This is a genomic window from Microthrixaceae bacterium (assembly GCA_023957975.1).
Taxonomy (GTDB): domain Bacteria; phylum Actinomycetota; class Acidimicrobiia; order Acidimicrobiales; family Microtrichaceae; genus JAMLGM01.
Map to the genome: position 1 here is coordinate 114,189 of JAMLGM010000003.1, position 56,576 is coordinate 170,764.

Below are 56,576 nucleotides of genomic sequence, written 5' to 3' on the forward strand. Positions count from 1 at the left end.
GAGTTGGCGGACCTCGCCGACATCCACTTCGTGCGCCAGGGCGAGCCGCTCGGCCTGGGCCACGCGGTGTCGGTCGCTCGCAAACACGTCGGGGACAACCCGTTCGTGGTGTTGCTCGGCGATGACATCATGCACCGCCGTTCGACGCTGCTCGAAGACATGATCTCCACCTACGAGGCCACAGGGGCGTCGACGGTGGCGCTCATGGAGGTCGAGCCCGCTGCGATTTCCGCATATGGATGTGCGGCCCCTTCGGATCGAAACGGCACGCTGTGCGACATCGTCGACGTGGTCGAAAAGCCCAAAGCCGAAGATGCGCCCTCGAATCTGGCCATCGTCGGGCGGTACCTGTTCACCCCCGGTATCTTCGAAGCACTCGAGCACGTGACCCCGGGCGTCGGCGGTGAGATTCAACTCACCGATGCGATCGGTCTGCTGCTCAAGGAGGAGTCGGTCAAGGGGCAGATCTTCGACAGCGGCCGCTTCGACATCGGGAACAAGATCGACTTCCTGCGGGCGACGGTCGAACTGGCGCTTGAACGCGATGACCTGAGCGGAGAGTTTCGCGAGGTTCTCGGAGAGATCGTCTCCCGGTACGGCATCGGCTGACCAGCGGAATCGGTGAATGCCGGCGATCTCGACATCTTCCGTGAATCGAATCGATCGGTAGTGTGAGCCCATGCCAGAACGGGGACTGACCCATCTCGACCCACTTGGCCGTGCGCGCATGGTCGATGTGGCCCCCAAAGATCCGACTCACCGGCGAGCGATTGCCCGCGGTCGGGTGAACATGTCGGTGGAGACCACCTCGCTTGTCGCTCGCGGCGCGATCTCGAAGGGAGACGTTCTGTCGGTGGCGCGGGTTGCGGGAATTCAGGCCGCGAAACGGGCTTCGGACCTCATCCCGTTGTGTCACCCGCTGCTGGTGGGTGCCGTGCTGGTGAACTTCCGGATCGAGGACACGTTCATCGAGGTGGAGGTCTCGGTCGACACCGTCGACCGAACCGGGGTCGAGATGGAGGCCCTGAGCGCATGTTCGATTGCCTGCCTGACGATCTACGACATGTGCAAGTCCGTCGACCGATCGATGGTGATCGGCGACATCGCGTTGTGGGAGAAGACCGGCGGGCGCTCGGGGAGTTACCGCCGTGAGGGGTCACCTTTCGACGATGACGACCGCCCACATGGCATCTGAGAGCGCTTCATTCGAATTGTGATCTCTCGTGGCGTCTTGTCACGGATTCGTTACAAATCCGTCACACTGGGTGGACCGCCTGGGACGAGATCGCTATGTTTGGGGTATCCCGCTGGTGTCGTTTACGGATGAAGGCACCTAAGGTCCGTAGTACCCCACGTCTCGGTCGTCATCGATCCTTCACATTTCGAAGCTGCGGTTTCGGTGATGGAGCGGCGAACGGGCGAAAGGATGAGTGAACCCAACCGTGTCGACTTGGCTGTTGTTGTTTGGACTTGGCGTTGCATGGGCGGCCGTCTTGGCTCCCGACGTACTTCGTCGCATGTCCACCACGCGCCGTCACGATCCGATGAGTCAGTTCTCCAGCGCCTCGCGGAATCTGTCGAACGTCCACCAGCTCAACACCCGAGATCGGCGTGGCACGATCGATCTTCGCCCGAACGTCGTGCAGGCGGCACCTCGGAGGGTCTCACCTCAGCCGGGTCGAAAGTCTGCACAACAGCAGCGCCGCCAAGACGTTCTCGTCGGGTTGGTCGCGGCGGCGGTGCTGAGTTTCCTCGCCGCAATCAGCATGGGTGGAATCGCGATGGCGTTGCATTTCGTGGTCGACATCGCGCTGGTCGCCTACATCGCAGCGTTGGCCTCGGTCACGAAGCGGGAGCGGGTGCGCGGGCCGGTGGTCGGGTACTCGAACCCTGCGTTGCAGCGCGGGGTCGCAGCGGCCTATGACGATCGGCGCCGTATCGCCCGCTGAGGCTGAGACGATCTCGATTCGCACGGGAATTCCAGCCTCGGCTATCGTTCTCGTGCCCCTGGGGGTGTAGCTCAGCTGGCTAGAGCGCCTCGGTCGCATCGAGGAGGTCGTGGGTTCGACTCCCATCACCTCCACCAGGACGAACAAACCCCGGACCGATGGTCCGGGGTTTGTGCATTGCGGGCGTGATTTCACGACGGCGACACTCAGACCACCAGCGAGTAGCAACACACCGCCACGATCGTGCCGACGGCGAGGCCCGGACCGAATGGGGAGAACCGTCCGGCGTCTTTACCGTGGCGGATCCGTTGGGGGAGTGCGTAGGCCAGGTAGGACACATTGCCGATGAACAGGCCGATAAGGGTGAGACGGATGTCGATCCAGCCGAGGTAGAGGCCCAACAACACGGCGAGGCGGACATCGCCGAAGCCGAGCCCGTTCGGGTTGACCACGTGGAGCACGAACATGACGGCGAAGTAGGCGCCAGCACCGATCAACGCGCTGGTGAGGCTGGAGATGATGCCCATCCAAGCGGCGGTCGCCGTCATCAGCCCCAATCCGACCCCGACGCCGATCCACACGACTCGCTTGGGGATCAACATGGTTCGAAGATCAACCAAGGCTGCGGTGACCAGCACCGGGATCAGCCACAGGTACGGCACGACGATCGCCCGAGCTCCGAACGTGGCCAACATCGCGAGGCAGCCGGCGATGCTTGCGAGCACACCGCCGATCCACGTCGCCGGCAACGCTCGGCCACAGCCGCCGCAGATTCCGAGACGACCGGGAATCGTTTCGGCGAGGGACACCGTGTGGTCGCATCGCTCACACGTCGCCGCCGCGAGTTCGGCGAACTCGTAACCGTCGGAATCGGTGGCTTCGCGATACCGGTGGGCGATCCAGGTTGCGGTGGTCCCGGCGATGAACGCCCACACGACGACGGGGATCAGGGCGATCGTCGAGAACGCATCGATTCCAGTGGTCGCGGCGAGGGGCGCGGTGAGAGATCCGAGAGCAGACACGACTCTCTATCGGCACGGATCGGCCGCGGATGAAGGCAATCAGGCGGCGAGTACCGGTTGGGCGAGGCGAAGGCGCTCGTCATAGCCGTCTTCCCACGGCAGCAACCCGTTGCGATCCGGCCACACGAACTGCGACATGCGATAGCCGTCGGCTCCGAGCAAGGCGGTGGCATCGGGAAACAGGTCGGCGACCTCATCGAGGTCGAGTGGCAACATCGCCGCGCGAAGGTCGTTGTCGAGCAGGCCGACGAAGATGCCATCCGGAATCGTGAGCCCGTTGCTGATCTGGGCATGGATCAGCTCGAGCAGGCCACGCGCCGCCACCGGCTGGAGCCCGAAGATCACGACCTCCGAGGCACCGTAGGAGGGTTCGAATCCGATCGTGTAGGTGTAGCCGGGTGCGGGCGGGTCCGCGCTCGCAGCGACGGGTTCAGCACACCACCCGTTGGTCTCGATCACCCAGGAGATCTTGTCGAGGTGCTCCATGTTGCGGTCGGGAAAGACGTCATCGGTCATTGCCGGCAACCTACTGCCCGGGCGCTATCGGGTGGCGGCGAGGCGCGCCAGTTCGGTGCGATCGAGTTTCTGCATGGCTGTGAGCGGGAGCGAATCGGTGATCACCAGTGCCTCGGGCAGCTTCCACGCAGCGAGTTCGGATGCACCGAACTCGCGCAGCGTCTCCAGCGTCGGTGGGTGGGCCGGATCGCTCGGCCGCACGATGGCGACGCCGATCTCGCCCATCACGGGGTCGGTTCGGGGTGCGATCGCGATCTCCGCGACGAGCGGGTGGTCGCACAAGACGGCCTCCACCTCCGCGGGGGCCACGTTGTAGCCGCCGCGGATGTACATCTCCTTCAGGCGTCCCGACAGGCGAACGAGCCCTGAGTCATCGACCGAGGCGAGGTCGCCGGTGTGAATCCAGCCATCGATCAGTGTGGATGCCGTCGCCTCGGGGTTGCGCCAGTATCGGTCGAACCCGGTCGGGGTCTTGATGCAGAGTTGACCGACGGTCCCGGTGGGCACGGGGAGGTGGTCGTCGCCGATCACCCGGACCTGGACTCCGGGCCGGGCGCGACCGACGGTGCCGAACATCTCCTCCGCGGACGCGTCGAATGCCGTGGCGAGACCGATCCCTCCCGATTCGGTCGAGGAGTAGCGGATCGAGTACTTGGCGCCGAAGCGTTCGGTGGCCTCGCGTACAAGGGCCGAGGGGGAGGCGGCCCCGCCGGCGATGATCGTGTCGACACAGGAGACGTCGATGTCGTCGAGCGCCTGGTGGCGCAACAGCAACGCCAACTGAGGTGCCACCACGCCGAGGCTCCGAATCCGGTACTTGTCGATCAGGCGAAGCACCGGTTCGGGACGCCACTTCGCGAGCACGTGCATGGTCGCGCCGGTGCGCAGATACCACGGAATCTTGGTCATGAATCCGACATGAGCCATCTGGGTCGATACCAACATGTGTCCGCCGCCGTCCCAGCGTTCACGCCAGTCGTTACCCAGGTCGCACGCCATGATCGACTCGAGCTGGCGGTTGCGAAACACTGCCCCCTTGGGCAAGCCGGTGGTTCCTGAGGTGAAGACGATGGCCACCACACGCTCGGAGTCGTCGTCGACCGGCTCCAGCCGGGGAGTGACGGAACCGTCCAGGTCGATCGGCGCGGCGACCACCAGGTCCGGCTGGAGCTGCCTCAGCAACCGTTCGCGCTCCGGTTCGGCGAGCGACGGATTGATCCCCGCGGTAGTGGCGCCGAGCTTCGCCGCGGCCGCGAACGCGAGCAGGTAGTCGATCCCCGACCCGTGGGTGATGGCGACCACCGACCCCTCGCCCACGCCGGCCCGGCGCAGCGAGTGTGCGATCGCATCGGATCGGTGATGCAACTGTGCGTACGTCAGCGTTCGGCCCGTGTCCTCGATGAGGGCCTCACGGTCGCCGAATCGCACTGCAGCCTCAGCGATGATCTCACCGAACACGACCGACATTGTTGTCGTCGGGGCAGGTCGAGGCGAGCCGGTGCTCAGGGGAACGCGACGAAGCGGCCGTTGGCGACGACGCTGACCCGATCGGTCGACGGCAGCAAGGTGGCGAAGCCGTGTGCGAACCCGGGGAGTGGCGTGGGAAGGTCGACGGCGCTGCAGTACTGAAAGACCGCGTACACCGCGGCCTCGTCGTTTCGATTCGGGTTGGTGTAACGGGTGAGCGAGTCGGCGCACATCAGAACGGAACCGGCCCGCATGGCTACGGTGCGCGCGGTCGCGTCACCCCCGCCGGGGGCAACGACGAATGCCCCCGAGGAGTCGGTCACGTCGTCGAGCGCGACGATGCAGGTCAGCAGTTGGCCTGCATCGAGTTCGAAGTACTGGTCGTCGCGGTAACGCGGTCCCACACCGTTGCCCTGCGCGACTTCGAAGTAGGTGGCATTGATGACCCGCGACTCGGGTCCGAGGGCCTGTCGTGCCAGGCTGGCCAACATCAGGTGGCGGCTGAAGCGCACCAGTTTGGAAGTGCGCATGAGTTGGCCCGGAAAATCCGCTCGTAACTCTGCGATGGACTCGAGGTCGAACACATCGTCCAATCGCTCGTAGCCGTCGTGGTTGAACCGGGCGGAGAGTGGCCCGGTCTGGATGGTCCCGCTCATCGACATCGGCTATCACGATAGGGCAATAGGCAATTATCCGGTAGTTCGGGATGGATCCTCGATAATGATGTCGTGATGTCTGAACGCGAACGACTCCTGAGGCTCGACGGCCGGACCGCGGTCATCACGGGTGCTGCGCAGGGAATCGGCGCCGCCACCGCCGCCGGTTTCGCCGATCTGGGCGCCAACCTCGTGCTGGTGGACCGTTCCGGCGAGGTGCTCGACGCGACCGCGACGCTGCTCGATCGTCGAGGCGCCGCGGTGGCGTCGATCGTGGGCGATGTTCGCGATACCGCCGTGGTCGAGGCGACGGTTCAAACCGCGGTCGAGCGCTTTGGTGGTATCGACGTGCTGGTCAACAACGCCGGTGGCGGGTTCCACGCACCCTTTGCCGGAATCAGCGCGAAGGGCGAGGCGGCGCTCATCGCAGAGAATTTCACCCAGGTCACCGACTTCATCCGGCGAAGCCTGCCCCACGTGCCAGAGTCGGGGGCCTCGATCATTAATGTCACCTCGATCGAGGCGCACCGGGCCGGACCGGGATTCTCCATCTATTCGGCGATGAAGGCCGCACTGGAGAACCTCACCAGGACCTTGGCGGTCGAGTTGGCGCCCCGCGGTATCCGCGTGAACTGCATCGCTCCCGACATGATCCCGACCCCCGGAGACGCGGGATTGAGCGAGGAGTCGGCAGCGATGAGCGATGGGCGCTACTACCCGACGCCCCTGGGGACGATGGGGTCGGCCGAGCACGCTGCCAACGTCGCAGCGTTCCTGGCGAGTGAGTTGAGCGCCTTCGTGACCGGAACGACGATTCATCTCGACGGCGGCAACCTCGCGTCGTCGGGTTGGCGGCGGCGTCGCAGCGACGACGCCTGGGTCCTGTAGCGCCTAGGCTTCGGGCCGAACCGGATCAGCCGGTGACCGGAGTGGTCGGGCAGGCCGTGACCACGACCGCGTTGCAACGGACCTGAAGGCCGGTTCCAAAGCCGACCACATACCCCGAGGCCGCGACCTTGGTGGCAGGGAAATCGGTGGAGACGATCTGGGCGCCGGAGGTCAACGCGGCTTCGCGCATCGTGACGTCATTGGAGGGAGCCTGTTCGAGATCGGCGTCGGCTCGGGTGCGCACGATGAGTCCCTCGGCGATCGCATCAGCGATCTCCGAGGTCTCGAAGGGGTCGTTGAGCTTCACGATGGCCCGGTCCGGGTCGCCGGGATCCGCTGCGCTCGTGAAGGCGGCACGTCCTTGCAGGTTCGGCGATCCGGCGAGGTAGGTGTCGTGAACCGAACCTCCGTTGTCGAGGAAGAACACGACCTTGCCGCGACTTTCGCCGACCGTGGGCCATCCGTCGGTGGCGATCGCCTCCGCGAGCGTGGGGTGATCGCCGCGAATCGTGTCGGGGGTGATGAGGTGTTCCTCGTCGAAGACGGAGCGGATTTCAGCGTCGAGCGCGTCGAGTTCGGTGGCGCCGATGGGCAGGGTGGCGGTGAAGTCGAGCGGCGCCGGCAACGTGTCGTCTTTGAGCTCGATCTGGATGAAGATCGGCACGTGGTCGGGGTTGGCATCGGAGAACTCGTGAACCTCGGTGAGGCACTCGACGAAGGTCCAACACGTCGAACGGAAGTCGATGTCGGGTAGGTGCAACACCTTGAACCCGGGCTGGCTCATCGAAGCTGGGAGGCCCGGGTCGCCTTCTCCGAGCAGCGTCGGAGCCATCGGGTGATCGAACAGGTTGCCGTCGGGGTCGGCGAAGACGTCGAGTTCGAAGGCCCGGGTTCCGGTCGCGAGTTGCTGGGGGAGCGGGTCGTGGGTGTAGTCGAGCATCGGGACCCCGGCCACCGCAGAGGCCTGCTCTCCCGCCTGTTCGTCAGGGGTTGCTGCGGCTGCGGAGGTGTTCGGGGAGATGTGGTAGCTGTTGTGGGTTCCGATGTACTGCAGTTCGTTGAGGCGCAGGGCGTCGACCGGGTCGGGCGCGGTGGTCGTCGAAGCCGCGGCGGTCGAGGAGGCCCGCTCGGCATTCGTGCCCGAACCGTCGCTGCATCCGGCGACGACGAGCGCGGCGGCGAGCGCAGCGGCGATGCCGCGGAGACGGGTGAGCCGTGCGGGTCGTTGCATGTCGAGGGTCCGTAGTTCGGATTGGGTCGCCAGGTCCGCGTCAGTGGGACTCGAGCCACGCATCGGCGAGTTCGAATTCCTGGTCGAGTTGTTTGAGAGCGATGCCCTTGGCGAAGTTCTCCAGCTTGGAGCCGACGAGTGGCACCTTGACGCGGATGTCGACCTCAACGGAGTAGATCGTCTGGTCGCCGTCCGGGTCGAGCCGGGTGTTTCCCGAGATCTCGATCGGCGTTCCCTTGGTGTCGAGGGTGTACTGCCCCGAGTAGGTGCCGTCGCCGTTGTCGGTCCAGGTGTCGACGCTGACCACGGTGTTGCGCGGACTCAGGAACTTCTTGGCGAACCCCGGAATACCGTCGACATCGACCTCGCGGGTGATGGTGATCGATAGCGACGTGTCGGTCGCGTCCTGCTCGACGACGGTGACACCGTGGTGGCCCATGCCCTCGAATTTCGCCACGTGTGCGGCAGGGTCGTGGAACATCTCCCAACATTTGGGTGCTGGGGCGGAAAACGTGTGTTGTCGTTCGATCCTCACGAAGGTAGATACTTGCACCTTGTGTGCGGCTCGCGTCGGGTGTCGCGTGATTGAGGGGCGGGGAGATCGGCGGTAGATTCTGACGACTCGTCAGATCTCGGAGGTCCCCGTGGCAAAGCCTGCACCGCTCGACGGAGTGCGCATCATCGAATGTTCGATTCTGGGCCCGGGCGCCCTCACGACCCATCTGGTCGATCTCGGCGCCGATGTGATCAAGGTGGAGTCTCCATCCGGCGACTACATCCGTCGCATGACCTGGCCGATCATCGAGGGCGTGTCGCTGATGCACCTGCACATCAGTCGTGGCAAGCGATCGATCGTGCTCGACCTGCGCACCGAGGAGGGTGTCGAGCTGTTCAAGGAGCTCGTGAAGGACGCGGATGCGGTCATCGAGGGCATGCGCCCCGGCGGCCTGGCCCGACGCGGTCTCGGATATGAGGACCTGCGCGAGATCAACCCCAAGATCGTGTTCTGCACGATCTCGGGGTATGGAATGACCGGACCGTACGCAAAGATGCCGAGCCACGGCATCGCCTATGACACCTGGGCGGGCCTGGTGAACGTGGAAAGCGACGACGAGGGCTTCTGCTACATCCCCGAGCACGCATCGGTCGGCATCCACGCAGGCCCGCTGTTCGGGGCGTTCGGCGTCGTGTCGGCGATCCTCGGGGCGCGTGCCACCGGCGAGGGGTGTGCGTTGGAGATCGCACAGTCGGATGCGTCCGCGGCGATGGACTGGTTGCGCAGCGAGACCTGGAAGGCCTACGAACGGCCCGAGGACGAGGTCACCGGAAACCCGAGCGACAACTACGAGCGCCGGGCACCGGGAACCGCCGGAATGCGCGACGGAGTGCGTTATCAGTTCTACCCGACCTCCGATGGCCGCCATGTGTTGTTCATGGCCTCCGAGCAGGAGTTCTGGAAGAACTTCTGTGAGGGCGTGGGTCGCCCCGAGTTGTTCGAGCGTTGGCCGGGCAGTCAATACGGCGATCATGCCAAGGGCAACCGTGAACTGCAGGCAATCCTCAACGAGGTGTTCCTGACCAAGACCGCAGCCGAATGGATCCTGTTCGGCGATGAACACAACACCCCGATCGCCCCGGTCAACACTCCCAAGACGATCGCCGAGGACCCGCAGTTCCTCGATCGCTTCGAGTGGATGCCGGCCGACGAGGTGGGAGCGGACATGATCGGAACCCCCCTCAAGTTCATGGACGTCGACATGCCGAAGATGACCAAGGCCCCGACGGTGGGCCAGCACACCGATGCCGTGCTCAATGACGTGTTGGGATACGACGCCGCGAAGATCGCTGAGCTTCGCGCCAACGGCACGGTCGGCTGAGTGGACGACGGCGACCGAGGGGGACCTGATGACCACCACCGAATTGCCTGAGGATCTTGTCGGCGCCACGTTGACGGTGCCCGGGCTGTTGGATCACGCGGTCGAGCGGTTCGGCGATCGCGAGGCGCTGGTCGACCGCAGCGTCGACCCGCCGGTACGACTGGGCTGGCGTGAGTATCGCGATCGGGCGAGGGCTGCGGCGCAGGGGTTCATCGCCGCCGGAGTGCAGCCGGGCGATCGCGTCTCGATCTGGGCGCCGAACACGTGGGAATGGCCGGTCGTGCTGGTCGGCCTGCAGATGGCGGGAGCTGCGGTGGTTCCGCTCAACACCCGCTACAAGGGTGGGGAGGCTGCCTACATCTTGAACCGCAGTCGCGCCACGGCGTTGGTGACGGTGCAAGGGTTCCTGGGGAACGACTACGTGTCGATGCTCGAAGGCCACGACCTGCCCCATCTGAAGGCGACGGTCATTCTACGCGGAGACGTCCCGGCGGGAACCGTGAGCTGCGACGACTTCATCGCGGCAGGCGCCACCGCCGAACACGAGGCCGAACTCGACCGACGTCTCGCCGCGCTGTCGCCCGGAGACCTGTCCGACATCTTGTTCACCTCGGGAACGACGGGCGCCCCCAAGGGGGTCATGTGCACCCATGAACAGGTTGTGCGCGCCTTCGAGTCGTGGGCGTCGCTCGCGGGTCTGAAGGCCGAGGACCGGTATCTGTGCATCAACCCGTTCTTCCACTCGTTCGGGTACAAGGCGGGAATCGTGGCCAGCCTCGTTCGCGGCGCCGCCCTCGTTCCCCAGGCCACCTTCGATGTCGACGAGGCGATCGCCACCATCGAGGCCGAACGTATTTCCTGCCTCCCGGGCCCGCCCACCATCTATCAGACCATCATCAACCATCCAGCGTTCGAACGCGACAAGGTGGCGAGCCTTCGCCTGGCGGTCACCGGGGCGTCGAGTGTTCCCGTGCAACTCATCGAGGACATGCGCGAGATCCTCGGATTCGACACCGTGCTGACCGCGTACGGGCTCACCGAAACCTCGGGCATCGTGACGGTCTCGCGCCACGACACACCGATCGACATCATCGCCAATTACTCGGGCCGGGCGATTCCCGGCTGTGAGATCCGCACCGTCGATGAGTCAGGCAGCGACGTCGCCGCAAGCGAACCCGGTGAGGTGATCGTGCGTGGCTACCAGGTCATGCTCGGCTATTTTGAGGCCCCAGAACAGACCGCAGAGACGATCGACCCCGACGGCTGGTTGCACACCGGCGACATCGGCATCCTTAACCCCGACGGCTATCTGCGCATCACCGACCGGATGAAGGACATGTTCATCACCGGCGGGTTCAACGCCTATCCGGCCGAGATCGAGTCGATCCTCAGCACCCATCCGGCGATCGCCGCAAGCGCTGTCGTCGGGGTGCCCGACGAACGAATGGGCGAGGTCGGATTCGCGTACGTTCAGCTTCGTCCGGGCGTGAGCGCCACCCCGGAGGAATTGCGGGAGTGGGCACGGGAGAACATGGCGAACTACAAGGTGCCGCGCACCTTCCGCATCGTCGAGGAGTTCCCGCTCAACGCCGCGGGCAAGGTGCTCAAGTACGAACTCCGCGACCACGCCGCGGCGGAAGGGAACCGCTGATGACCGTCGAATTCAACCAGTCCCTGATGGGGATTCCTACCGAGTGGTACGTCCCGGTCGCCAAAGCGGCCGAAGCGGCGGGGTTCGGACACCTGGCGTTGAGCGACCACGTCTTTTACCCGAAGGACCTGCAGTCGAAGTACCCCTACAGTCCCGACGGGACGCCGCAGTACGACCCGGCTTGGGATTTCCCTGACCCCTGGGTGACGATGGCCGCAATCGCCGCGGTGACCGAGCGCATCACGATGCACACTTCGGTGTTCATCGCTCCGCTGCGTGAGCCGGTGCTGTTGGCCAAGCAGTTGGGCTCGCTGGCTCGGCTGTCCGACAACCGGGTCCGCCTCGGCGTCGGTGTGGGCTGGATGCGCGAGGAGTTCGACGTCGTCGGCGAATCCTTCACCAACCGCGGTCGGCGGATGGACGAGATGTTCGAGGTGCTGCGCGCGATCTGGAAGGGCGGGTTCGTCGAGTTTCACGGTGAGTTCTACGATTTCCCGGCCATCGAGATGCGTCCAGCCCCCTCCAAGCCGGTGCCGATCTGGATCGGCGGTCACTCCGAGTTGGCGCTGCGTCGCGCCGCGCGCAACGACGGGTGGGTGGGTGCGCAGTATCGGGTCGGCGAGATCGAGCAGCACGCGGCATCGATTCGTGCCTATCGAGAGGAACTCGGCGTCGCGGATGAACCCTACGACATGGTCGTCTCGGCGTTGGCGCTGCCGACCCCGGACAAGTTGGAGAGGCTCGACGCCGCCGGCGTCACCGCGCTGACCACCTCGGCGTGGATCGCCCAAGGGGTGATGACCCCCGAGTCGCTCGAGCACGCGCTCGACCTCGTCGGCTCGTACGGAGAGCAATGGATCACACCGACCCAGGGGTGAACACGAGCGACGACCTACGCGCCGCCGACGGTCGCGTGCCCGGCCGTCGCGGCCGTGCGACCCGCGAGCGGCTCATCGCGTGCACGCTCAACATGTTGCAGGAGACGAGCTACCGCGACCTCAAGGTCGTCGACATCGCCCGTGAGGCTGGCACGTCTCCGGCGACCTTCTATCAGTACTTCCCCGACGTCGAGTCCGCGTTGGTCAGCCTGGTCGAGCAGATGGCCGAGGACGGCAATCATCGGCTCACCCGTATCGTCGGTGAGGGTGACTGGAGGTTGAAGTACGCGTACGACACGTGTGCGGAGATCGTCGCGGCGTTCTTCGCGTTCTGGGACGACAACGCCGCGCTCATGCGGGTGCTCGATCTCACCTCGGCCGAGGGCGACACGCGATTTCGCTCCATCCGCACCAAATTGCTCAACGAGTTGACGGTGGAACTCGCGGACCTCATCGGTCGGTTCCGCGACGCCGGCAAGCATCCCGCCGACATCAACCCGATGGCGGTGGCCGGAATTCTGGTGTCGATGCTGTCGCACACCGCGGGGCACCGTAACGACTTCGCAGTGCACGGCATCGCGGTGCCCGACACGCAGCGAGCGTTGGAACGGCTCCTGTATTCGTCGATCTGTGGTGCCAAGCCAACGCGGTGACGCGGTCGCCGACTGGATCGGTCGACCTCGATACCGGCAATCGGCACAATGGGTGCTGGATTCGCAGGTGGTCGAGCAGATGAACGCTGCGGTGGCCGGAACCGGCGAGGTTGGCGTACCGCTGGCGGCGTGGTCGGTACTCATGCGCGCGTGTGCGGAGCCCAATCCACTGCAACTGCACTTCGATGTGAAGGAGGCGCTCGGCTATCGCCACGCGTTGATCACCGAGCATCGCGTCGTGGCGGAGTCGGCGCCGGCGATCGGCGGACGGTACTCCCACCAGCAGATCCTGCGCACGGTGGGGCGTGAGCAGGACCGCTCGATCGGGCGGGGGCGAAGCTGGCGCATCGACGTCGAACATCTCGATGCCGGGGGTACGGTCGTCGCCGTCGAGAGCTATGAGGCCTTTGGCTATCACCCGAAGGCTGCTGTGACGTGAGGATCGAGGTCACCGAGGAATTCATCCGGAGTGGTTCGTCGGCGTTCGGCGTGGACGTTGCGGTTCACCACGACCGAAATGCCGCGCAGGCGGCGGGACTGCGCCACATCATCATGTCGACGCCGCATCTTTCGGCGCTGATGGAGGCAGTGGTTGTGTCCACGTTCGGGGGACGAGTTCGCGATCTTCGGATCTCGATGATTCGCCCCGTGTTCGCCGGGACGACCGTCGAGATCGATGTCGCCCAGACCCATGCAGGTTGGGCGGTGACGATGACCGATGTGGAACAACCCGACCGGGCGTTGTGTGCCGCGGCCTGTAGTTGAGGTGTGGCTGCGGTGTGCCGCCGTGGCTGGAACGCAGAGGCGGCTGCGCTCAGTTGATGACGCCCTCGGCACGAAGCTCTGCGAGACGCCCGGAGTCGATGCCCAACTCCTCGCGGAGGACCGAATCGGTGTGTTCGCCGACCCAGGGGATGCGAGTGTCGGGTCCATCCGCGACCTTCGACATCTTGACCGGGTTCCCGGGGATGTAGACCGGTACGTCGCTGTCGTCGGTGCGCTCGAGTTCGGTGATCATGTTGCGGGCGAGGACGTGGGGGTCGGTGGGGATCTCGTCGGGGTGCGCCACCGGTCCGGCGGCGATGCCGGCCTTGCCCATGAGGTCGCAGGCTTCGAGGCGGGTGTAGTGCGACGCCCATTGCTCGAACGTCGGCCGAATGACCGAGTCGGTGTTCTGGAACCAGAGCGAGCGATCCGCGAGGCGTTCGTCGGTCAGCCACCACTCGGCGCCGATGAGTTTCGCCAGGTTCTCGAACTGGTGCTCGCGCACGACCTGCACCGCGAAATAGCCGTCGGAGGCCTTGAAAGCGTTCATGATGCCGCTGAGCGAATTCGGCCGCATGCCCATCGCCCAGATCGTCGTGACGACGTCGGTGATCGAGACCAGCGAGTCGAGCATCGCGATGTCCACGTACTGGCCGACCCCGGTGCGTTGGCGGTGTTGCAGCGCGGCGAGGATGCCGATCGTGGCGAAGAGGCCGGTGCCGATGTCGCCGAGTGCGCCGACGGGCAGGATCCGTGGCGGTTCGCCCTCGCGGCGTGAGTACTCGTAGATACCCGACATGGCTTCGGCCACAGGGGCGTACGCCGGCCAGTCCTGATACGGCGACTCGCCGGTGTTGCCGAATCCCGACACCGAGACGTAGATGAGCGAGGGGTGAATTTTCGACAGGGTGTCGTAGCCCAAGCCGAGGCGCTGCATCGTGCCGGCCTTGAAGTTCTCGGCGACGATGTCGAACTGTCCGGCCATCTCGATGAACAGCTCGCGGCCTTTGGGGTGCTTGAGGTCGAGTCCGACGCTTCGCTTGTTGAGGTTGTTGCGCAGGAAGGTAGCGCCCACGTTGCGGCCCTCGGGGTCGGTCATGCCCGGCAGCGAGGCCCGGCCCGACTCGCCGTGGACCGGGTGCTCAACCTTGACGACCTCCGCACCGAGCCGCGCCAGGAGCTGGGTCGCCCAGGGCAGCGCCTGCATCTGTTCGGCGGCGAGAATTCGGACGCCTTCGAGGGGCTTTCCGAACGGGAGGGCTTCTTCGTTGGCGATGTCTCCGACGCGCATGGGCGAAGCGTAGGCGCGAACCTGATGGATCGTCAGAGGACGGCTCGGATTGGTAGCGTCGCAGCATGGGTTCGCCGATATCGGGCATTGCGCGGTGGTACGAGCAGCGGGTGTTGCCGCGATTTGTCGAGCGGGCGTGCAACGCTCCCGGGATTCGTCGCCTACGCCCGAAGGCCACCGCCGGATTGGTCGGCACGGTCATCGAAGTCGGGTTTGGCGCGGGGCCCAACGTCGAGTTCTATCCGCCGGACGTCACGCGGGTGCTGGCGGTTGAACCATCGGAACTGAGCCGCGATCGGGCTGCAGCGCGGGTGGCCGCCTCATCGGTCGATGTCGAATTCGTCGGTCTCGATGGGGCCCGCGTTCCCGTCGATGACGATGTGGCGGACGCTGGACTGGTGACATTCGCGCTGTGCACGATTCCTGATGTGGCGGCCGCCTTGGGCGAACTGCGCCGGATCTTGAAGCCGGGGGCGAAGCTGCACGTGTTGGAACATGGCCTCGCTCCGGATGAGTCGGTCGTGCGTTGGCAGCGGCGTCTCAACCCGATCCAGAAGCGTCTCGGAGGTGGATGTCACCTCGATCGTGATCCAGTGGCGATGCTGAGCGACGCCGGGTTCATCGACATCGACGCCTCGCAGCGCTACCTCAACAGCACCCCGAAATTCATCGGCTACACCTCGTTGATCACTGCGGCGAACCCGGCCTGACGAACCCGGCCTGACGAACCCGGCCTGACGAACCCGGCCTGAGGTGCCGGTCTACAGGTCGATGCGTTCGAACAACACCGCTGAATCGACGCCGACGGCCTCGCCGGCCGCGGTGGCCATCCCGCGGATGAACGGCTCGGGATCCTTGCCGGCGGTGCCGTCGGCCAAGGCTGCAAGATAGATTCCGTGCGCCCGAAGTGACTCGACCCCGAGGTGCACGGTGTCGCCGATGTCGACGTAGGTGTTTGCCTGTGGGGAGTTGGCGAACAGCGCGAAGCGAGCGGCGTGTGGGGCGCCGCCGTGGCCGACGAAGAGCCAGCGATTCGCCGCATCGCGTGCTGCGTCGAGGATCGCCCAACCGGTGGCTCGGTGGTCGGCGTGGTTGAACCCGCCGAACGGGAAGGTCTCGCGGAAGTTCAGCCCGATCAACACGTCGGGTCGGTGTCGCCGAATTGCCCCGACCAGATCGCGTCGCAGCGCCAGCGATGCCTCGACCAGGCCGTCGGGGTGGCCGAGGAACTCGACCCGTTCCACGCCGACCACTGCGGCGGAATCGATCTCCTCCTGCATGCGCACCCGCGCGCATTCATCGGGCGGCATCGAGTCGATCCCCGCCTCGCCGCAGGTCACCAACAGGTAGGTGATGTGCTTGCCCTGTGAGGCCCACCGGGCGATGGCGGAGGCAGCGCCGTATTCGAGGTCGTCGGGATGGGCCACGATGGCGAGGGCCCGCTCCCAGTTTTCGGGAACGACGTCGAACAAGGCGGGTGTTGAGGTGGCCATACCCCGAGGCTACGTCGCGGCTCGGTGCCGGGACGGACGGTCTCCCACCGGCCGTTTCTGACGGATCGTCAGAAACGGCGTACACTTTGCGGCATGCGAGGAATCATCAGCGCCGCGGCATATGTGCCGTACTGGCGCCTCGAGCGATCGGCGATCGCGGCGTTCCACGGTGGTCGTGGCGCCGGCGTTCGCAGTGTCGCCTCCTACGACGAAGACACCACGACCCTGGCGGTTGAGGCGGGCCGATTGGCGCTGCGAAGCCGGGTCGTCGGAACCGATGTGTCACCGGAGACCCTGTGGTTCGCCACCTCGGCGCCGACGTATGCCGAAAAGACCAACGCTTCGGTCGTGCACGCCGCGCTGCGGTTACCGACCTCGGTCGCGGCCTTCGATGCCACCGGCGCGCTGCGTTCGGGCATCGGGGTCCTGCGTAGCGCGGTGCGAAGCTCCGACACGGTCCTGGCGACGGCCGCGGACATCCGGACCGGCCCGGCCAACTCGCCCGACGAGTCGGCCGGTGGTGACGCCGGCGCGGCCGTTTTGGTGGGCGACGACAGTGCGGGTGCGGTCATCGCCGAGTACCTTGGCGGCGCGTCGAGCACCCATGAGTTCCTCGACCGCTGGCGCGCCCCGGGCGAGGTGCGCACCAAGGCCTGGGAAGAGCGCTTCAGCGAGACTCAATACCTGAACCGCGGCCTCGAGGCCTTCAACGCGGCGCTCGACTCCACCGGGCTCGACGCCGACGGGGTCGATGCGGTGCTCGTCGCCGGTCCGCACACCCGCGCCAACAACGCGCTGGCGAAGAGGCTTGGCAAGGCGAACGCCGTCGACCATTCCTCCACCATCGGTAACGCCGGATCGGCCGAGGCCATGGTCCAACTCGTCGAGTGGCTCGAGGGGGCGACCCCCGGCCAGACGGTTGCGCTCATTTCGCTCGCCGACGGCGCTGACGTGTTGATCTTCCGCACCACCGATGCCATCGGCTCCTACACCCCCGCACGTTCGGTGGCATCGCAGATCGAGGCCGGCAACACTTCGCTGCCGTACAACAAGTTCCTCGCCTGGCGCGGCACGCTCGTGCCGAACCCGCCCAATCGCCCGGAACCCGCCCGCTCCTCCGGCTCGGCCGCCGGGCGCAGCTACGACTGGAAATACGGATTCGTCGGGTCGAAGGACCGCGAGTCCGGCGCCGTGCACCTCCCGCCGGCGCGCGTGAGCTTCGAGGGCGGCAACGTCGACGACATGGAACCGTGGCCGATGGCGGACGCCGCCGGCACGATCGTGACCTTCACCGTCGACCGTCTCGTCTACTCGCCGAGTCCGCCGGTCATCTTCGCCGTCGTCGACTTCGACGGTGGCGGGCGTCTGCCCGTCGAGGTCTGCGACGTCACCCAGGACGCGATCGCCGTGGGCGACCGGGTCGACATGACCTTCCGCCGCATCAACAGCGCGGACGGCATCTCCAACTACTTCTGGAAAGCGAGGCCCATCCGATGAGCAGCCATGGCATCAAGGACCGCGTCGCCATCGTCGGGATGGGATGCACCCCGTTCAAGGAGCATTGGGACAAAGGCGCCGACGACCTGTTGATCGACGCCGCCCAGGAGACCTTCGCGTCGGCCGGAATGGCCAAGGACGACGTCGACGCGTTCTGGTTCGGGACCGCTCAGTCGGCGATGTCGGGCGTTCCGCTCGCCTCGGCTCTCAAGCTCGATAACAAGCCGGTGAGCCGCGTCGAGAATTTCTGCGCCACCGGATCCGAGGCTCTGCGCCAGGCGTGTTACGCCGTTGCCTCGGGTGCGTATGACACCGCCATGGCCATCGGCGTCGAGAAGGTGAAGGACTCTGGCTATCAGGGGCTCAACGCGTTCCCGATCCCGAACGACGGCACCGCCCGCACGCTGACCGCGGCGGCGATGTTCAGCCTGGTGCTGCCGGCGTACGCAGAGAAATACGGCGTCGACCGCGACGAGTTGCGCCGCACCGTGGCCCGGATCGCGTCGAAGAACCACTTCAACGGTGCCCGCAACCCCAAGGCGATGTATCGCCGCGAGATGGAGGTTGACGCAATCTGCAAGATGGCGGCGGTTGCCGGTCAGCTCTCGGTCATGGACTGCGCGGGCGTGGCCGACGGTTCGGCCGCAGCCATCGTCGTGCGCGCCGAGGATGCGCACAAGTACACCGACAAGCCGCTGTATGTGAAAGCGCTGTCGTTCGTGGCCGGCAACGGTTCGGGCCTCATCGACTCGACCTATGACTACACGACCTTCCGTGAGTGCGAGGCGGCGGCCAATGATGCCTACCAACAGGCCGGTATCACCGATCCGCTCAACCAGCTCGCCATGGCCGAGGTGCACGACTGCTTCACCCCGACCGAGATGGTGCTGATGGAGGACCTTGGTTTCTCCAAGCGCGGCGAGGCATGGCAGGACGTCAACGCCGGGGTGTTCGACCTTGGCGGCCAGTTGCCGGTGAACCCCGATGGGGGCCTGAAGAGCTTCGGCCACCCGGTCGGAGCGTCCGGTCTGCGCATGATCTACGAAGCCTGGTTGCAGCTGCGTGGCGAAGCCCCCGAGGAGCGGCGCATCGCCACCGCGGATCGCGGCCTCGCCCTCACCCACAACCTCGGTGGATACCCGGGCGAGATGGTGAGCTTCGTCGGAATCTACGGATCCCAACTCGGCTGATTCTGATCACGACATCGGTTCGTGCCGCTCAATCGAGCGGCGCGAACCAGGTCAGGTGCGGATGGCACAGCGCCCAGCGCTGGTCGCTGCGCACACCCTGGCGCCACCGCGAGATGCCCACGACGGTGTCGTCGGTCGGGCCGTCGCCCGCCGGCACCCATGACTCGACCCCCTCGCCCTCGGCGCTGATGTGGGTCAGGGTGCGGGTGTCGCCCAGTAGGTCGAGTGCTCGGTCGAAGGCACTGCGCCGGTCGCGGTGCAGGTAGGTCATCATCCAGCTGTTGATCACCACGAGGTGGGCCTCAGCGGGGAACCGCTCGACCGCGTCGAATAAGCCGTCGAGCGCGTCATCACGGATCAGGGTGAGAGGGTCGATGGCCTGGCGGCGAACCATGTGGCTGGCCGCGGCATCGAATCGTTCATGGCGTTCGATCTGCTCGGGCCAGATGCAGGCCTTGAGCCATCGACGTTGGTCGGGGTCTCCCAGGTCGACCGGCGCGGCATCGATGCCGATGCGGGCGACGATCGGGGGGACGGTCGCCGTGGATTCGACGTGATGGCGCACTGTCGGAGCGTCGCCCCGCACCTCGCAGCGCAGATGCACTGGCGATGACCGGGTGCCGAATCTCCCGACCGTCCCACCTGATGAATCGACATAGCGAATGTCATATTCGTCGAATCGCAGGTTCAGCCCCGCCGAGGGGCCGATCTCCAGCAGCGCAACCTCGGCATCCACATCGGCGGTCGCTGCCGCGAGGGCCAACGGCCACAGGGTCGACCGGTTGACCTCGTTGGTCTGGGTCGAGCGGGTGGCGATGAGTTCGGCGAACCGATTCGGGTGGGTCTCGATCGTCGAGCGGACGGCGTCGATGAGATCGCCAGCGGCGTCAGGTGCGCCACCGACCGTGGGGTACCAGCGAGCAAGCGGCACCTCTGGGTCCCACAACACGATGTCGTGCAGGGCCGCCAGCATCAGGTTCGGTCGCCATTGACCGGGTGCGGCGATGAGCAGGCGCTCCAGCAGGTCGCTATGGTCGGCGACGCCGTGGCACAGTCGGTGATACATCGGCAGGTCGCGGCACTCGATGTCGGCGAAGCGCCGAAACCAGCCTTCGAGACGGGCGAGGTCCATCCGTCAACGATGGCACAGGTTGCCCGCAGCATCCCTGCCCCGACCGATTCGACACCGTCGTCGGCTGTAGCGTCGAATCCATGAAGTTCGGTTTGAGTTTGCCGTACGGCGCAGGCGTCGCCGGTGATCCGGAATGGATGCGGTCGTTCGTGGCCGATGCCGAGGCGAGCGGGTTCGAGTCGGTATACCTCGTCGAACACATCGTGATGGTCGACGGACACCGCGACGTCTACCCCTACGCGGAATCGGGGCGGGTGCCGCTTCGCAACGACTGTGCGATCCCCGATCCGATCGATGTGCTGTGTTACCTCGCGGCGGTGACCGATCGCATCCGTCTCGGTACGAGCGTGCTGGTGGCTCCGCACCACCACCCACTGATGCTGGCGAAGCGCCTCGCCACCCTCGACCTCTACTCATCGGGGCGTGCGATGGTTGGCCTCGGCGTCGGCTGGATGCGCGAGGAGATCGAGGCATGCGGCGGTCGTTTCGACTGTCGTGGTCGGCAAACCGACGAGCTGATCGACGCGATGCGGGCTGCGTGGAACGAGTCCCCGGCGAATTTCCACGGTGAGTACTTCAGCTTCGAGGGTGCCATGTCGTACCCCAAACCCCTTCAGCCGGGCGGGGTGCCGATTCACATCGGTGGGCATTCGATGGCGGCGGCACGTCGGGCCGGTCTTCGCGGAGACGGGTTTCAGCCCCTCGGTGTGACCGGCGACGACCTCGCACGACGCATGGTCGAGATGCGCCGCAGTGCCGAGTCGGTCGGCCGCGATCCCGACGCCATCGAGTTGACGCTGCGGGGCTCGCTCGCATCGATCGACGAGGCGGCCGTCGAGGCGATTCGGGCCGCTGGGGCTCACCGTGTCATCCTGTCGTGCACGACCGCGGAACTCGAACGCCTCGCCGAACAGATGTGGGCGGTCTCGGCCTTGATGGACGTCATCGGCTGAGGTTTCGCCACGACGAGAGGACCTGCCCGTGAGTTCAGTCATCGCAGCCGACGCGGTCGAATGGGGGATGCAGCTTCCGATCCAGTCGCAGAGTTCGCTGTTCGTCCAGCCGTGGGAGGACGCCGCCGGTCCGGACGAGCTTGCCCGGGTGGCACAGGCGGCCGATCGGGCCGGGGCCTTCTACGTCGCGGTGTGCGACCACATCGCGATCCCGGCCGACAAGGTCGAGGCCATGGGGGCGACGTGGTATGACACCGTCGCCACTCTCGGATGGCTAGCAGCGAAGACCGAGCGGCTCAACCTGTTGAGCCACGTCTTTGTGGTGCCGTATCGCCACCCGCTCGTCGTGGCCAAGTCGTTCAGCACTCTCGATGTGTTGTCGGGTGGACGGGCGATTCTCGGCGTCGGAATCGGCCATGTCGAAGAAGAGTTCGCCCAACTCGGAGCGACGTTCAAGCGGCGCGGTGCAACGTTGGATGCGGCGCTGCCGGTGTTGCGAGAGGCGTTGACCACCGGGCGATTCGAAGGGGCATCGGTCGAGCCTCGATCGCCGCGGCGCGAGGGCCCACCGATCTGGGTGGGAGGAAGTTCCGAGGCGGCGATCCGGCGCGCGGCGCTGCTCGGCGACGGATGGCTCCCTCAGGGGACCCCGTCGATGGGATTTCGCAAGGCCGTGGAGTTGTTGCGAGCGCTGCGTTCAGAAGCCGGAATCGCCGAGGCGGTCGACATCGGCATGATGAGCGAGCCGTTGCACCTGGGTGAGGTCGGCGGCGATTGGGAGTTGCCCTCGGGCACGTTCGGTACAACGTCGAGTGAGGAGATGGCCGTGCGCCTGACGCGCTATCTCGGGGTCGGGGCGAACCAGTTGCAGGTCCGCTTTGCTGCACGATCCGCGGCCGAGATGGTCGAACAGATCGAACGATTCGGTGCCGAGGTGTGGCCGCAGGTCAGTGCTGCTGTTCTTCAATCTCGCTGAGGCGGCGGGCCAACGACACCAGCAGGTTCTTGGTCAGATGCGGTGAGCCGTCGAGCATGCTCTGGAAGCCGCGACGGTCGATGACCTGTGCCGTGACCGGGGTGATGGCGGTGACGGTGGCGTTTCGTGGCTGATCGACGAGGAGCGCGAGTTCGCCGAAATGCGCGCCCGGTCCGAGTGTGGCGACCTCTTCTCCGTCGCGCGACACCGTGACCGCTCTGTCGACCAACACGATGAATTCGCGGCCGAGGTCGCCTTGGCGTATGAGGTCGCGCCCGGCCTCGATGCGAACCTCGTCGGATACTGCGTCGATCTGGCCGAGTTCCTCGTCGCTGCACGCGCGAAACAACGCGATGGAGCGGAACGCGGCCAGCCGGTCATTTCGTTTGATCATGACCGCAGGCTACCCCTTGTCATCGGGCGTGGCGTTCCTTACCGTGCGCCGAAGGTTCGGTCGGTGACCCGATGTGGAGGACATGCGTGACCAATTCCGATTCGACAATGCCAACACCTCCCAAGACCGCGGCCGTGATCTCGGTGCGGCGTTGGCTGTTGGCTGCGGGGTTGATGCTGTTGAACCTCATCGATGTGGTGTCGACCAAGGTCGTCCTGTCGCTCGGGGGCACCGAAGCGAACCCGGTGATGTCGGATGTGATGAACCATCCGACCTACCCGTGGCTCACCAAGCTCGCCGTCTGCCTGGCGGTCACGGTGTTGTTGTTTGCAGCACCGGCCGCGTCGAGGCTCGCCGAACGAGCCGTGACCGCGGTGCTGTTGTTCTACGTGGCGGTGGTGGCGTGGAACATCTCGCTGATCGTCAACTTTTACCGAGGTTGAACGAGGTGGACGGCGTGGACCGCCGTGCCGGGTTGCGTTTCTGACACATCGTCAGGGGCGGTGTACCGTGGGCGCACAATTGACTTCGTGAAGCTCATGGGGGATGCGTCAGATGACGACCAACGCACAGATTCGAATCGGCGGCGATCTCGTCGACGGGGAACTCGGCAGCTACGAGATCATCAATCCGGCCACCGAGGAAGTGGTCGGGTTGGCCCCGCAGGCGTCGGTGCAACAGAACCTCGACGCGACCGCCGCCGCCGCCGAGGCGTTCGGGTCGTGGTCGCAGACGAAGCCGGAGTACCGGGCCGAACTGCTGAACAAGGCCGCCGACCTGTGGGATGCGAAGTCGAAGGAACTCGTTCCGATCGTGCAGGCCGAGACCGGTGCCACGGTGCGCACGGTCAAGATGATGCAGTACAGCCAGGTGTCGGCTCGTCTGCGTCGCTATGCCCGCGCCGCGCTCGACCCGACCATCACCCCGATCGAGCCGGTGATCATGCCGACCACGCCGCTCGCCCCCGGCGGCATCATCTCGGCAGCGGTCAACCGTGCGCCGGTAGGTGTGGTGAGTTGTCTCGCCTCGTACAACGTTCCGGGCACGAACATGGCCGGCAAGATCGCTCCGGCGCTGGCGATGGGAAACACCGTCGTCATGAAGCCGGCACCTCAGGACCCGCTCGGGGTGTTCGCGCTCGCCGAAACACTCATCGAGGCGGGCTTTCCCCCGGGCGTCGTCAACGTCACGACCGGAACCGATATCGCCGCCTCCGAAGCACTCGTGAGCTCTCGGCACGTCGACATGGTGAGTTTCACCGGGTCGACGGGCGTGGGGCGTCGCATCGGCGAGGTTGCAGGCGGCGACATGAAGCGCCTGTTGTTGGAACTCGGCGGTAAGGGTGCGTGCATCGTCTATGACGACGCCGATCTCAAGGCCGCCATCGGCGGTATTGCCTCGGTGTGGGGCTTCCACTCGGGACAGATCTGCACCTCGCCGACCCGGGTGATCGTCCAACGCGGCGTGTACGAGAAGCTGGTCGGCGGGCTGACCGCGGCAGCCCAGCACATGAAGGTGGGCGACCCGCTCGACAAGGAGACCGTCGTCGGACCGGTCATCACCGCAGCGCATCGCGAGCGGGTGATGGGCTACATCCAATCGGCGCGCGACGAAGGTGCGACGATCGCCGTCGGCGGCGACTCACCCCAGGTCGAGACCGGGTTCTACGTCAACCCGACGCTCATCACCGACGCCACCGCGCAGATGACGGCGGTTCGCGAGGAGATCTTCGGCCCCGTCGTGGCCGTCGTACCCTTCGACGACGACGACGAGGCGATCGCCATTGCCAACGATTCGGACTTCGGGCTCTACAGCTACATCTTCAGCTCCGACACGGGCCGGGCGTTCAACGTCGCCAAGCGCTTGCGCTCGGGCAACGTCGGCATCAACTCGCTGCAGCGCAACCATGAGGCGCCCTTCGGCGGTTTCAAGCAGTCCGGTGTCGGTCGCGACGGCGGTGTCTACGGCATGTACGCCTACTCGGAGATGCAGTCGATCGTCTGGCCGGGCTGAGGTCGCGTTCGAGGCGGCGTCGCGGCGTTCGCTGCCGTCGCCGCCCGTACGTCGTAGCGGTGAGTGTCAGGCGGGGAGCAGATCCCGTTGGTGTCTCAACCCTTGAGGCCCGGGTGTCGGCGGCGCAGGATCGGCAGCAAGACGCGGCGCGGGGTGATCGCGGCGGTGTGCGCACTGATGCGGTTGGGGAGGCCGGGAATGACGACGCCACGGCCGGCATCGAGCGCGGCGACCGCCTGACGGGCAACATCGCTGGCTGGCACCCACATGAACTTCGGCAACGACGAGTCGACGTCGTCGAGGTCGAAACCGGCGGTGTCGCCGAACTCGGTGGCGACCGGCCCCGGACACAGTGCCGTGACCGTGACGCCTGAGCCGACGAGCTCTTCGCCCACCGCCTGGGAGTACGACAACACGAACGCCTTGCTCGCCGCGTAGCCGGCTTGCCCGGGGATCGGCTGAAACGCGGCCGTGGAAGCGACGTTGAGCACCGCGCCCCGGCCGCGGCGGACCATGTCGGGGATGGTGAGGCTGCACAGATGCACGACCGCCTCGACGTCGGTGCGAACCATCGCCAACTCGCGGTCGGGGTCGCACTCCGCCACGGCACCCACCGTGGAGAGCCCCGCGTTGTTCACGAGAATGTCGACGGCGAGCCCACGGTCGGCGAGGGTGGTCAGGATTGCCGACCGTGAATCCGGATCGGTGAGATCCGCGGCGACCACCTCGGCGCGGATGCCGTGTCGGTCGGTGAGGTCGGTGGCGAGGGAGCGCAGGCGATCCTCGCGCCGGGCCACGAGGGTGACCCCGTGGCCGCGACCTGCGAGCTCACGGGCGAGCTCGACACCGATGCCGCTCGATGCCCCGGTGACGATCGCGGTCGAAGTGGCACTAGGTGCTGGCAGCGTCATAGGCGCGACCCTACGCCCTACCCGCTGTCGACGACGGGTCGATTCAGGTTCTGCCGGGAGGGGTGGCAGGGTCGCCGTCATTCGGAAACAACGATCGGTCGTCGCGGCGGAGGGCATCCCAACGGTGGAGGTCCCGAAGGGCGACGCTGAGGCCATGGAGCCACAGGTCCGCCTGTTCACGGCTCGGCAACTCAAAACGGGCGGTCGACGAATCGGCGAATTCCACACAGAGGGTTTCATTGCGCAGCTTCGGGTGCGGCCGAAAGGCGCGGGTCACCTCGTCGATCGGTCGGGTGATCGGCGCGGCGGATCCGAGATCGCTGGTGAACTTATGGCGCGGCGTAAACACGACCTGACGGTTCGTTACGACCGTGTGCACGAGTCCGCTGTCGGGTAGGGCGGATGCTCGATTGCGCCATCGCTCGAGAGGGAGTCGACGCGCCTTCGACACGACGAGGACGTCCTCGCCCGCATCGCTCAATTCCATGAGCACGTCGTCAATCGTTGTCATAGCGATTCTTCGGTCGGACGGCCCAAAACCTGTAGGGCGAGATGCTCACGCACGGGTTGTCGATCGCGCCGCAATAGCGTGGAGTCATGAGGCGTCGCCCCAAGGTTCTCTTCGTGCTGTGTTGGGTTGGGCTCGTTGTGGCGGGAACTGCGTTCTGGTGGGAGGCGACCAGGGAGGTCGATACCGTTGCGGTGCGTGACGGGTCGCCCGAGATCACGAGCTATGGCTCGGACGGGTCGGGCAACTGGGAATGCGGCCCGTATCGGGGGGAGGGCGAGACCCCGACGTGGGCCGTTTCGGCCGAACCGGGCATCGAAGAGGCGGTAGCAGCGGTCGCGAACGCACGGATCGCCCCGGTCATCGGCCGCGGGTTCCTGGCGGAACCGGGAACGATCACCTTCGGCGGTGGTAGCTGCGGCGTCGGCATTCGACTCGCAGGCGCGCAGCATCACGGGTGGATGCAGGTCTACGACGGCGAGGACGGTGACTGGCGCTTTGGCGGGATATCGGCGGGGCGCACTGCGTTCGGCGATGGCTCCATGCCCTGGGCCGCCGAGATCACCTCCACCGTCTCGAGCTCCACGATTTCCGTACTGCCCCCGGTCTCCGCCATCCAGGGGGTCGAGGTTGCCCCTGGTGAGATGCTCGTGTGGTTTGCCCAGTCGCGTTCGGTCGCTTCGCTGACCGCCGATCCGGAGGCCTCTGAGGCTGACGGCGCAAGGTGGACCGGAGTCCTCCCCGACGGGCGGAACCCCGGTGAGGACGCGTGGTTGCTCATCACGTGGGTCGACGACGTCGGCGCTCTGGTCGGTTTCGAGATGGTGCCACAGCCGGTGAACTGAAACGCGTTCTAGGCGGTGTCGTAACATGGTCTTCTCCACAAACAGCTCTTTGGGGGTCTGATGAAAGCGCTCGTCTTCGACGGCAAGACCGCAACAGTTCGCAACGACGTCACCATCCGCGGTGTGCGTCCGGGGGAGGTGCGGGTACGCATCGCCGCCGCAGGGCTCTGCCATAGCGACGTGTCGGTGTTGAACGGGACGATTCAGTTCCCTCCGCCGGTCGTGTTGGGCCACGAGGGCGCAGGCGAGGTCATCGAGGTCGCCCCCGATGTGACCAACGTTGCCGTCGGCGACCACGTCGTCATGTCGACCCTCGGAAACTGCGGCCAGTGCGCCCAGTGCGACCGTGGAAAGCCGACGTTTTGTCGGGCAACCTTCGGCAAGCTCAACCGCCCCTATCTCATCGGTGAGGGCGAGGACGCCAAGAAGGGCTTCCAGTTCGCCAACCTCGGGGTGTTCGCCGAAGAGACCGTCATCAAGGCAACCCAGGCCGTGCGCATCCCCAACGACGTACCGCTCACCACAGCGTGTCTCATCGGCTGCGGCGTGCTCACCGGCGTCGGCGCAGCGTTCAACCGAGCGCAGGTCGCTCAGGGCGAGTCGGCGGTCGTGATCGGCGTCGGCGGCATCGGGCTCAACGCCCTGCAGGGTGCCGCCCTCAGCGGTGCGCTCCCGGTGATCGCGGTCGACACCAACCCGGGCAAGGAAGCGTTTGCCAGGCAGTTCGGCGCGACGCATTTCATCTGCCCCGACGGACCAGACTTCGACCTGGTCGCCGCGGTGAAGGAAATCTGCCCGAACGGCGTCGACCATGTCTTCGAGTGCGTCGGGTCGACGGCGCTCATCAAGACCTCGACCGAACTGCTCGATTGGGGTGGCAAGCTCGTCATGTTGGGCGTGCCGAAGATGGGCTCCGAGGCGAGCTTCGTCGTCAACACCATGTACAACGACAAGACGATCATGGGGTGTCGCTACGGTTCGGCTCGACCCCAATACGACATTCCGCTCATGGTGCGGCTCTACGAGGCCGGTCGTCTCAAGCTCGACGAACTCGTGAGTGCCACCTATCCGATCGAGGACTTCCAAAAGGCGCTCGACGAGTTGCACGAGGGCAAGTTGGCCCGTGGCGTGCTGACGATGGGCTGAGTGGTCATGGCGATCTCAGAACACGTGCTCGCCACCGCGGCCAAGGTCTCCAACTGGGGGCGTTGGGGTGATGACGACGAACTCGGGTGTGGCAACCTCCTGACCCCCGAGGCCGCCCAGCGCGGGGCGGCGTGCGTGCGGACCGGTAAGCGGTTCAGTCTCGCGGTCGACCTGCGAAACGACGGCATCCAGGTTGGCCAGCCGGCCGGCCGCTACAACCCGATCCTCACGTTCACCTCGATGAACGAGCGCGACAAGATGGCGCCGGGCATTTGGGAGGGATGCGACGATCTCGTGATGATGTCGACGTGTGCGGCCACCCACATCGATGCCCTCAGCCATATCTCCTACGACGACCTCCTCTACAACAACCGGCCCAAGCGTTCGATCGGTGCTCACAACGGGGCGACGTGGTGCGGGGCCGAGAAGCTGCCGTCGGTCGTGACGCGAGGCATCCTGTTGGACGTCGCGAAGCTCCACGGCTCGGATCGGGTCGATCATGGCCACGCGGTGACCGCGGAAGATCTCGACCGAGCGCTCGAGGCGACGGGGCTGAGCATCGAACCGGGTGACGCCATCTGTGTGCGCACCGGCGACCTGAAGTGGTATTTCGAGGGGGACCGACGCCGCTACGCCGTGGGCAAGGACTGGCGAACGGTCGGCTTCGGGTTCAGTTGTGTCGAGTGGATGGCCGATCACGACGTCGCCGGCGCGTTCATCGATTCGTACACCTACGAGGTCATGCCGCCCGAGTCGGGCAACTGGGACGACCTGTTGTGTGTCCACATGGTGCAGTTGCGCGACATGGGTCTGTTGCAGGGTCAGAACTGGAATTTCGAAAGCCTGGCCGAGGACTGTGCCGAAGACGGGGTCTACGAGTTTCTGCTGGTCGCAGCACCCGAGCCGTTCGTCGGAGCCACCTCGGCGCCGGTCGTGCCGATCGCCACCAAGTAACGGCTCGCGCCGGTGGCGCGCGTCGCCATCACATTTCTTTCGCTTTCCAACCGGGGTCCAGGGTGCAAGGCTTTTGCGCATGCACGGCTACGCCGACGAACTCCTCGCTCCAACTCCGAAGCAACGGCGACGCGCGGTTCTCGGGGCGGTGGCGATCGCGGCACTCCTGACTTCGGGCCTCGGCGCGCTGGCGACCCTGTCCGATCCGGGCGATCCGGTCGTCGGCTCAGCGGGGCACCAGACCGCCGTCGACGCTGAATACCTGACCGGTGATGTAGGAGCCAGCATCCGACGCGAGCAGTAGGGCCGTCGGCACGACCTCGTCGGCCGATGCAATGCGATTGAGCAGTGTGGAAGCTCCCATCGCCTGTTGAAACTCGATTGGGTTTGCTCGCACCATGTCGGTGTCGATCGGTCCGGGGGCGATGGCGTTGACGCGGATGTTCTTGGGGGCGAACGCTCCTGCGAGCGACTTGGTGAAACTCACCATGGCGGCCTTGCCGGCCGAGTAGAGCGCGAGGTGTTCAGAGAACAAGAACGCTCCGGCCGAAACCATGTTGATCACAGCGCCGTGTCCCGACGCCTCAAGATGCGGGAGTGCGTACTGGGTGAGAAACACCGGCCCGCGGACGTTGACGTCGAACGACTTCTGGTACGCATCGGCGGTGAAGTGGCCGGCCGGTTGAGCGAGCGCGTTCGCGGCGTTGTTCACCACGATATCGAGGCGTCCGAACTGATCGATGGTGACATCGACGAGGTTCTGCAACGCGTTCAGGTCGCCCATGTGCGCGGGGACTCCGAGCACGTCGCCGCCGAGGGATTCGAGGTGTTCCTGCGCGGCGGCACAGGCGTCGGCCTTGCGACTCGACACCACCACCCGGGCGCCAGCCAACAGAAACCCCTCGGCGATGGCGAGGCCGATGCCGCGGGTTCCTCCCGTGACGATGGCCACACGTCCCGTCAGGTCGAACATCGAACCAAAGGTTTCGCGATCCATGGCCGCTCACTCTATGCCGCCCCTCAGGCTTGTTCTCCGATAACCAGTGGTCGTGATCACGACCACTGGTTATCGGAGAACAAGCGGGGGCGCGGAACTGGCGGGGCTAAGCTGACGATCCGTCAGATCGCATTCAGCGCCGCCGATCGTTCGCGGCGAGAGGGGGAGCCATGTTGACCGGAACCACGTTGTGGCAGCTCATCAACGATCGGGTTGAGGCGACTCCCGACGCGCTGCTCGTCGTCGACGAGGACGGCCGGACCATGACCTTCGCCGAGTATGCCGTGGCGTCCGAGCGGGCCGCCGCAGGACTCGCGGCGCTCGGCGTCGGGGAAGGCTCGGTGGTGACCTGGCAATTGCCCACGTGGATCGAGTCGATGGTGCTCGTCGCCGCGCTCAGCCGCCTCGGCGCCACCCAGAACCCGGTGTTGCCGATCTACCGCGAGCGCGAGGTCGGGTTCTGCACCAAGCAGGCCGGCGCTGATCTCATCGTCGTCCCCTCGGAATGGAAGGGGTTCAACTACCAACAGATGGCCACCGAGATCGTGAACGCCAATGGCCATGGTGCCGTGCTGGTGGCCGACAAGCGGTTGCCCGACGGCGATCCGTCGACACTGGCGCCGCTGGCCGACACCGACAGCGACCCGGTCCGGTGGCTCTTTTACACCTCCGGCACGACATCGGATCCGAAGGGTGCCCGCCACACTGATGCATCGGTCGCCGCGGTGGCGGCGTCGATGGGGCGGCGGATGAACGTCACCGCAGAGGATCGAAGCGCCGTCGTGTTCCCGTTCACCCACATCGGAGGCATCACCTGGTTGTTCTGCGCCCTGCAGTTCGGCCACAGCCTCATCATGATGGAGACGTTCCACCCGACCGAGACCGCCGAGGTGCTCAGCCGCGAGAACGTGACCCTCGCGGGCTCCGGAACCCCGTTCCACATGGCCTACCTCGCCGCCCAGAAGGCATCGTCGACGCCGATCTTTCCGAACGTTCGGGCCTTCCCAGGCGGTGGCGCCCCGAAGCCGCCGCAACTCGTCACCGATATTCGTGAAGCCTTCGGCGCCCCGGTGCTGTCGGGATACGGCCTCACCGAATGCCCGATCCTGACGATGGCGTCGATCGACGACAGCGACGCCGAACTCGCGATCTCGGAGGGCAAGCCGATGCCCGGAGTTGAAATCAAGCTCGTGAAAACCGACGGGACCATCGCCGGACCCGGCGAGGACGGCGAGATCCGCGCAAAGGCTCCTCAGCTCATGAAGGGGTACCTCGACGAGTCGTTGAACGTCGATGGGTTTGACGAGGAGGGCTACTTCCGCACCGGCGACCTCGGCCGTTTCGACGATCACGGCAACGTCATCATTACGGGCCGGCTCAAGGACATCATCATCCGCAAGGGCGAGAACATCTCGGCCAAAGAACTCGAGGACATGCTGTTCACGCATCCCAAGGTTGCGGACGTCGCGGTGATCGGGCTTCCCGATGCGGCATCGGGGGAGCGGGCCTGCGCGGTGATTCAGACCGCCGATGGCCAAAGCGACATCACCTTCGACGAACTCGTTGAATTCATGCTGGCGGAGGGATTGATGAAGCAGAAGCTGCCCGAGCAACTCGAGATCGTCGACGTGATCCCCCGCAATGCGTCGGGCAAGATCCTCAAACAGAACCTCCAGGCGCAGTACAGCAAGGCCTAAAGGGCGCGACCCTGCCGTTGGCGTCACAGCAACGAACGCCGCGGCGAACAGGGCGAAAACGGCAACGAGGGCCGGTCCAGGTGGACCGACCCTCGTCTTGCTCGAACGGCGTTGCGCCGTCCGTCGGCTCGCTCAGATCGCGCCTGCGACGGAGCTGAAGTTGTTGGCGGCCTTACGGCCGAGGGTCGTCACGGCAGCGATGCAGACCACGGCGATGAGCGCCACGAGGAGTGCGTACTCCACGAGGGAGGCGCCCCGCTCGGTCTTGGTCTTCGCAACGAGGTAGGCGGAGATGAATTCGAAGCTGGTCAACATGTCGGATATTCCTTGCTTGGGGTTGTGGTGCTTTCCTGGGTCGCCATGTCGATCGTGCCCGTAGGGATCATCGTTCTCAGGCTCGCAAGTTGTATCGGGGTGGCAGTGGACGTTCTTGAGGTTCTTGAACGGGTTACTCGGGTGATTTGGTCCGTTGGCCCACAAACCGACGTCCGGGCTGGTCCGAGGGGCCTACCGCGCTCGGGTCGCTCACCCACGCCTGACACGCGTAGAATCTGACGGCTCGTCAGATTCAGCCGAATCACTCGTTACAACCCGGAGGGAACCATGGGCTTGCTCGAAGGCAAGGTCGCAATCGTCACCGGTGCCGGTCACGGCATCGGCCGTGGGCATGCGCTGGAGCTTGCCAAGCACGGGGCCAAGGTCGTCGTCAATGACCTGGGGGTCTCGGTCACCGGCGACGGCGGCGGTAAGGACGCCGACCTGACGGTCGACATCATCAAAGCTCGCGGAGGCGAGGCCGTCGGCAACTACGAAAACGTGGCCGACTTCGAAGGTGCCGGACGCATGATCCAACAGGCGATCGACACGTACGGTCGCCTCGACATCCTGGTCAACAACGCCGGCATCGTGCGCGACTCCACCATCGTCAAGATGAGCGAGGCCGATTTCGACGCGGTGTTCAACGTGCACGTCAAGGGAACCTGGGGTCCCGCCAAGCACGCCGCCGAATACTGGACTGCGCAATTCAAAGAGACGGGCAAACCGACCGGTGGCCGCATCATCAACACGACCTCGGGCGCTGGGCTCACCGGCAATTTCGGCCAGAGCAACTACGCCTCTGCCAAAGCCGCGATCGCCTCGATGACCCAGACCCTCAGCCTCGAGCTCTTCAAGGCCGGCGTGACGGTCAACTGTGTTGGCCCAGCGGCAGCGACCCGCATCACGGGCACCATGCCCGGCGCCCCGAAGGTCATCGAACCCGACGAGGTGCCCGAGGACGAGTGGAACCGGATGGACCCGGCCGTAAGTTCTCCGCTGGTGGCCTGGCTGGCCTCCGACGAGGCGGATCACGTCACCGGTCAGGTCATCCGAGCGGTCGCCGAGAACATCATCTTGATGAAGGGCTGGAGCGACGGCCCGACCATCAACAACGGCTCGAAGCGTTGGGACGCCACCAAGCTGGGTGCCCAGCTGGCCACCGACGTGTTCTTCACCCGAGCCCCCGGACTGCGGTACTAGGGGCGAGCCCTGAGTTCCGCGCCGACCAACGCAGCGGTCGTCGCCGACGCGCTGCGCGCACTTGGGGTGCAGCGTCACTACGGCGCGATCGGCGTGGGGGGGGGCGCGCAACTCTGTCGAGCGTCTCCCCCCCCCACGCCGATCTCGCGCTCCTGTGCGCTGATGCCGACGGCAGGATCGGCACCGGTTGGGGTGCGGCGCTGCTGGATCAGCAGCTCTTGCATCTGTCCTCGCAGCCCGGAGGAACCGCTCGCCCGCGGGTGGTCACCGGTGTCGAGGAACTCGTACACCTACTCGTCGAAGCCGAACTCGACCGAACCCCGCGCACGTTGGCCTTCGCGCTCGATTTCGATCTCGACGCCCCGGCCCCGACCGACGCGGACTTTCGAGGCCGCCCCGACGGCGGTGTCGCGTCCACCCTGTCGCCGTCCCTCGAAGGCCTCGACATCGTGGTGGTCGTCGGGCCGGGCGTCAGCCGAGAGGGGCGTGAGACGATCAGTGAGTTCGCGGCCCGCGGTGGCTTCGGTGTATTCAACACCTTTGGCGCCAAGGGAGTGTTTCGCTGGGACTCACCGTTTCACTTCGGCACGATCGGGTTGCAGGCCCGCGATGTCGAACTCGCCGGACTCCGAGACGTCGACCTGATCATCGCGAGCGGGCTCGACCCGGACGAGTTCGACGCGACACAACTCGTGGGTCGAGCGCCGGTCGTCGACATCGCGGCGTGGCAACTTCCGCTGGCGCTCGCCGACTGGCCACGCAAACACCGGCAGGTTTCACAACGGCCTCCGCTGTACGGACTGCTCGCGTCGGTCGTGCAGCCGCTCTATGAAAGAGAGGGCGCTCCGATCTCGCCGGCGCGAGCGGCGCTTCACCTGTCAGGGGCCGCTCCGGACGGTGGGGTCGTGGTCGCGGACGCAGGGATGGCGGGGTTCTGGATCGCACGAGCCTTCCCGACCGGCATCGAAAACTCGGTGGTTGTCCCAGCGCTCGACCAACCGGGGTTCGCCGCCGCAGCAGCATTCGTCGCGGGGCTGGCTCAACGACCGTGCGTCGCGGTCATCGATGGCCCACCAGACGATTCGACCCTGATGGTGCTCGAGGCGGCGGCGCGACACCAAGTGCCGGTTCAGGTGCAGGCCTGGGTTGACGGTGACACCTCGGTCGACGAGCACCTGTCGTTGACGCAGCGGGCCTTCGGTTCGGACGAGCCGCACCTCGATGTGGTTGGCGTCGATGGATCGGCGACCGAGTTGCTGCTCGATGTGGCTGGGGAGATCACCGCGTGGGGGGCGGGATCGGGAAGTTGAACGCTGATCTCCGGTCGGGAAATTGTGCGAGTTTCCTCGAAATCATCCGATGAAGATGCGGAGGTGTTAGAACAGGTTCTCATTTTGGGGACGAACGGGGGACGGGAGGTGTCGTGTCGCTGACGAAGCCACAACAGGACAGGCGTGAGCGAATGTTGAACGTCGCCTCGCGGTTGGCGCGCGAGGGCGGCTACGACGCGGTGCAGATGCGTGCGGTGGCCAACGAAGCCGACGTCGCGCTCGGGACGCTGTATCGGTACTTCCCTTCTAAGGAACATCTGCTCGTCTCAGCCATGCTTCGTCAGATCGAGTCGCTGCACGAGCGGTTGGCGGTGAAGCCGCCGCAAGGACTAGCGGCGATGGAACGCCTCGTCGACGTGTTGCGTCGCGCGAACGGAGCGTTGCAACGTCAGCAGCAATTCACCGTCGCCGTGGTGCGGGCGCTGGTGTCGGGCGATGAGTTGGTGGCTCCCGTCGTGCGCGACGTGCGCGACCTGATGGGCGGCATCATCCTGTCGGCACTTGAGACCCCCGACTCCTCGGAGCCGTCGGTGCCCACGCAGCGAGCGCTGCTCGTCACCGAGATTCTCCAAGAGGTCTGGTTGTCGTCGCTGGTGGCATGGATCAGCGGAGTCGAGCCGGCGTCGTCGGTGGACCGTAAGCTTGAGGCAGCAGTGCATCTGCTGTTCGGGGAGGCGTAGTAGGACCATGGTCGTTGTGGAAAGTCCCAAATGGGAGCCGTTCGAGCGGCCGGTGCCCGAAGGCGTGTCGGGTATCGATCTCCCGCTCGGGCGAAGGCTGAAGTTGCCGCGGCGGGGAACCACCTTCTATCGAGAGGTTCCCGGGCCGACCCCGGATGCTCCTACGGTGGTGTTGTTGCACGGATGGGTCGCGTCCGGTGGGCTGAACTGGTTCAACGCCTTCGCACCGCTCAGTCAGCATTTTCGTGTTATCGCACCGGACTTTCGTGGACACGGGCGCGGAATCAAGAATCACCGCAGGTTCACCCTGGCGGCGTGTGCCGACGATACCGCAGCGTTGTGCCGCGAAATCGGCGTCGAACGCGCCATCTTCTGTGGCTACTCGATGGGCGGGCCGATCGGGCAGCTCATCTGGAAACGCCATCGAGACCTCGTCGAGGGGCTGGTGTTCTCTGCGACGAGTTCGATGTTCGTGCCGGGCCTTCAGCAACGCCTGCTGTTCGCCTCATCGATGGCATTGCTCGCCGGCACCACCCGCGGTACCCAGGTGGTCACCAGGCTTCCGTGGGTGGTCCGCTCGCATTTCCCCAAGGGCCTCCGCGAGGTCCAGACCGGACGGCCATCGCGAATTCAGATCTGGGCCGCGCAGGAGTTTCGCCGACACGACATGCGCTTGGTGCTCGAGGCGGGAACCGCTATCGCTACGTTCTCGTCGCGGCGTTGGATTCACGAAGTCGATGTGCCGACCACGGTGTTGTTGACGACCAAGGACCGGGCGGTCGCCCCGACGGCGCAATTGCACCTAGCGTTGGCGATCGACGGTGCGAAGATCCAGCGTTTCGACGAGGGCCACACGTCGCCGGTGCTTGAATCGTTCGGAGATGCAATTACCGGAGCCTGCCTGAGCGTCGAACAGTCGATTCGACGCAAGCGCCGGTCCTCGGACCGGTCGACGAAGAGGAGCAACTGATCGCCATGGCCATGGCCACTGAACTCCACACCTACAACCTTGCTGATGTCTGGGAGGCGGTGTCGGACCGAGTGCCCGAACGCGTCGCAGTCATCAGCGAAGGCCGCGAAGTCACCTACGGCGAGCTCGAAGAGCGCTCAAATCGTCTCGCCCACGCGTTGTATGAACACGGTGTCCGCGCCGGTGATCACATCGGGGCGTATCTCGTCAACGGCATCGAGTACTTCGAGGTGATGCTCGCCGCGTACAAGCTCCGGGCGGTACCGGTGAATATCAACTACCGCTACGTCAAGACGGAGTTGGAGTACCTGTTCAACAACTCCGACGCGGTGGCCGTCGTGGCCAATGAGGAGTTCGTCGAACGCCTCGTGGAGACCGCCGGGGCGATACCGAAGGTGCACACGGTGCTGATCGTTCGCGAGGGCGACTCGGCAGGCGATCTCCCCGAGGGTTTCGTCGACTACGAGGAGGCGATAGCCGGGGCCTCCGCCGACCGCGACTTCATCGAACTTGTCGGGCCCCGAACCAACGACGACGAGTACGTGATCTACACCGGCGGGACCACCGGCATGCCAAAGGGTGTCGTGTGGCGCCACGAGGACATTTTCTTTGCCGGGATCGGTGGTGGAGATCCGATGCGGCTCAACGGGTTTGTGTCCTCGCCGGCAGAACTCATCGACCGCATCATCGACTTTGAAATGTTGACGCTTCCACTGGCTCCGATGATGCATGCAGCCGCGCAGTGGACCTCGTTGTCGTGGCTGTTTTGCGGCGGCAAGGTCGCGATGGTTCCGGGAAGCTTCGATCCGTTGAAGACCTGGCAGATGATCGAGACCCATAAGGTCGGGCTGGTCATCATCGTCGGCGACGCCATGGCGAAGCCACTGATCGATGCTTGGGATGAACACGGCCCCTTCGACATCTCCTCGATGTACGCGGTCGGGTCCGGTGGTGCGCCGCTGAACCCCGTCTACAAGAAGCGACTCTTCGAGATTGCTCCGAATGCGATGATCACCGACGGCTTCGGGTCCTCGGAGACGGGCGCCCAGGGGTCGCATCGAATCTTTCCCGGCGACGAAACCGACGGGAAGACCCGGTTTTCTCCCATGGACGCAGGTACCAAGGTCCTCTCCGACGACGGCCGCGAGGTCGAGGCCGGTTCGGGGGTCGTCGGCAAGGTGGCGCTCACCGGCCACATCCCGCTTCGGTATTACAACGATGAGGCCAAGACCGCCGAAACCTTTGTCGAAGTCGACGGCACGCGTTGGGTGGTGACCGGCGACATGGCCACCGTCGAGGCCGACGGGGTCATCACCTTGTTGGGCCGTGGCAACCAGGTGATCAACACCGGGGGCGAGAAGGTGTATCCCGAGGAGGTCGAGTCGGTGCTGCGCACGCATCCCGACGTGTTCGACGCCGTCGTCACCGGAGTCGCAGATGAACGATTCGGACAGTGTGTTTGCGCGGTGGTCGCCGTCGTCGATGGTGCGGAGGTCACCCTCGAGGGGCTCCGCGAATACGCCCGTTCGGAGCTTGCCGGTTACAAGTTGCCGCGCGAACTCGTTCTGGTCGATCAGGTGGTCCGGTCACCGGTCGGCAAGGCCGACTATGTGTGGGCGTCGACCACAGCGAGTGCCGCGCTCGGCTCACGTTCGTGAACGAGCGACCCGGTGCGCTTGCCGGGATCAAGGTGATCGAACTCGGTTCGCTCGGGCCGGGGCCGTTTTGCGCAATGATGCTCGCGGATCACGGCGCGGATGTCCTTCGGGTCGAACGGCCGGGCGGCACCACTGCGTCGCCGATCGCCAAGAGCGACCGGTTTGCCGCGTGGGACGTCATGAGCCGCGGTCGTCGCAGCGTGGGAATCGATTTGAAGCACCCGCAGGGCCGCGACCTGATCAAGCGGCTCGCCGCTGACGCGGATGTGTTGATCGAAGGGTTCCGACCCGGGGTTGCCGAACGCCTCGGGCTCGGCCCCGATGACCTCCGCGACGCGAATGAACGGCTGATCTACGGACGGATGACGGGCTGGGGGCGCGGCGGTCCGTTGTCGCCGCGTGCAGGCCACGACATCAACTACCTGTCGATTGCTGGCGTTGCGGCGCACATCGGGCGCAATGGCGAGGTCCCGACCCCGCCATTGAACCTCGTCGCCGATTTCGGCGGCGGTGCGATGATGCTGGCGTTTGGAATCTGCGCGGCATTGGTGTCGCGCTCGGTGAGCGGGCTCGGCCAGGTGGTCGACGCGGCGATGATCGATGGGGCAGCGTTGTTGATGGCCCCACTCGTCGGCGCACACGCGATGGGGTTCTGGTCCGAAGAACGTGGCACGAACCTGCTCGATTCGGGAGCGCCGTTCTACGATTTCTACGAGACCTCCGACGGCGGTTACGTATCGGTCGGGGCCATCGAGCCGCAGTTCTTTGCTGCTCTGGTGACGACGCTAGGGCTCGACGACTCGTGGTGCGGCCGACAAAACGACGAGGCGGCGTGGCCCGCGTTGCGTGCCGAGTTGGTCGAGCGCTTCGGGTCGCGGACTCGCGACGACTGGGCCGCGATCTTCGCCGAGGTCGATGCCTGCGTTGCTCCCGTGTTGACGATGGCGGAGGCCCCACATCACCCCCACAACGCTGCGATGCAGAACTGGATCGAACTCGGCGGAGTGCGACAGCCAGCCCCGGCGCCGCGGCTCGAACGCACCCCTGCCCCCATGCCGACTCTGCCGGAGGCCCCTGCCGCGAGTACCGACTCCAAGCTTGTCGACTGGGGTGTGACGGCGAGCGAAGTGGCGCGGTTGCGTGAGGTTGGGGCGATCGGCTGACCCGTCGCAGCGGAGCGGGTTGCTCTGCGTGACAATCAGCCGAGGAAGCGGCCCGGGTTGTCGCCCTGGGACAGCGCTGCGACGACGGTGACGGCGACCGCGCCACCTAGAAGTGCGACCCCGATCATGCGCCACAGATAGGGTCGTCGTGCCAGCAGCGCCCACCCGAACCCCAACAGTGCGCCGACGAGCAGCGACAGCACCACCCACCATTTGGAGACAGCAAGCGCCTGCCAGATGAGCTTGTCCCGATGGGCGACAGCGTCTTGTGCGATCGAAGCGACCGCATTGCCGTGGACCGCAGAGGTTGAAACGGTGGGGGTCTGGTCCGGTTGGGTTGCCGCGGCGACCAGCCCGACGAGGTCCATGTCGGGATTCAGCACCGGGGTCCCGGGCAGGCAACAGCCCGCCTGTACGACCACGTTGAGGCGGCCGCTCGTCGTGTCGTAGCCGGAGGCAGTGGCGTCGAGAATGGAGTCGGTGACGACGTGGAGCATCGCGCCGGCGGCGACGGCCGGGCGAACGGCACGAAAGCCAGCGCCGTCGAGTCCCCGGCAACGCAGTGCGGCCACGCCCCCGCGGGGTGACCGTGCGGCGACGTAGCAGTCGTGAGACGCCTCGGTGGAACCCATCCGTTGGAAGGTTGCCTCGCTCCCCAACGGAAACGCTCGTTCGTCGGCGAGCGGTATGACCACGGCCATCTTGTCGCCGGAGAGCACGACGGATCCGATGGACTTGGCCGACGGGGTTGCTTCGGGGGCGACGGTACCGACGTTGGAGAGAATTTCGGTCTGATCGACGGGCACTTCGCCTGCGGCGGTCGAGGCGCCAGCGGGTACGAATCCCGCTCCGGTTGCCCAGGCGAGGATCAGCGTCGCGATCGCGAAGCGAACACGACGCTCAGGCCGAGACGATTTCTGGGGCGCCGAAGGTTGCCTGCATGTCATCGTCGAAGATGGTAGCCAGGCAGCGCTTCGGAAACCCCAGTGCGCGCAACTCGTCGGCGAGCGGGTGGCCGTAGCCGACTTCGACGGTGGCCCCGCCGAGTCGAACCTGCTGCTTCTGGGTTCCGTCGGTGGTCCAAGGTGTCCGGCGCACGATGCCGTCCTCGTCGCAGGTGTAGGCGTTCATCGGCATGGCGCGGCGCGGAACTCGGATGGGTCCGCGTTTCGCGCGCACGGTCATTACCACCTCGTCGCCGGATTTGAGCTGCGCGGTGACCCCGTCGCGGTCGAAATCGACGCTCAGATCGGCGACCCACTTCGGGAATCCCCAGATGCCGTAGCCGGCCTCCTTGGTGAATTCCCCGTTCACGGGAAGCCGATGGATGTAGGTCGTGACGGCCTTCCGGTTGCCGTAGTTGGCCGAAGTCGGGGTGGCCCCGCTGTCGTGCACCATGAACACCAGGCCGAGTTCGGTGTAGGTGCCGAGGTCGTTGTCGATGTAATCGACGAGGGCCAAGGTCACGATCGCCTTGCCTCCGAGTTGTCGGACGACCTTGAGGCCGGTTGGTGCCACCATGCGTTGGGCGGCGTTGTGGTCGACGAGAAACATCACCGCGGCCTGTTTGGCCTTGCGCACCAGAACCGGCATGGCGACGCGTTGTCCCATGACGAGGTAGCTACCGTCCGGCTGAGGGGTGAGTCCGGCCATCAGCGATCTCCCTTGGCGAGGTTGACGGCCCAGGGGTAGTCCGGCTTGCCCGAGGGTGAGCGCTCGATGTGGTCGACGACGGTGAGTTGGCGCGGCACTTTGTATCCGGCGACGAAGGACCGGCAGTGATCTGCGAGCTGGTCGAGTTCGGCTGTTTGGCCTTCGCGGAACTGCACGACGGCGGCGACGCGTTGTCCCCACCGCTCATCTGGCACGCCGACGACGATGCAGTCGTACACGGCCGGGTGGTCCTTGAGCGCCTGTTCCACCTCTTCGGGGTGGATCTTTTCTCCGCCCGAGTTGATGACGGTCGAGCCCCGACCGAGCAACGTGATTTCCCCGGAGGGTTCCCATCGTGCGTAGTCTCCGCTAACCGCGTAGCGCTTGCCATCGGCGGCGGTGATGAAGGTTTCTGCCGTCTTCTTGTCGTCCTTGTAGTAACCCAGCGGTATGTTGCCGCCTCGCCCGAGAATGCCGGTACCCAACGATTCCGGGGCCAGGAGGCCGCCTTCATCGTCGAGGATCACGGTGTCCTCGCGAGGAGTCACGGTCGGTCCGCCGTTGGGGTTCTGCGCAGCGCCCTTGCCGACGAAGCGGATGCCGGTGGAGCCGGACTCGGTGGATCCGATGGCATCGGTCATCACCAGATTCGGAAACAACTCGAGGAAGCGGTCCTTGATCGTGGGGCTGAAGATCGCGGCCGAGGAGGACAACGCGATGAGCGCCGAGGTGTCATAGGTTCCGGGGTTGGCCTCGAGGTGTTCGACCAACGGTCGGCCCATGGCATCTCCGGTGATCATGATCGTGTTGACCCCATCGCGCTCGACGGTCGCCCAGACGTCGTGCGGGTCGAACTTGGGGGTGACGACGATCGTGTTGCCTTGAAGCATCTGCCCGAGAGATCCGAGTTGGGTCGCGCCGTGCATGAACGGAGCGATGAAGAAGATCGACAGAAAGAAATCGTTCGCTTTGGCCTTGTCGGCCATCTCGTGATCGCTGTCCACCCGCTCGCCGGTGACCGAGTTGATGCCCTGCCCGAGAGCGAAATACACGTCCTCATGGCGCCACATGACCCCTTTGGGCATCCCGGTCGTACCGCCGGTGTAGATCATGAAGATGTCGTCGCCGCTGCGTGTGGGCAAGCCATCGCGCGACGGGGAAGCCGCGGCGGTTCCCTCGTCGAGGCTCACCGAACCGAGTGCGGCGAGGACCGGCGCGTGAGTAGCTGCCGCGCCCTCCTCGGGGAACACCTCGTAGTGAACGAACGTCGTCAGAGCGGGAATTCGCTCGCTCACCTCGGCGATGAGTGGAGCGTACTGGGCGTCGAATACCACCGCCTTGAGGTCGGCGTTGTCGAACAGGTACGTGAGCTCGTCGGCGACGTAGCGGTAGTTGATGTTGACCGGAACGGCACTGATCTTGAAAGCGCCCATCATGGTTTCGAACCACTCGAGGCTGTTCTGGGCGTAGATGCCGACGTGGTCGCCTGGCCCGATGCCGAGTTCGGTCAGAAGGTGTGCGACGCGATTCGCCCGCTCATCGAGTTCGGCGAAGGTCAGCCGCCGATCGCGATCGACTAGCGCGGTCCGTTCCGGAACCGCGTCGGTGATGTGCTCAAAGAGGTCGGCGAAATGGTAGGCCATGGCCGAAAATCTAGAGCACTGCTGGGTTGGGCTGTCGAATGAACGTTTGTTGAGGCGATCGGGTCGACGGTCAGTCGTTGGACGCGGAGGTTTCAGTTGGCCCCGGCCGAGCGGCCGCGCGCTTGGTGGGCGTCCGCGTGGCGACAACTTTCTCGGGCGCTGCGTTCTTCGCGGGAGCCTTCTTGGCGGCGGTCTTCTTCGCCGGAGCCTTCTTCGCGGGAGCCTTCTTCGCGGGAGCCTTCTTGGCGGCGGTCTTCTTCGCCGGCGCCTTCTTCGCGGGAGCCTTCTTCGCGGGCGCCTTCTTCGCGCGGACGGTGTGGTGCGGCTCGCCGCGATGTGCGATCTCGCTCAACTCGTCAAACGCATCCTGAACGTGCTTGGCGAGGTCCCAGACGTCGGGGACCAGGAGCGGATCGGCGAGGAAGCCGAAATCGATGTGGCCCATGTAACTGAGCACCGTGACGTTGAGGCCCGAACCTTCCATGATCGGACCCATCGGATACGCGGCGACGAGTTCGGCGCCCGCGAGATACAACGGGAACGGTGGTCCGGGAACGTTGGAGATGACGAGGTTGTGGATCGGGCGGTGCATGCTCGCCAGGCCCATCGACGAATACAGGCGGGAGGCCATGGCGAACGTACGAGGCGCTGCCCATTCCCCCCACTCGGTCAACATGCGTGCACCGATCGCGTTGTGTTCCGCCTTCGCTCCCTCCGTCGAGGTGGAAATCGTGCGGAGCCGTTGAATCGGATGGTCCAGATGGGTCGCCAGCGAGGTGAACATGGCAGAAACGCGGTTACCGCCGGCGCCCACCTCGTCCTCGTGGCGAACCGAGACCGGACACACCGCCACCAGCGGCGTGTCCGGGAGTGAGTCTCGTTGTTCGAGATAGCGGCGTATCGAACCCGACACGACCCCGAGCACGACATCGTTGACGGTGATTCCCAAACGGTCCTTGATCACCTTGGTCTCGTCGAGCGGAATGCGCGCGAACGCGACACTTCGCTGCGGGGAGATCGCCGCGCTCCACGGCGTGCGCGGCGCCGTCAACGGCACGGCGCCGACCGAACCTGCGGGGTCGCGCCGGTTGCTGACGACGTTCGCGACGCTTTGCACCGTGCGCCCCACGAGCGGCACGGTGCGTGCCGTGCGCCGCAGTCGCGAAGCGAACGCACCGAGGATCATCTCGATATCGGTGGGCACGGCCTCGGGTGGGGTGGGCACGACCTCGGGTCGGGGTGGCGGCGACGGTTCGAGGTCGTACAGCTCGGTCATGATCTCCGCGCCGGAGGCCCCATCGATCGCAGCGTGGTGGACCTTGGCGACGAAGCCGATGCGGTCATGCTTCAGGCCCTCGACGACCCAGACCTCCCAGAGCGGTTTGGTCCGGTCGAGTGGCACCGACGCGATTTGGGCTGCGACCGCCGCGAGTTCGCGTCGCCCACCTGGCTCGGGGGCGGTGATGCGGCGGACGTGATAGTCGGGATCAAAATCGGGATCCTCGACCCACATCGGATGGTGCAGCTGGAACGGAACTTCGACGAGGCGTCGGGTGAAGGCCGGAATCGAATGGAACCGCCCGACGATGTGATCGCGAAATGCTTCGAACGAGTAGCCGTTGGGCATGGTGGAGGTGTCGTAGATCCCGGTCATGCAGACGTGCATGTGCGCACTCGGCGTCTCCAGGTAAAGAAATGAAGCATCGATTCCTGACAGTCGCTGCATGAGCCCCCCTCTAGGTTCGGAGCCTGATTCTGCCAGCGTTTCGACCTTGCGGGACGAAGAACATGCGAGAAATTCTCGAGCCGCGAACTTCGTTCCGGTCCGCGAAGATGGGGCGATGGAATCAATCCTGCGTTCAGCGATCATCTGGTTGGTCGCGGTGTTCAATGCCCACCGCCCTCGCATCCGCAACCTCCCCTTGACGATCCCGTCGTTTTTTGCTGGCTGGATCGTCACCGAGGCCGCCGGACTGTTCGCCGCCGGACGGGTCGTCCACATCGCTCGAGCCTGGTGTCGCGGTCGCTATCGCAGCGCTCAGGGCAAGGTGGCGCTGGGGCTGGATGTCGGGGTGATCGCCGGATTGGCGGCGCTCGTCGCTGCGGGGCGTCGCGTCGATGAGGAGATGGAGGCGGCGTTGGCTCCCCACGTCGACCGGGACTTTGTGGCCGACCGCCCCTCTTCAGTGCGAAGGGGTGCGGTGTTTCCGGTGATGATGGGGGCGTCGACCACGAAGATGACGCGCAATGTCGGATATATCGATGAGGCGCGCTGGCGCAACACCCTCGATATCTACGAACCGAAACACGGCGACGTCGTCGATGGCGAGTCCGCTGTGGCACCCCGGCCGGCGATCATCGAGGTGCACGGCGGCGGATGGGTGATCGGCAACAAGAACCAACAGGGCCTGGCGCTGCTACATCACATGGTCAAGCAGGGGTGGGTCGGGTTCAACGTCAACTACCGCCTCGCGCCGAAGGCCAAGTTCCCCGAACAACTCATCGACTGCAAGCGGGCGATCGCCTGGGTGAGGGCGAACGCCGAACGCCTCAACATCGATCCCAACTTCATCGTTGTGACCGGTGGATCCGCCGGGGGCTATCTCACGGCGATGATCGCGTTGACCGCGAACGATCCCGAGTTCCAACCGGGCTTCGAGGATGCCGACACCAGCGTTGCCGCCGCCGTCGCGTTCTACGGGGTCTACGACCTGGTCGACGAGGATCACACGATGGTGCGATTGTTCGCCGAGTTCATGGAACAGATGGTGGTGGGTTCGTCACGCGTCGAAGATCGCGAGCGTTGGGACCGCTACAGCCCGATCCGTCGCGTGCGCCGGGACGCGCCACCGATGCTGATCCTCCACGGAACCGCCGACACCCTCGTTCCGGTCGAACAGGGCCGCGAATTCGTCGCAGCGCTCGCCGCGGTCTCCGACAACCCGGTCATCTACGCCGAACTAGCCGGAGCGAACCACGCCTTCGACATCTTCCCTTCGCCTCGGTCGGTTCGTGTCGTCGAGTTCGTCGAACGGTTCCTCACGGGGCTCCGTCAGGGCGTGCTGCGGTGAATCGGGCGAGTGGTCAAGCTGTCGAGGGCGACGATCTGGAGCCGATCTGGTGGCCGTCGAACGACGCGGTTCGCCGGTCGGCAATGCATCGGTTGATCTCGCGGTTGGGGTTCTCGAGCTACGAGGAGTTGCACTCCTGGTCGGTTGAACAGCCCGAGGGGTTCTGGTCGACGATGTGGGACGAACTCGCGGTGATCGGAGATCGCGGTGAACCCGTCGTTGTCGAGGGCGAGACGATGCGTTCGGCGCGGTTCTTCCCGCAGGCTCGACTCAACGTTGCCGAGAACATTCTTCGCGGCGGACCAGGGCCCGATGACGATGAGGCGTTCATCCTGAGCCTCGACGAGCGCGGTGGCCCGGCGCTCACGTTGACCCGCGGGCAGGCCCGAGCGCAGGTCGCGCGGATCTCGGCGGCGTTGCGAGCCGATGGGGTCGGTGTCGGCGATGTGGTCGCGGCGTGGATGCCCAACGTTGCCGAAACCGTGCTGGTGATGTTGGCAGCGGCGTCGATCGGCGCAACCTTCACCTCCACCTCCTCGGACTTCGGTGTCGACGGGGTGCTCGATCGGTTCACCCAGGTGAACCCGACGGTGCTCGTCTCCGCCGACGGCTACCGGTACAACGGCAAAGAACTCGATTGTCTTCAACGCCTCGGCGAGATCGTCGCCGGGTTGCCCTCCCTGCGCCGAACGGTGGTGGTCTCGGTGCTCGGAGTCGGCGAGGCCAACAAACCCGGGACGGGCCTCACGAGGTACGAGGACTGGCTGGAGCCGCATGAGGATGCGCAGCTTCGCTTCGAGGCGCTTGGTTTCGATCACCCCTGGTACGTGTTGTACTCCTCGGGCACGACCGGGGTGCCCAAGTGCATCGTGCACCGAGCCGGGGGTGTGCTGTTGCAACACCTCAAAGAGCACCGGTTCCACGCCGGGATCGAGGCGGGCGACCGGGTGTTCTACTTCACGACCTGCGGTTGGATGATGTGGAACTGGCTGGTCTCCGCGCCAGCGCTCGGCGCAGCGATCGTGTTGTACGACGGGTCGCCGTTTCACCCCGGTCCACAGCGTCTCTGGGAACTCGCTCAGCGTGAGGGGTTCACGTTCTTCGGAACTTCGGCGAAGTACCTCGATTCCATTCGGAAGGCCGACTTCGACCCGCGACAGGTGGGGGACCTCCCCGATATGCGCGCCATGGCATCGACCGGATCGCCGCTGTCACCGGAGACGAACGCATGGGCGGTCGCCCACCTTCCCCCAGCGGTCCACCTGGGGTCGATCTCGGGTGGCACGGATCTGTGCGCGACCTTCGTGGCCGGCGACCCGAGCGCCCCGGTGTATGCCGGCGTGATCCAACGTCCGACCCTCGCGATGGCGGTGGCGGTGCTCGACCCCGACGGCCATGAGGTGGCGGCCGGCGAGCGCGGCGAACTGTGCTGCACGGCACCGTTCCCGTCGATGCCGTTGGGGTTTGCGAACGATCCCGATGGCGAACGGTACCGGCGCGCGTATTTCGAGCGAGACCCACACGTGTGGCATCACGGCGACTTCGCGTCCTGGACGGCGCAGGGCGGAGTGATCATCCATGGCCGAAGTGACACAACGCTCAACCCGGGCGGGGTCCGAATCGGCACCGCGGAGATCTACCGCCGGGTCGAGGAGATACCGGAGGTCGTCGAATCGCTGGTGTTCGGCCAGGACCACGAGGACGATTCTCGGATCGTGTTGTTGGTGCGTCTCGCCGCGGGTGCGGCGTTTGGAGAGGAACTCGTCGCCCGCATCCGGCACGTGATCCGTATCGGGTGCACCCCCCGACACGTCCCAGCGGTGGTGATCGCGGTCGACGACCTGCCGCGGACGCGCTCGGGCAAGTTGGCCGAATTGGCGGTCTCCGACGCGGTCAACGGTCGCGAGGTTCGCAACACGTCCGCCCTCGCCAACCCCGAGGCGATCTGGGCGATCGCCCGACGCCCGGAATTGGCTAGTTGAACTCCGAGCCGTGTCCGCCGGCGGCGGGGCCGTCGGAGTTCAGAGATTGGTTGCGTTTCAGTCGGCAGGTTCGAGCACGAAGACCGGGATCCGGCGGTCGGTCTTTTCTTGGTATTCGTCGTAGGGCGGCCATTCCCGACAAGCGATCTCCCACCACGTCGCACGCTCCTCGCCGTCCACCTCCCGCACCGAATACTCGTGTTTGCGCGGACCGTCCTGGATCTCGGCTCGAGGGGTGGCGCGCAGGTTGTGGACCCATTGCGGGTCGCTCGGTGCGCCACCCATTGAGCCGATCACGGCGAAGTGGTCGCCGGCGCTCACCCGCATGAGTGGGGTCTTGCGCAGTTTGCCCGACCTGGCACCCACGGTGGTGAGGATGACGCACGGTCGACCCTCGAGAAATCGACCTCGTTCACCGCCGGTCGACTCATACTCCTCGACCTGTTTGGCGATCGCTTCCCATGGGCTGGGCTCGTAGGTTCCCTCCAACACGTCGCTTCCTCCTCGGCGTTGTCCAACGGCTGGTGTGTCCGTGTGGTGTTCGACCGGTCTAGCTCATCTCGAGGCCGCTCGCCCGCTCGGCGACGGCGGCGGCCGCTTCATCGGCATCGGTGAGGCGACCGGCCCGGTTCTCCTCGAGGAGCCACGTGAGGAGTTGTCCCATTCGGGCGTCGCGAGGAATGCCGAGTGCGGCCAGGTCGTTTCCGTTGAGGACGGGGCGCTGTGCCTTGAACGCATCGCTTTCGACGAGATCGTCCGATCGAGTCGTCAGCGAGTCGACGCTTTGGTGGACCCGTCGGTGGACATGGGCGTGTCGCGAGGTGACGTCGCTGTGTGCGAGGCGGATGGCGTCGTGCCAGTGATCGCCGGCGTCGACCCGGATGCGCCGCACCGACGAGTCCGTCCACGAGTCGAGATACGCCTGGGCGCGGGCGGCGCACAAGATGGTGGTGATGACCGCCTCGGGGTCGACACCCCAACGTCCGAACCGCTTGCGGATGAGTCGGGCTCCGACGATCTCGTGGCCGTGAAAGTTCACGGTCGAACCGTCGACGTGTCGGGTCAGGGGCTTGCCGACATCGTGGAAGAGCGCTGCGAGCAAGGTCGTGTCGCTGGCGTCGGCGCCACACTGGGAGATCACCTTGATCGTGTGGGCGAAGTTGTCCTTGTGGAGGTCGCCGGCGGGGTCCTCCGACAGGGTCTTCAGGGCCCATACCTCCGGCAGTTCGTCGCGATGGCTGTAGAGGAATTCCTCGAGCTCGACCGGCGGCAGGCGGAGCGCGGCGATCAGTTCCTGGTACACGTCGCTCCTTGTCGGCGTTGTTGACAGCGAGTGATTCTGCCCGCCCCGACCGCCGTTCGTCAGATCATTTGACTCAGGGTCGCGCCGGGTGTTCGTTCGCAGGATGGTGACGGACGTAGTCCAACAGTCGATCGACGAACTGGTCATCGAGGGGAAGGTGGCTGATGTACTGCCGTGCGAAGAGCGGCCCGGAGAGCAATTCAGCGACGAAGCCCGGGTCGGCATCGGAGGCGATCTGGCCGGCGTCCTGTGCGCGGACGACCAGCGACTCGAGCACTGCGCGGCGCTGGCTGCTGCGCAGAGTCTGCAAGTTGTAGATGGTGTCGTCGCGATTGGCGGCGTCGACGAGTGACGGCATCACCCGACCCCACTCGCTCGATCGGAGGCTCTCGGCGAGTTGGTGGACGAGATGGCAGATGTCGTCCCATGGATCATCGGTGTGGCGAATGCTCGCCGGTCGGCTGACGGTGGTTGAGGCCTCGTGCACGATGTCGCCGAGGCTCGGCCAGTGGCGATAGATCGTGGTGCGGGCTACACCGCTGGATTTGGAGATGGCGTCGATCGAGATCCCGGCAAATCCACGTTCGGCGAGCAGGGTCAGCGTCGTGGAGAGCACCGCCTCGCGGGTGCGGCGGATCCGCGGGTCGACACACATGTCGGGATCATGGTGGTCCGGAGTCATCAGGAACTCGCAGCGGCCGGACGGTGATCGCCGGCGTCTTTGGGCATGAACGTCCCGACGATCAGCCCTCCGATCACCGCGACACCGAAGGCCGCCAGGAACGCGTTTCGGTTTCCGGTGATGAACGACTCCCGGGCGATCGCTCGGATCCCCTCGGCCTGGTCGTTGGTGATCGTTCCCTCGGCGAGCCCGCGGTCGACCACGCCGAACGCGACGCCGATGGATTCTTCAATTGCATGACGCGGGCCGTCCGGGATGGGAGATCCAGCGAGCCGGTCGACGATCTTCGAGGCGTAGCCGGTGCTGAGGAACGAACCCATCAAGGCGATGCCCAGAACCCCGCCGACCTCCCGGGTGACGTCGTTGACCGCGGATCCCACCCCGGCCTTTGCCAGGGGGAGCGAGCCGACGATCACGGCGGAGGTCGGCGCGGTCATGACCGCCATGCCAACCGCCAACAACACGAGACAGATCATGATCACCCAGTACGGCGTGTCGACGGTGAAGCGACTCATGATCAGGTAGGCGACAGCGAGCGTGGCGAACCCCAGACGGACGTTGTTGTGCACGCCGATCTTGGCGACGAGTCGCGGGCTGCGGGGGGCGACCAGCACCATCACCACCGCCTGGGGCAGCGTGCGCAGGGCCGCTCCGAGCGGGGAGTAGCCCTTCACGAACTGCAGGTAGAGGGTCAACGCATAGAACGTACCGAACATGCAGAAGAACGCACACGTGATGGTGAGGGCCCCGACCGAGAAGCCGCGGAAGCGGAACAGCCGCGGGTCGAGCATCGGTTGGGCGGTGCGTGATTCGTAGGCGACGAAACCCAACCCCGCTACGAGGCTGAGGCCGAGCGCGGCCAGCACTCGAGCTGAGCTCCAGCCGTACTCCGGCGCTTCGATGATGCCGAAGACCAGCGAGCCCAATGTGACGATGCTGAGGACGACACCGACCGGGTCGAGCGCATGTCCGGACGGGTCTTTGGACTCGGGGACGCGCAGGGCGACGAGGGAGAACAACAAGATGGCGATCGGGACGTTGATGAGAAACACCGCTCCCCACCACAGGTCGGCCTTGAGGATCAGCCCCGACAGCAGTGGTCCGAGCGCACCACCCGCTCCCGACAGCCCCGCCCAGGCGGCGATGGCCTTGGCGCGTTCGTGCGGAGGGAACACGTTGGTGATGATCGACAGGGTCGCCGGCATGATCAACGCGGCGCCGATGCCCATGACCGCTCGAGCGGCGATCAGTGCATTGGCGGAGTTGGCGAAGGAGGCCACGAGCGCCATGGTTCCGAAGATGACGATGCCGATCTGCAGCGCCTTCTTGCGTCCGAAGCGGTCGCCGACGGCTCCGGCGGGCAACAACAGCCCCGCGAAGACCAGGGCGTAGGAGTCGACGATCCACAGTGTCTGGGTGGGCGACGGTTCGAGGGCCTCGATGATCGTGGGGATGGCGACGTTCAGGGAGCTGACTGCGGCGACGATCGCCACGAGGCTGACGCACAGCACCGAGTGGATCTGCCAGCGGCGTGCGTAGATGCCGGGATCGATACCGAACGTATCGTCGGCGCCCGACGCGATGGGGTCGTGGTCTGCCGGAACGGCTCCGGTCGGGGAGGCATCGTGGGCCATGGGTGATGCGGCTTTCTGGCGGGGATGGACCGACCGACCCTAGATGTGGCGTCCGGGGTTTCGCAACAGTTCTGTACTGTTTCGCTACCGGACCCTCTTGAAACGCCCTGTGCGGGAGGGTTCAGCCGAGGGCCTCGGCGATGGCGCGCGGAACGTCACCCGGACCTTCCAGCGCAATCAGGCGGGCGCCGGTCGCTGCCGCGAGCGCTGCGGCATCTTCGGTGTCGCTCGCCGGTGCGAGGATGACCAGCTCGCCGAGCGAGCGCAACGCGGCGGCATCCTCGGTCGGGTCGCCGCCGGAGGTGGAGCGGGCATCGGACAGCAACAAGGTGATGCGGCGCGCCGCCTTCGAACGCTCGAGTTGAGCCTGCGCAGTTCTCGCAGCGAGTCCGAGGTCGGTGACGCCGTGGCCTCTCAGTTGCAACACGTCATCGGCCAAATCGTCGCCATGGCGTTCCTCGTCGATCGCCTTGGCGACGACGGCGGTTCCACTGAACGCGACGACCGCCGAGTGGTGGGGGTGGCGATAGGCGACCGCGGCCGCGGCGAGCGCCGCGGCCGCGAGACGCTCGCCGCGCATCGAACCGGACCGGTCGACGAGCAGGCACACTGCGGTGTCCGGGCGGACCCACGATCGCACAGTCAACTCGTCCAGCGATACCGGCTCCCCGGCGGCACGTGCCGCGGAGATCGACTCGAGACTGGCGTCGAGGTCGACGTCGCCTTCCGCGACCGACGCGCGGCGCGAGCTCAAGCGTCCGATTCCGCGACGGGCGGCACCGCCGGATTTCGCGAGGTCGACGATGATGCGTGCCGCCAACGCCCGTGCCTGGGCGCGCAACTCGGCGTCGGTGGCGGTCGCCATGTCCACGAGCAGGGTGAGCGCCTCGTCGAGGTCGTCGTCCATGAGATCGCCGAACGCCCCGTCGTCGAGGACGCCGACCTCGGGGCTGATCTCGCTGAAGCGGTCGTGGCGTTCGAGGTCGCGGCGGGCGGTCGTGCGCCGTGCCGCCTGGGCGATGGCTTCGCGCGCTTCGTCGCCGTCGATCACCCGCGTCGAGTCGTCGCCACCGCCGGAGGGTGGCGGTGCGCTTTTGGGCCGCCGTCGTGTCCCCCGTCCGGTTCGTTCGAAGCCGGGTCGTGCGCGTCGCGAGGGGCGAGGTGCTCGCGCCAGAGTTCGTCGACGATCTCGGCAGCCGAACGCGAGCACCCGTCGCGCACCCGTACCCTGCCCGACAATGCCAGCTGTGCGGCGTCGCGGGAGACCGCTGGATCGAAGGCGGCTGCGTTTCGCAACGCCGCGAGTTGTGCGGCGACGAGAACGAGGTCGATCGATCCGCGAACCGACGAGCCGGTTCGCAGGTCCGGGTGTCTGCGGGTAGCGCGGACGATGTCGACGGATGCAGCGATGAACTCGGCGCCGACCATGTCGGTGGCGTCGCTCGTCCGGGCTTCGACGATCGCCCGCTCGTCGGCCACCTCCTGATATCCCATTTCGAGCCGACACACCCGGTCATAGACCGCTCCCGAGATCCGGGCGGTGCCGATCGCGTCGAACGGATTCATTGCGGCCACGAGACGGAACCCGTCGCCGGCGATAACGTTGCCGAGCCGCGGCACCTCGATCGACCCCTCACTCATCACGCCGATGAGTACGTTGAGGGTCTCCTCCGGGATCCGGTTGATCTCCTCGATGTAGAGCAACGAGCCCTCTCGGAGCGCGGCGGTCAACGGTCCGTCGAGGAACACCTCGGCGCGGTAGCCGCGCTCGAGGACGGCAGCGGGATCGAAGGTGCCCACGAGCCGCGCCGGGGTGAGTTCAGCGTTGCCCTCGACAAAGTGAAACCCCTGGTCGAGCTCTTCAGCGATGGAACGCAAAAGCGTCGACTTGCCCGTGCCGGGAGGTCCCTCCAGAAGAAGATGCCGTCCGGCCGCCAGCCCTGCGATCACCTGCTCGAGTTCGGTGCGGCGGCCGACCACTCGAGCGTCGAGGCGATCGACGAGGCCGCGGTGGTCAACGAAGGTCATCGGAGGGTCGTGAGAGGTGGCCGAGTGCTGCTGAGACGCGGAGCGGATCAGAACTCGATGATGCCGCGCAGGTTCTCGCCGGCGCGCATCGCCTCGTATCCCTCGTTCACCTGGTCGAGGGTGTAGCGCTTGGTGACCAGTTCGTCGAGCTTGATGTCGCCCTCGCGATACATCGACAGTAGTTCGGGGATGTCATAGCGGGGGTTGCCGGAACCGAACAGACTGCCCTTGAGTTCCTTGTTGAGCATCGCGAAGGTGAAGCTGTTGAGCGTGACCTCGCCCTCCATCATGTTGGCGACGGAGGTCATGACGACGGTGCCGCCCTTGGCGGTGAGGTCGAGCGCTGGCTGCACCAGGTCGCCCGTCATGACGCCGACGGTCAGGATCACGGCGTCACACATGTCGCCCCAGGTGAGGTCGGGGACGGTTGCCATCGCCTCCTCGATGCTGGAGAACGTGTGGGTGGCGCCGAACTCCATCGCCTGTTCGCGCTTGAACTCGACCGGGTCGATGGCGATGACGCGTTTGGCTCCGGCGAGCTTTGCTCCCTGAACTGCGTTCATTCCGATACCACCGCAACCGACCACCGCCACGTTGTCGCCGGGCTTGACTCCGGCGCGATGTACCGCCGAGCCGTATCCGGTGGCGACCCCGCAGCTGACCAGCGCCACTGCGTGCCATGGCAGATCCTTGTCGACCTTGACGACGGAGTTTTCGCTGACCAGCACGTGTTCGGCAAATGTGCCGACCTGACACATGCGCGACGCGGGGGTGTCGGTGCCGGCGATGTGGTGGGCGACGCGTCCGTCACTCATCATCCCGAGGTCGAACAGCTTGGCGCCCTCGTTGCAGAGGTTCTGGCGTCCGGATGCGCAGTACTTGCAGCGTCCGCAGCTCGGGATGAACGACATCGACACGTGATCGCCCACTTCGACGCTGGTGACATGCGAGCCGACGGCGAGCACGACCCCGGCGCCTTCGTGGCCACCGATGCACGGGTAGTGCGGCATCAACATGTCACCGGTGACGACATGTTCGTCCGAGTGGCACATGCCGGCGACCTTCATCTCGACGAGGACATCGCCGGGTCCGGGGTCGTCGAGGGTGATGTTTTCGATCTTCCACTCTTCGCCCACGTTCCACAGGACTGCTGCGCGTGTTTCCATCGGTTTCCCCCTTGTTGGATCGACCGCTCGGCCCCTGCACGAACGTCGAACGTTGTTGTCTCTTTCTACACCCCCCGATGGTGGGTCGGGGTGGCGAGGAGGTGTGAGGGAACAGATAGTTGGCATAGCACGATATATCGTGATATAGATTACTCCGGTCGATGGAACGTCCACGACCGATGAAAGGAGCACGTCATGAACACACGACGTGAGAATGAAGAAACTTGTGCACCGGCGATGTTCGTCTTCGGTGCAATGCCAACTCCGGGCCGGCCTGGCCGCGGTGCTCGTTGGTTTGACCCCGACGACCCTGGAGACCCGCGACGGTTCGGTCGGCGACCGCCTGGTCCGAAGGGTGGTGGGTCATTCGGCGGCGGCCCGCGAGGCGGCGGTCCGGGTGGGCGAGGAAGGGCGCGCCGAGGGCAGATTCGCACCGCGCTGCTCGCGTTGCTGGCCGAAGCGCCAATGCACGGCTACGAGATGATCCGTACCCTCGACGAACGCAGCGGCGGGCGGTGGCGGCCGAGTCCGGGCGCTGTGTATCCGACCCTGAGCCAACTTGAGGACGAGGGGTTGATCGAGGCGAACGAGTCCGACGGCAAGCGCGTCTTTCGGTTGACCGATTCGGGTCGCGAGGCCGCCGAATCGCTCGCTGCGCAAGACCGCGAACCGTGGGCCGGCGACGACGTCGCCGCCGGTTTCGAACTCCGAGGGCTCGTGGCTCAACTCGGCCACGCGGTTCGAGGGGTGGCAATGGGTGCCGATGCCTCGCAGCAGGCCAAGGTGGCCGAGGTGCTCGTGGAGGCCAGGCGGTCGATCTATCGAATCCTCGCCGATGAACCCACGGCGGATTCCGGTGATGAGGGCGGCGACGACCCCGACGGGATCGACGCGTAGGTGACGACGTCGGCGCGGCGAGCGGGGTACTTCGGTGTTGTGCCCCGCTCGCTACATCAAGCCGAGTTGGAGCCGGGCGGCGTCTGACATCAGGCCCATGTTCCACGGTGGGAACCACACCACCTCGACCACCACCTCGTCGACGCCCGGCACCGCGGCCACGGCCCGTTCGGCATCGAGGCGTAACACATCGCCCATCCCGCAACCCGGGGCAGTCATCGACATGTCGATCTCGATTCGACGTCCGCCATCGGCTCGTTGGTGTTCCTCACATCGATAGACGAGGCCAAGTTCGACGATGTTGACCGGGATTTCGGGGTCGTAAACCTCGCCGAGGGCCTCGAGCACCTGACTCATCTCGAAGGGGCCGTCGCTCCGGGCGCTGAGGCCGATGTCTTCGATCTCGATACCGAGCGCATCGGCATCGGCGCCGTCGATGCGCAACAGGGCACCCATCTGGTTTCGAACCGTGACCGAGCCACCGAGTTGTTGGATGATCGTGACCTCGGTGCCCTCAGCAAGGACCACGGGGTTGCCGGCGGGAACCGTCGAAGCGCGGGTGTCTCTGGAGACATGGATGGGGTTCCACGCCGCGCTCATGCGGTCCTGCTTCCGTGACGTCGTGCTATCACGGCATCGAGCCATTCTCGCAGCGATGTCGGCTCGACCGCGTCGAGGATCTCGGCAGCGAACGCCGCCACGAGCATCGAGCGGGCCTCGGTCGCCGGAATGCCGCGGCTGCGCAGATAGAACAACGCGTCGGAGTCGAGACGACCGACCGTTGCCCCGTGATTGCAGGCAACGTCGTCGGCGTAGATCTCGAGCCATGGTCGGCTGTCGGCCTGAGCGGCCGGGGTGAGCACCAGGTTCGGATTTGATTGGTCGGCATCGTTGCCGACCGTGCCGTGGCTCACGATGACATGGCCGCTGAACGAGCCGCGACCGTGATCGTCCACGATGCCCTTGAACCGTTGCATCGACCGGCCGTGGGAGGCCGCATGATCGACGGTGATCATGTTGTCGTGACGCTCTGATCCGATCGGGAGATACAGACCCTCGAGATTCGAGGTTGCGCCGTCTCCGCTCAGGGTGACTTCGATGGCATTTCGCACGATGTCGCCGCCACAGATGATGCTGCGCCCGGTGACCGTCGATCCGCGGGACTGCATCATGGCGGTGCGTGCGACGTGGATGGTGCCCTCGGGTTCGGCCATCAGCCGGTGGTAGGTCAGGGTGGCGTCGTCGCCAACCACGATTCGGGTCGACGAGTTCGTCACCGCCCGACCCCCGAGACCCACGAAGGACTCGATGACCGTGGCGCGGCTGCGGGGCCGGATCGCGATGACGGTTCGTGGGTGCGAGACCGAAACCGATTCGCCTGGGACTGCGAGGTGAACGACGTGAACGGGTACATCGGGGGTCGTATCGGACTCGACGATGATTCCTGCGACGTCGCGTCCTGCCGCCCAGTTGAGGGCATGGAAGCCGTCCGCAGGTTCATCGGTAGGGGGCAACTGATCGGGTCGGCGTCGAGGGCGCAGGTCATCGACCCCGGCGAGGACCAGCCCCTGAATCTCGGAATCGAGATCGGACAGTTCGCGAGCGAGCGCTCCGTTGAGGAACACCATGCGTGGTCCGCCGTGGCTT

General features: G+C 65.6%; 57 protein-coding genes and 1 tRNA gene (2 of these 58 cut by a window edge). 31 read left to right on the plus strand and 27 right to left on the minus strand.

Annotated elements, in window-relative coordinates:
* From galU to M9952_05485, 4 genes are all read left to right on the plus strand, one after another.
* On the plus strand, positions 1–609 hold the 3' portion of the coding sequence (gene galU / locus M9952_05470; GenBank protein MCO5312372.1) for a UTP--glucose-1-phosphate uridylyltransferase GalU. It extends 282 nt beyond the left edge of the window; the window shows 609 of its 891 coding nt (coding positions 283–891); its start codon lies off the left edge, out of view; it ends in the stop codon at positions 607–609.
* Between the two features lie 70 nt (positions 610–679).
* Positions 680–1,195, plus strand: coding sequence for a cyclic pyranopterin monophosphate synthase MoaC (gene moaC, locus M9952_05475; GenBank protein ID MCO5312373.1), 516 nt, complete (start codon positions 680–682; stop codon positions 1,193–1,195).
* Positions 1,196–1,430: 235 nt separating this feature from the next.
* Positions 1,431–1,949, plus strand: a complete 519-nt coding sequence (locus M9952_05480) for a hypothetical protein (protein ID MCO5312374.1) — start codon at positions 1,431–1,433, stop codon at positions 1,947–1,949.
* A gap of 60 nt (positions 1,950–2,009) precedes the next feature.
* Positions 2,010–2,086, plus strand: a tRNA-Ala gene (locus M9952_05485).
* A 69-nt stretch (positions 2,087–2,155) separates the two neighbouring features.
* Here the strand turns inward: M9952_05485 and M9952_05490 are convergent.
* From M9952_05490 to M9952_05505, 4 genes are read right to left on the minus strand one after another with little or no spacing between them, the layout of a single operon-like run.
* Positions 2,156–2,971 (minus strand): A24 family peptidase, encoded by an 816-nt coding sequence (locus tag M9952_05490; protein MCO5312375.1) that lies wholly within the window; start codon positions 2,969–2,971, stop codon positions 2,156–2,158.
* A gap of 39 nt (positions 2,972–3,010) precedes the next feature.
* Positions 3,011–3,487, minus strand: a complete 477-nt coding sequence (locus M9952_05495; GenBank protein MCO5312376.1) for a DUF4262 domain-containing protein — start codon at positions 3,485–3,487, stop codon at positions 3,011–3,013.
* A gap of 24 nt (positions 3,488–3,511) precedes the next feature.
* Entirely contained in the window at positions 3,512–4,945 is a 1,434-nt protein-coding gene (locus tag M9952_05500; GenBank protein ID MCO5312377.1) for an AMP-binding protein, read from the minus strand.
* A 44-nt stretch (positions 4,946–4,989) separates the two neighbouring features.
* Positions 4,990–5,610 (minus strand): phytanoyl-CoA dioxygenase family protein, encoded by a 621-nt coding sequence (locus tag M9952_05505; GenBank protein ID MCO5312378.1) that lies wholly within the window; start codon positions 5,608–5,610, stop codon positions 4,990–4,992.
* Positions 5,611–5,685: 75 nt separating this feature from the next.
* On the opposite strand from M9952_05505, the gene M9952_05510 reads away from it, so the two are divergent.
* A complete protein-coding gene (locus M9952_05510; protein ID MCO5312379.1) occupies positions 5,686–6,498 on the plus strand; it encodes an SDR family oxidoreductase in 813 nt (270 codons plus the stop codon).
* A gap of 25 nt (positions 6,499–6,523) precedes the next feature.
* Here the strand turns inward: M9952_05510 and M9952_05515 are convergent, their stop codons facing one another.
* Positions 6,524–7,729: a phosphatidylinositol-specific phospholipase C1-like protein gene (locus M9952_05515; GenBank protein ID MCO5312380.1), complete on the minus strand. Its 1,206-nt coding sequence runs from the start codon at positions 7,727–7,729 to the stop codon at positions 6,524–6,526.
* Positions 7,730–7,769: 40 nt separating this feature from the next.
* Positions 7,770–8,264: a DUF2505 domain-containing protein gene (locus M9952_05520; protein MCO5312381.1), complete on the minus strand. Its 495-nt coding sequence runs from the start codon at positions 8,262–8,264 to the stop codon at positions 7,770–7,772.
* 109 nt (positions 8,265–8,373) lie between these two features.
* Here M9952_05520 and M9952_05525 point away from each other — a divergent pair, with 109 nt between their 5' ends.
* Genes M9952_05525 through M9952_05550 form a run of 6 tightly spaced genes read left to right on the plus strand, consistent with a single transcriptional unit; the run spans position 8,374 to position 13,553 of the window.
* Positions 8,374–9,606 (plus strand): CoA transferase, encoded by a 1,233-nt coding sequence (locus tag M9952_05525; protein ID MCO5312382.1) that lies wholly within the window; start codon positions 8,374–8,376, stop codon positions 9,604–9,606.
* A 28-nt stretch (positions 9,607–9,634) separates the two neighbouring features.
* Positions 9,635–11,257, plus strand: a complete 1,623-nt coding sequence (locus M9952_05530) for a FadD3 family acyl-CoA ligase (protein MCO5312383.1) — start codon at positions 9,635–9,637, stop codon at positions 11,255–11,257.
* On the plus strand, positions 11,257–12,135 hold the full coding sequence (locus tag M9952_05535) for an LLM class F420-dependent oxidoreductase (protein MCO5312384.1): 879 nt from the start codon (positions 11,257–11,259) through the stop codon (positions 12,133–12,135). Before M9952_05530 ends, M9952_05535 begins: the two co-directional genes overlap by 1 nt.
* Positions 12,111–12,788: a TetR/AcrR family transcriptional regulator gene (locus M9952_05540; GenBank protein ID MCO5312385.1), complete on the plus strand. Its 678-nt coding sequence runs from the start codon at positions 12,111–12,113 to the stop codon at positions 12,786–12,788. Before M9952_05535 ends, M9952_05540 begins: the two co-directional genes overlap by 25 nt.
* Positions 12,789–12,840: 52 nt before the next feature.
* On the plus strand, positions 12,841–13,227 hold the full coding sequence (locus M9952_05545) for a hypothetical protein (protein MCO5312386.1): 387 nt from the start codon (positions 12,841–12,843) through the stop codon (positions 13,225–13,227).
* The gene (locus M9952_05550) at positions 13,224–13,553 is read left to right on the plus strand and encodes a hypothetical protein (protein ID MCO5312387.1); all 330 of its coding nucleotides are present in this window, start codon (positions 13,224–13,226) and stop codon (positions 13,551–13,553) included. The genes M9952_05545 and M9952_05550 overlap by 4 nt, the downstream gene beginning before the upstream one ends.
* A 49-nt stretch (positions 13,554–13,602) precedes the next feature.
* Here the strand turns inward: M9952_05550 and M9952_05555 are convergent, their stop codons facing one another.
* The gene (locus tag M9952_05555; GenBank protein MCO5312388.1) at positions 13,603–14,844 is read right to left on the minus strand and encodes a CoA transferase; all 1,242 of its coding nucleotides are present in this window, start codon (positions 14,842–14,844) and stop codon (positions 13,603–13,605) included.
* Positions 14,845–14,909: 65 nt separating this feature from the next.
* Here M9952_05555 and M9952_05560 point away from each other — a divergent pair, with 65 nt between their 5' ends.
* On the plus strand, positions 14,910–15,554 hold the full coding sequence (locus tag M9952_05560; GenBank protein ID MCO5312389.1) for a class I SAM-dependent methyltransferase: 645 nt from the start codon (positions 14,910–14,912) through the stop codon (positions 15,552–15,554).
* A 51-nt stretch (positions 15,555–15,605) separates the two neighbouring features.
* Here the strand turns inward: M9952_05560 and M9952_05565 are convergent, their stop codons facing one another.
* Positions 15,606–16,337: a PIG-L family deacetylase gene (locus M9952_05565; protein ID MCO5312390.1), complete on the minus strand. Its 732-nt coding sequence runs from the start codon at positions 16,335–16,337 to the stop codon at positions 15,606–15,608.
* A gap of 93 nt (positions 16,338–16,430) precedes the next feature.
* Here M9952_05565 and M9952_05570 point away from each other — a divergent pair, with 93 nt between their 5' ends.
* Together M9952_05570 and M9952_05575 are read left to right on the plus strand one after the other, a co-directional pair.
* Positions 16,431–17,834, plus strand: coding sequence for an OB-fold domain-containing protein (locus M9952_05570; GenBank protein MCO5312391.1), 1,404 nt, complete (start codon positions 16,431–16,433; stop codon positions 17,832–17,834).
* On the plus strand, positions 17,831–19,024 hold the full coding sequence (locus tag M9952_05575) for an acetyl-CoA acetyltransferase (GenBank protein MCO5312392.1): 1,194 nt from the start codon (positions 17,831–17,833) through the stop codon (positions 19,022–19,024). The genes M9952_05570 and M9952_05575 overlap by 4 nt, the downstream gene beginning before the upstream one ends.
* Before the next feature lie 28 nt (positions 19,025–19,052).
* On the opposite strand, the gene M9952_05580 is transcribed toward M9952_05575, so the two are convergent.
* Positions 19,053–20,156: a DUF2332 domain-containing protein gene (locus M9952_05580; GenBank protein MCO5312393.1), complete on the minus strand. Its 1,104-nt coding sequence runs from the start codon at positions 20,154–20,156 to the stop codon at positions 19,053–19,055.
* Positions 20,157–20,236: 80 nt separating this feature from the next.
* On the opposite strand from M9952_05580, the gene M9952_05585 reads away from it, so the two are divergent.
* Positions 20,237–21,109, plus strand: a complete 873-nt coding sequence (locus tag M9952_05585; GenBank protein ID MCO5312394.1) for an LLM class F420-dependent oxidoreductase — start codon at positions 20,237–20,239, stop codon at positions 21,107–21,109.
* Between the two features lie 28 nt (positions 21,110–21,137).
* Positions 21,138–22,085, plus strand: a complete 948-nt coding sequence (locus M9952_05590) for a TIGR03619 family F420-dependent LLM class oxidoreductase (GenBank protein MCO5312395.1) — start codon at positions 21,138–21,140, stop codon at positions 22,083–22,085.
* On the opposite strand, the gene M9952_05595 is transcribed toward M9952_05590, so the two are convergent.
* The gene (locus M9952_05595; GenBank protein ID MCO5312396.1) at positions 22,057–22,479 is read right to left on the minus strand and encodes a cyclic nucleotide-binding domain-containing protein; all 423 of its coding nucleotides are present in this window, start codon (positions 22,477–22,479) and stop codon (positions 22,057–22,059) included. The two genes, M9952_05590 and M9952_05595, sit on opposite strands and share 29 nt — an antisense overlap.
* An 86-nt stretch (positions 22,480–22,565) precedes the next feature.
* Between M9952_05595 and M9952_05600 the strand changes: the two genes are divergently transcribed.
* On the plus strand, positions 22,566–22,922 hold the full coding sequence (locus M9952_05600; protein MCO5312397.1) for a DUF5658 family protein: 357 nt from the start codon (positions 22,566–22,568) through the stop codon (positions 22,920–22,922).
* A 112-nt stretch (positions 22,923–23,034) separates the two neighbouring features.
* Complete coding sequence (locus tag M9952_05605; GenBank protein ID MCO5312398.1) at positions 23,035–24,492, plus strand: aldehyde dehydrogenase family protein; 1,458 nt, start codon at positions 23,035–23,037, stop codon at positions 24,490–24,492.
* Positions 24,493–24,587: 95 nt separating this feature from the next.
* On the opposite strand, the gene M9952_05610 is transcribed toward M9952_05605, so the two are convergent.
* Both M9952_05610 and M9952_05615 read right to left on the minus strand, forming a co-directional pair.
* Entirely contained in the window at positions 24,588–25,403 is an 816-nt protein-coding gene (locus M9952_05610; protein ID MCO5312399.1) for an SDR family oxidoreductase, read from the minus strand.
* A gap of 43 nt (positions 25,404–25,446) precedes the next feature.
* Positions 25,447–25,914 (minus strand): hypothetical protein, encoded by a 468-nt coding sequence (locus M9952_05615; GenBank protein MCO5312400.1) that lies wholly within the window; start codon positions 25,912–25,914, stop codon positions 25,447–25,449.
* An 86-nt stretch (positions 25,915–26,000) separates the two neighbouring features.
* On the opposite strand from M9952_05615, the gene M9952_05620 reads away from it, so the two are divergent.
* Genes M9952_05620 through M9952_05630 form a run of 3 tightly spaced genes read left to right on the plus strand, consistent with a single transcriptional unit; the run spans position 26,001 to position 28,856 of the window.
* On the plus strand, positions 26,001–26,756 hold the full coding sequence (locus tag M9952_05620; protein MCO5312401.1) for a hypothetical protein: 756 nt from the start codon (positions 26,001–26,003) through the stop codon (positions 26,754–26,756).
* Positions 26,757–26,816: 60 nt separating this feature from the next.
* Positions 26,817–27,902 carry a Zn-dependent alcohol dehydrogenase gene (locus M9952_05625; GenBank protein ID MCO5312402.1) on the plus strand — a complete coding sequence of 362 codons (1,086 nt, stop codon included), beginning with the start codon at positions 26,817–26,819 and terminating at the stop codon, positions 27,900–27,902.
* Between the two features lie 6 nt (positions 27,903–27,908).
* Positions 27,909–28,856 (plus strand): cyclase family protein, encoded by a 948-nt coding sequence (locus M9952_05630; GenBank protein ID MCO5312403.1) that lies wholly within the window; start codon positions 27,909–27,911, stop codon positions 28,854–28,856.
* Positions 28,857–29,082: 226 nt separating this feature from the next.
* On the opposite strand, the gene M9952_05635 is transcribed toward M9952_05630, so the two are convergent.
* Positions 29,083–29,853, minus strand: coding sequence for a glucose 1-dehydrogenase (locus M9952_05635; GenBank protein MCO5312404.1), 771 nt, complete (start codon positions 29,851–29,853; stop codon positions 29,083–29,085).
* Positions 29,854–30,023: 170 nt separating this feature from the next.
* Here M9952_05635 and M9952_05640 point away from each other — a divergent pair, with 170 nt between their 5' ends.
* On the plus strand, positions 30,024–31,550 hold the full coding sequence (locus tag M9952_05640) for an AMP-binding protein (GenBank protein MCO5312405.1): 1,527 nt from the start codon (positions 30,024–30,026) through the stop codon (positions 31,548–31,550).
* A 132-nt stretch (positions 31,551–31,682) separates the two neighbouring features.
* Here M9952_05640 and M9952_05645 read toward each other — a convergent pair whose 3' ends face one another.
* Complete coding sequence (locus tag M9952_05645; GenBank protein ID MCO5312406.1) at positions 31,683–31,865, minus strand: Flp family type IVb pilin; 183 nt, start codon at positions 31,863–31,865, stop codon at positions 31,683–31,685.
* A 288-nt stretch (positions 31,866–32,153) separates the two neighbouring features.
* Between M9952_05645 and M9952_05650 the strand changes: the two genes are divergently transcribed.
* The 6 genes from M9952_05650 (at position 32,154) to M9952_05675 (ending at position 38,870) form a co-directional block, all read left to right on the plus strand.
* Positions 32,154–33,068, plus strand: coding sequence for an SDR family NAD(P)-dependent oxidoreductase (locus M9952_05650; GenBank protein MCO5312407.1), 915 nt, complete (start codon positions 32,154–32,156; stop codon positions 33,066–33,068).
* 260 nt (positions 33,069–33,328) lie between these two features.
* Positions 33,329–34,378, plus strand: a complete 1,050-nt coding sequence (locus tag M9952_05655) for a hypothetical protein (GenBank protein ID MCO5312408.1) — start codon at positions 33,329–33,331, stop codon at positions 34,376–34,378.
* Positions 34,379–34,530: 152 nt separating this feature from the next.
* Complete coding sequence (locus M9952_05660; protein ID MCO5312409.1) at positions 34,531–35,079, plus strand: TetR family transcriptional regulator; 549 nt, start codon at positions 34,531–34,533, stop codon at positions 35,077–35,079.
* 16 nt (positions 35,080–35,095) lie between these two features.
* Positions 35,096–36,049 (plus strand): alpha/beta hydrolase, encoded by a 954-nt coding sequence (locus M9952_05665; GenBank protein ID MCO5312410.1) that lies wholly within the window; start codon positions 35,096–35,098, stop codon positions 36,047–36,049.
* A 5-nt stretch (positions 36,050–36,054) separates the two neighbouring features.
* Positions 36,055–37,707, plus strand: coding sequence for an acyl-CoA synthetase (locus M9952_05670; GenBank protein MCO5312411.1), 1,653 nt, complete (start codon positions 36,055–36,057; stop codon positions 37,705–37,707).
* A complete protein-coding gene (locus M9952_05675; protein MCO5312412.1) occupies positions 37,704–38,870 on the plus strand; it encodes a CoA transferase in 1,167 nt (388 codons plus the stop codon). Before M9952_05670 ends, M9952_05675 begins: the two co-directional genes overlap by 4 nt.
* Positions 38,871–38,905: 35 nt before the next feature.
* Here M9952_05675 and M9952_05680 read toward each other — a convergent pair whose 3' ends face one another.
* From M9952_05680 to M9952_05695, 4 genes are all read right to left on the minus strand, one after another.
* The gene (locus M9952_05680; protein MCO5312413.1) at positions 38,906–39,817 is read right to left on the minus strand and encodes a hypothetical protein; all 912 of its coding nucleotides are present in this window, start codon (positions 39,815–39,817) and stop codon (positions 38,906–38,908) included.
* Positions 39,771–40,523 (minus strand): acetoacetate decarboxylase family protein, encoded by a 753-nt coding sequence (locus M9952_05685; GenBank protein ID MCO5312414.1) that lies wholly within the window; start codon positions 40,521–40,523, stop codon positions 39,771–39,773. The genes M9952_05680 and M9952_05685 overlap by 47 nt, the downstream gene beginning before the upstream one ends.
* Complete coding sequence (locus M9952_05690) at positions 40,523–42,166, minus strand: acyl-CoA synthetase (protein MCO5312415.1); 1,644 nt, start codon at positions 42,164–42,166, stop codon at positions 40,523–40,525. Before M9952_05690 ends, M9952_05685 begins: the two co-directional genes overlap by 1 nt.
* Before the next feature lie 70 nt (positions 42,167–42,236).
* On the minus strand, positions 42,237–43,892 hold the full coding sequence (locus tag M9952_05695) for a wax ester/triacylglycerol synthase family O-acyltransferase (GenBank protein ID MCO5312416.1): 1,656 nt from the start codon (positions 43,890–43,892) through the stop codon (positions 42,237–42,239).
* 115 nt (positions 43,893–44,007) lie between these two features.
* Here M9952_05695 and M9952_05700 point away from each other — a divergent pair, with 115 nt between their 5' ends.
* Entirely contained in the window at positions 44,008–45,237 is a 1,230-nt protein-coding gene (locus M9952_05700; GenBank protein ID MCO5312417.1) for an alpha/beta hydrolase, read from the plus strand.
* Between the two features lie 83 nt (positions 45,238–45,320).
* Positions 45,321–47,219 (plus strand): acetoacetate--CoA ligase, encoded by a 1,899-nt coding sequence (locus M9952_05705; protein ID MCO5312418.1) that lies wholly within the window; start codon positions 45,321–45,323, stop codon positions 47,217–47,219.
* A 57-nt stretch (positions 47,220–47,276) separates the two neighbouring features.
* Here the strand turns inward: M9952_05705 and M9952_05710 are convergent, their stop codons facing one another.
* From M9952_05710 to M9952_05740, 7 genes are all read right to left on the minus strand, one after another.
* The gene (locus M9952_05710; protein ID MCO5312419.1) at positions 47,277–47,711 is read right to left on the minus strand and encodes a nitroreductase family deazaflavin-dependent oxidoreductase; all 435 of its coding nucleotides are present in this window, start codon (positions 47,709–47,711) and stop codon (positions 47,277–47,279) included.
* A gap of 58 nt (positions 47,712–47,769) precedes the next feature.
* On the minus strand, positions 47,770–48,522 hold the full coding sequence (locus M9952_05715) for an HD domain-containing protein (protein ID MCO5312420.1): 753 nt from the start codon (positions 48,520–48,522) through the stop codon (positions 47,770–47,772).
* A 73-nt stretch (positions 48,523–48,595) separates the two neighbouring features.
* Positions 48,596–49,204: a TetR/AcrR family transcriptional regulator gene (locus M9952_05720; GenBank protein MCO5312421.1), complete on the minus strand. Its 609-nt coding sequence runs from the start codon at positions 49,202–49,204 to the stop codon at positions 48,596–48,598.
* On the minus strand, positions 49,204–50,838 hold the full coding sequence (locus M9952_05725) for an MFS transporter (protein MCO5312422.1): 1,635 nt from the start codon (positions 50,836–50,838) through the stop codon (positions 49,204–49,206). Before M9952_05725 ends, M9952_05720 begins: the two co-directional genes overlap by 1 nt.
* 121 nt (positions 50,839–50,959) lie before the next feature.
* Positions 50,960–51,889, minus strand: coding sequence for a VWA domain-containing protein (locus M9952_05730; GenBank protein ID MCO5312423.1), 930 nt, complete (start codon positions 51,887–51,889; stop codon positions 50,960–50,962).
* Positions 51,886–52,866 carry a MoxR family ATPase gene (locus M9952_05735; GenBank protein ID MCO5312424.1) on the minus strand — a complete coding sequence of 327 codons (981 nt, stop codon included), beginning with the start codon at positions 52,864–52,866 and terminating at the stop codon, positions 51,886–51,888. Before M9952_05735 ends, M9952_05730 begins: the two co-directional genes overlap by 4 nt.
* 47 nt (positions 52,867–52,913) lie before the next feature.
* Complete coding sequence (locus M9952_05740; GenBank protein MCO5312425.1) at positions 52,914–54,032, minus strand: NDMA-dependent alcohol dehydrogenase; 1,119 nt, start codon at positions 54,030–54,032, stop codon at positions 52,914–52,916.
* A gap of 480 nt (positions 54,033–54,512) precedes the next feature.
* Between M9952_05740 and M9952_05745 the strand changes: the two genes are divergently transcribed.
* Positions 54,513–54,929: a PadR family transcriptional regulator gene (locus M9952_05745; GenBank protein MCO5312426.1), complete on the plus strand. Its 417-nt coding sequence runs from the start codon at positions 54,513–54,515 to the stop codon at positions 54,927–54,929.
* Between the two features lie 51 nt (positions 54,930–54,980).
* Here M9952_05745 and sufT read toward each other — a convergent pair whose 3' ends face one another.
* Both sufT and sufD read right to left on the minus strand, forming a co-directional pair.
* Positions 54,981–55,529 (minus strand): putative Fe-S cluster assembly protein SufT, encoded by a 549-nt coding sequence (sufT, locus tag M9952_05750; protein ID MCO5312427.1) that lies wholly within the window; start codon positions 55,527–55,529, stop codon positions 54,981–54,983.
* Positions 55,526–56,576 carry the 3' portion of a Fe-S cluster assembly protein SufD gene (gene sufD / locus M9952_05755; GenBank protein MCO5312428.1) on the minus strand. The gene runs 227 nt beyond the window's last position, so the window shows 1,051 of its 1,278 coding nt (coding positions 228–1,278); its start codon lies off the right edge, out of view; the stop codon is at positions 55,526–55,528. Before sufD ends, sufT begins: the two co-directional genes overlap by 4 nt.

Bases quoted from the DNA above. Each gene is read 5' to 3' on its own strand.
- M9952_05635 (MCO5312404.1), bottom strand. From the start codon at position 29,853: ATGGATCGCGAAACCTTTGGTTCGATGTTCGACCTGACGGGACGTGTG.
- M9952_05670 (MCO5312411.1), top strand. From the start codon at position 36,055: ATGGCCATGGCCACTGAACTCCACACCTACAACCTTGCTGATGTCTGG.
- M9952_05530 (MCO5312383.1), top strand. From the start codon at position 9,635: ATGACCACCACCGAATTGCCTGAGGATCTTGTCGGCGCCACGTTGACG.
- M9952_05535 (MCO5312384.1), top strand. From the start codon at position 11,257: ATGACCGTCGAATTCAACCAGTCCCTGATGGGGATTCCTACCGAGTGG.
- M9952_05555 (MCO5312388.1), bottom strand. From the start codon at position 14,844: ATGCGCGTCGGAGACATCGCCAACGAAGAAGCCCTCCCGTTCGGAAAG.
- M9952_05495 (MCO5312376.1), bottom strand. From the start codon at position 3,487: ATGACCGATGACGTCTTTCCCGACCGCAACATGGAGCACCTCGACAAG.
- M9952_05505 (MCO5312378.1), bottom strand. From the start codon at position 5,610: ATGAGCGGGACCATCCAGACCGGGCCACTCTCCGCCCGGTTCAACCAC.
- M9952_05720 (MCO5312421.1), bottom strand. From the start codon at position 49,204: ATGACTCCGGACCACCATGATCCCGACATGTGTGTCGACCCGCGGATC.
- M9952_05705 (MCO5312418.1), top strand. From the start codon at position 45,321: ATGCATCGGTTGATCTCGCGGTTGGGGTTCTCGAGCTACGAGGAGTTG.
- M9952_05540 (MCO5312385.1), top strand. From the start codon at position 12,111: ATGGATCACACCGACCCAGGGGTGAACACGAGCGACGACCTACGCGCC.
- M9952_05650 (MCO5312407.1), top strand. From the start codon at position 32,154: ATGGGCTTGCTCGAAGGCAAGGTCGCAATCGTCACCGGTGCCGGTCAC.
- M9952_05580 (MCO5312393.1), bottom strand. From the start codon at position 20,156: ATGGACCTCGCCCGTCTCGAAGGCTGGTTTCGGCGCTTCGCCGACATC.
- M9952_05685 (MCO5312414.1), bottom strand. From the start codon at position 40,523: ATGGCCGGACTCACCCCTCAGCCGGACGGTAGCTACCTCGTCATGGGA.
- M9952_05595 (MCO5312396.1), bottom strand. From the start codon at position 22,479: ATGATCAAACGAAATGACCGGCTGGCCGCGTTCCGCTCCATCGCGTTG.
- M9952_05615 (MCO5312400.1), bottom strand. From the start codon at position 25,914: ATGACAACGATTGACGACGTGCTCATGGAATTGAGCGATGCGGGCGAG.
- M9952_05630 (MCO5312403.1), top strand. From the start codon at position 27,909: ATGGCGATCTCAGAACACGTGCTCGCCACCGCGGCCAAGGTCTCCAAC.
- M9952_05745 (MCO5312426.1), top strand. From the start codon at position 54,513: ATGATCCGTACCCTCGACGAACGCAGCGGCGGGCGGTGGCGGCCGAGT.
- moaC (MCO5312373.1), top strand. From the start codon at position 680: ATGCCAGAACGGGGACTGACCCATCTCGACCCACTTGGCCGTGCGCGC.
- M9952_05605 (MCO5312398.1), top strand. From the start codon at position 23,035: ATGACGACCAACGCACAGATTCGAATCGGCGGCGATCTCGTCGACGGG.
- M9952_05640 (MCO5312405.1), top strand. From the start codon at position 30,024: ATGTTGACCGGAACCACGTTGTGGCAGCTCATCAACGATCGGGTTGAG.
- M9952_05625 (MCO5312402.1), top strand. From the start codon at position 26,817: ATGAAAGCGCTCGTCTTCGACGGCAAGACCGCAACAGTTCGCAACGAC.
- M9952_05575 (MCO5312392.1), top strand. From the start codon at position 17,831: ATGAGCAGCCATGGCATCAAGGACCGCGTCGCCATCGTCGGGATGGGA.
- M9952_05660 (MCO5312409.1), top strand. From the start codon at position 34,531: ATGTTGAACGTCGCCTCGCGGTTGGCGCGCGAGGGCGGCTACGACGCG.
- M9952_05725 (MCO5312422.1), bottom strand. From the start codon at position 50,838: ATGGCCCACGATGCCTCCCCGACCGGAGCCGTTCCGGCAGACCACGAC.
- M9952_05515 (MCO5312380.1), bottom strand. From the start codon at position 7,729: ATGCAACGACCCGCACGGCTCACCCGTCTCCGCGGCATCGCCGCTGCG.
- M9952_05620 (MCO5312401.1), top strand. From the start codon at position 26,001: ATGAGGCGTCGCCCCAAGGTTCTCTTCGTGCTGTGTTGGGTTGGGCTC.
- M9952_05645 (MCO5312406.1), bottom strand. From the start codon at position 31,865: ATGTTGACCAGCTTCGAATTCATCTCCGCCTACCTCGTTGCGAAGACC.
- M9952_05695 (MCO5312416.1), bottom strand. From the start codon at position 43,892: ATGCAGCGACTGTCAGGAATCGATGCTTCATTTCTTTACCTGGAGACG.
- M9952_05680 (MCO5312413.1), bottom strand. From the start codon at position 39,817: ATGACATGCAGGCAACCTTCGGCGCCCCAGAAATCGTCTCGGCCTGAG.
- M9952_05735 (MCO5312424.1), bottom strand. From the start codon at position 52,866: ATGACCTTCGTTGACCACCGCGGCCTCGTCGATCGCCTCGACGCTCGA.
- M9952_05690 (MCO5312415.1), bottom strand. From the start codon at position 42,166: ATGGCCTACCATTTCGCCGACCTCTTTGAGCACATCACCGACGCGGTT.
- M9952_05570 (MCO5312391.1), top strand. From the start codon at position 16,431: ATGCGAGGAATCATCAGCGCCGCGGCATATGTGCCGTACTGGCGCCTC.
- M9952_05510 (MCO5312379.1), top strand. From the start codon at position 5,686: ATGTCTGAACGCGAACGACTCCTGAGGCTCGACGGCCGGACCGCGGTC.
- M9952_05585 (MCO5312394.1), top strand. From the start codon at position 20,237: ATGAAGTTCGGTTTGAGTTTGCCGTACGGCGCAGGCGTCGCCGGTGAT.
- M9952_05610 (MCO5312399.1), bottom strand. From the start codon at position 25,403: ATGACGCTGCCAGCACCTAGTGCCACTTCGACCGCGATCGTCACCGGG.
- sufT (MCO5312427.1), bottom strand. From the start codon at position 55,529: ATGAGCGCGGCGTGGAACCCCATCCATGTCTCCAGAGACACCCGCGCT.
- M9952_05565 (MCO5312390.1), bottom strand. From the start codon at position 16,337: ATGGCCACCTCAACACCCGCCTTGTTCGACGTCGTTCCCGAAAACTGG.
- M9952_05560 (MCO5312389.1), top strand. From the start codon at position 14,910: ATGGGTTCGCCGATATCGGGCATTGCGCGGTGGTACGAGCAGCGGGTG.
- M9952_05740 (MCO5312425.1), bottom strand. From the start codon at position 54,032: ATGGAAACACGCGCAGCAGTCCTGTGGAACGTGGGCGAAGAGTGGAAG.
- M9952_05700 (MCO5312417.1), top strand. From the start codon at position 44,008: ATGGAATCAATCCTGCGTTCAGCGATCATCTGGTTGGTCGCGGTGTTC.